We start from the raw sequence: 56,869 nt of genomic DNA on the forward strand, positions 1-56,869 counted from the left end.
GCTGCGCTCGCTACCCTTCTCGGTGGACTACTGGATACTCTATTGGAACAAGGAGCTGTTCGAGGCCAAGGGCCTCAAATACCCCGAGACCTTCGAGCAACTGGTGGCCGCCGCCGAAGCGCTGACCGACCCGTCGACCAATACATACGGCTTCGTCGCCCGCGGGCTCAAGAACGCAAATACGCCGGTGTGGACATCGCTGATGCTCGGCTACGACATGACGCCGCTCGACGACAAGGGCAAGCTGCGCACCGAGGCTCCCGAGGCGATCGAGGCTGCCGCGCTCTATCAAAGATTGATGACCAAGTCCGCCCCTCCGGGCGTCACCGGGTTCAATTGGGCCGAAGCACAGTCTGCCTTCCTGCAAGGCAAGATCGGCATGTGGCTCGACGGCGTGGGTTTTGCCCCGCCGATGGAAAACCCGGAAAAATCGAGGGTGGTCGGCAAGGTCGGCTACGGCGTCATGCCCAAGGGTCCCAAGGCGCATGCCTCGGGCACCTTTGGCGACGGGATTGGCGTTACCGCCGCCAGCGAGAAGAAGGAGGCCGCCTATCTGTTCTGCCAGTGGGCGGTATCGCCAGCCATGGGCGCGAGGCTGTTGCAGGCCGGCGCCGGCGTTCCGTTCCGCAAATCCGTGCTGAAGGATCCCAAGGTGCGCGAAGGCGTCACTATGCCGGCAAGCTGGCTTGATGCCGTGATCGGCTCAGGCAATATCAGCCGGCTGGCGCTGCCGGTCATCATTCCCGTCACCGAATTCCGCGACATCTATGGCGTGGCGCTGACCAACATGATTGCCGGCGCCGATCCCGCCGCCGAGCTGAAGAAGGCCACCGAGCAGTTCCAGCCGGTTCTCGACAGGAGCGAGCAGGGCTGATGTCGGCCACCACCCCAGAACAGACCGGGGTGACGATGCCGGTTATCGACGGGAGCCAGACGATCCGGCTGGCTCCCAACTACTGGCCTTTCGTTGTCCCCGCACTCGTCGTCGTTGGCGCCGTCATCGTTTTTCCTTGGGCTTTCACGCTGTGGATGAGCGTCAACCGCTGGACGCTCGGCCAGTCGCGGAGCTTTGCCGGGATGGAAAACTACCTCCGCCTGGCAAGCGACCCACGTTTCTGGGAATCCCTTGTTCATACGTTGACCTACACCTTCCTCTCGGTTGCAGCGCCGATGCTCCTGGGCACCGTGGCCGCCCTGATCTTCGACGCCAGGTTTCCGCTGCGCGGTCTGCTGCGCGGCGTCTTCGTCATGCCGATGATGGCGACGCCCGTTGCTGTGGCACTGGTTTGGACCATGATGTTCCATCCTCAGCTCGGCGTACTCAACTACTTGCTGTCGCTGGTCGGCATCCCGGCTCAGGAATGGATATTCAATGCCAACACGGTCATCCCGTCGCTGGTTGCGGTCGAGACCTGGCAGTGGACGCCGCTGGTCATGCTGATTGTGCTGGGTGGGCTGGCTTCGGTGCCGCGCGAGCCCTTCGAAAGCGCCGAGATCGACGGCGCCAATGCCTGGCAGCAATTCCGCTATCTCACTTTGCCGATGATCGCACCGTTCCTGATGATCGCGGTCATCATCCGCACCATCGATGCGCTGAAGAGCTTCGACATCATCTACGCGATGACCCAGGGCGGGCCGGGCACGGCCTCGGAAACCATCAACATCTATCTCTACAACACCGCCTTCTCCTACTACGATATCGGCTACGGCTCGGCCATGGCCGTGGTGTTCTTCATTGTCATCGTGGCCCTGTCTTTTGTCCTCCTAATGCTGCGTCAACGCTCGCAGTGGATCGATACGGAGGGCAAATAGATGAGTTCGCGGCTGCTCAACCAGATCGGTCTGTTTTTCGCTGCCCTGGTTTTCGTCTCGCCGGCGATCCTGTTCTTCCTCTGGATGATCTCGCTGTCGCTGAAGTTCGAAATCGACAACGGTGCCTATCCGCCGATCCTGATCCCCGAACGTTTCGCCTGGTCGAACTATGTAAAGGTGTTCGAGGAGAACAATTTCCTGCTCTATCTCTGGAACTCGGTTCTGGTGACCGGCACGGCGACCTTGCTGGCGCTGCTGATCGGCGTACCGGCCGGCTATGGCATCGCACGGCTCAAGGCTGAACGGTCGGCGGTCGTCATCATGATCGCCCGCATGACGCCTGGGCTATCCTATCTCATCCCGCTGTTTCTGCTGTTCCAATGGATCGGGATCCTCGGCACGCTCTGGCCGCAGATCATCATCCATCTGGTGGTGACGGTGCCGATCGTGGTCTGGGTGATGATCGGCTATTTCGAGACCACGCCGATGGAACTGGAAGAGGCGGCCAACATCGACGGCGCCAACTCCTGGCAGGTTTTCCGGCTGGTTGCCCTGCCCATCGCCAAGCCGGGCATCGTCGTCGCCTTCATCCTATCCGTCATCTTCTCATGGAACAATTTCGTCTTCGGCGTGGTGCTCGCCAGCCGTGAGACGCGCACCCTGCCGGTCGCCGTCTACAACATGCTGTCCTACGAACAGGTCAGCTGGGGGCCGCTCGCCGCGGCGGCGCTGGTGGTGACGTTGCCGGTGCTGATCCTGACCATGTTCGCGCAAAGGCAGATCGTCGCGGGGCTGACCGCCGGCGCCGTCAAGGGCGGCTGAGGGCGCGCCCTGACATCACTCTTTTCTGGGAAAGATCCAATGGCATCGGTAACGATCAACAACGTGCAGAAGGCCTTCGGGGCTACCAAGATCATTCACGACGTCAGCGTCGATATCGCCGATGGCGAATTCGTCATCCTGGTCGGCCCGTCGGGATGCGGAAAATCGACGCTGCTGCGTATGATTGCAGGCCTTGAAACGATCTCCGGCGGGAAGATCGCCATCGGCGAGCGTATGGTCAACAATCTGCGGGCACGGGACCGGAACATCGCCATGGTGTTCCAGAATTATGCGCTCTATCCGCATATGACTGTGGCCGACAATATGGGCTTTGCCCTGAAGATCAAGAAAGCCGACCCGGCCGACACCGCTGGCCGGGTCCGGAAGGCAGCCGGCATTCTTGGCCTGGAAAAGCTGCTTGACCGCTATCCGCGCCAGCTTTCCGGCGGCCAACGCCAGCGCGTCGCCATGGGCCGCGCGATCGTACGCGACCCGCAGGTTTTTCTGTTCGACGAGCCGCTCTCCAACCTCGACGCCAAGTTGCGCGTCCAGATGCGCGGCGAGATCAAGGAACTGCACCAGCGCCTGAAGACGACGACGGTTTACGTCACCCACGACCAGATCGAGGCCATGACCATGGCCGACAAGATCGTCGTGCTGCATGACGGCCTGGTCGAGCAGATCGGCGCGCCGCTTGACCTCTACGACCATCCCGCCAATCTCTTCGTTGCCGGTTTCATCGGCTCGCCCGCGATGAACTTCATCGCCGGCCGCATCGAGGAGGGCGTGTTCCGCAGCGCCGGCGGGTTGATCCTGCCGTTGCCGGAAGGCACCCAGCCGGCGGATGCCGCAGGACGTGAACTCGTCTACGGCATTCGCCCGGAACATATCCGGGCAACCGGGCAGGGCATGCCGGGCACGGTCACTCTTCTCGAGGCGACTGGCTCCGAAATCTTCGCCAGGGTCGACTGCTCCGGTGAAGAAATCTCCTGCCTCTTCCGAGAGCGGCTTGCGCTCAAGCAAGGCGAAGGGGTGCGGATCGAGATCGACCGCGCATGTGCGCATCTGTTCGACGCAGCAACCGGTCGGCGCATCTGACCCTATGGTCTGGTGAATGCGTGGTCGGCCTCAGGTCGGCAACGCGAATTCAACGGCAAGTTCGATGGCGCGGCCTTCGCGGGCCGATCTCTGGGCGGCGAGACCCATGACGACGGCCCACCAGCCGTCTTGCAAGGTCACTTCCACTTTGCCTTGTCCGCGCACCGCAGCGGTGAAGCGGACATGCTCGAAATAGGTCGAACCGTTATGGTCGCCTGCCTCGAGCAGCCGGGGGTCGACGGGAATCTCCAGCAGGCGTGGTCCAGGCGGATTGCGCGGGCTGACGATCAACTGGGGCACTGGCGCAGGGCCAAGGTGGGTCGGCCAGAAGCGACCGGGACCCGGCACCAGACATTCGATCTTTCCGTCGCCGCCGACAGCGCAGAGTTCCTCCTGGTAGCGGCTGCCCTCGGCGAACATGCAGAGTTCCAGCATGGCGCGCGCACCGCTCGCGAAATCAACCAGCACATAGCCATGGTCAAGGATATCCGGCCTCTCACCGCCGTAGCGTTCGTCGAGATGGTTTACGGCCCGTCCAGCGCTCGCCATCACGCGGACGGGGTCGGATCCGAGGATCAGCCGCATCAGGTCGAAGAAGTGGCAGCACTTCTCGACGAATGTGCCGCCGGTGTTGCGGTTGAAGCGGTTCCAGTCGCCGACCTTGGCCAGAAACGGGAAGCGGTGCTCGCGGACCGTCAGCATGCGGATGCCGCCGGTGGCGTGGCGGGCCTGCTCGACGAATGCGGCGACGGGCGGCATATAGCGGTATTCCATGGCCACCCAGACGAGCGGAAGCCGAGCTTTCAGCGCCGCGATCCGCCCCTCGCCACCGGCGTCGGTGAAGAGCGGCTTTTCCACCAGCACCGGCAGTGGTCGAAGTGCGGCGATCTGCTCCATCTGACCGAGGTGCTGGTGGTTGGGGCTGGCAACCAAGACGCAGTCTACCTCGTCCATGGCCAGTAGTTCGGCGATCGATGCCGCCGATCGCGCGCCCGACGCCGTCGCCAGCGACGCCGCCAACATGCCGGGGTCCGGCTCGAAGATCGCGGCCACATGCGCGTCGGGCAACAGAGCGATGTTGCGGATGTGCTCGCGGCCCATCATGCCGCAGCCGATGATGCCGTAGCCGATCGATGATCTGGTCACGCTGCGACTTCCTCCGGCCTATCTGAAACGCGTGACGTAGCGCGCCGCGCCCGGATCGAACCAGCTGCGGGAATATTCCGCGCTCGCGCCGTCGCCAGCCCAGGCGATACGTTCAATGAAACCCACGACCGTCCCCGGCGGTGGCCTGAACTCGAGCGGGACCCAGTCCGGCGCGGGTGCGACGGCAACATGGTCTTCGGCGCGAACGATCGTAAAGCCGAGCGCGAGCCGGTAGTGGAGATAGAGGGATTCCGACAGGTCCTCGCGCTTGAGCCGCTCGGCGCGGCTGACGTCGAGCCAGATCTCCTCGATCGCGGCCGGCTCGCCGTCGAGCCGCCGCAGCCGGCGTATACGGTGGGCTTCGCCGGCGCTGCCGAATTGCGGCAGGTCGGCGGGCTTGGGCAGCCGCTCGACGGACAGCACGTCGGCGCTCGGCAGGCCGCCACCGCCGATGCGCTCCAGGCGAAAGAAGGCATAGATCCCGAGCAAGTCGCCGCGCGCTCGCACATAGTTACCCGAGCCCTGGATGCGGTCGAGAAGGCCCTTTTCGGTCAAATCTGCCAGCGCGCGCCTGAGCGTGCCGACGGCAATCCCGAGGCTCGCGGCCATCTCGCGCTCGGGCGGCAGCCGCGCCCCGTCGGCCAGCCGTCCGGCCGCGATTTCGCGGATCAGCATTTCGCTGGTCTGCAAGTGCACAGGCAAGGGCCCGCGCATCTGGCTGGATCGGTGGCCGGGGTCCGCCCTTGTCAAATGCATCCGGTGTTCCAATCGCATCCCGGTTTCGGGTTTGGCTCCAAAATTGATACAGTATTGATCTACACCAAAACGAATGCTACGCAAGCCCTATTCGCAGCTCTGGACGTCATTGAAGAGTGGCCCGGACGTCTTTTCTGAAGAGTGGCAATGAGCATCGTCCCAATCACCTCGCCGGATCTCGATGCTGCCGAAGTCTCGTGGTTCGCCGCACTCTGCTCGGACGATTATCGTTATCTCGGCGTTCCGGACGGCGCACTGCGCTCGAACTGGGCGCATTGCTCCGAGATCGTGAAGACGTCCGAGGCACTCGGTTTCCGCAACATCTTGTGTCCGTCGTCCTATCAGGTCGGCCAGGACACGCTGAGCTTCGTTGCCGGCTGCGCGCCGATCACGTCGAAGATCAATCTGCTTGCCGCTGTGCGCTGCGGCGAGATGCAGCCGATCATGCTGGCGCGCACGATTGCGACGCTGGACCACATGCTGGAAGGCCGGCTGACGGTGAACGTCATTTCGTCGGACTTTCCGGGCGAGACAGCCGACAGCGCCTACCGCTATCAGCGTTCCCGCGAGGTGGTGCAGATCCTGCGCCAGGCCTGGACCAGGGACAGCATCGATTTCGAGGGCGAGGTCTATCGCTATAAAGGGCTCTCGACGGCGCCGGCGAAGCCCTATCAGCAGAATGGCGGCCCGCTGCTCTATTTCGGCGGTTATTCGCCCGACGCGCTCGAGCTTTGCGCCGAACAGTGCGACATCTACCTGATGTGGCCGGAAACCAGGGAGGAGCTTGCCGACCGCATGAGAGCAGTCCACGAGCGCGCCGAGCGTCATGGGCGGACGCTCGACTACGGCCTGCGCGTCCACATGATCGTGCGCGATACCGAGGCAGAGGCAAAGGAATATGCCCGGGAGCTGGTTTCGAGGCTGGACGACGAGCAGGGCAGGGCGATCCGCGAGCGCGCGCTCGACGCCCGATCGCTCGGCGTATCGCACCAGGCCAGGAACCGCCAGATCGCCGATGCCGAAGGCTATGTCGAGCCGCATCTGTGGACGGGGGTCGGGCGGGCGCGCTCTGGCTGCGGCGCGGCGCTGGTGGGCTCGACCGATCAGGTTCTGTCGGAAGTCGAGGCGTATATGAAGATGGGGATCCGCGCCTTCATCTTTTCCGGCTACCCGCATCTCGACGAGGCGCGTCATTTCGGCACCAAGGTCCTGCCCCAGCTCAAGACATGCTCGCTCCCGCACGCCTATGGCCGGGTGCCGGAACGGATCCCGGCGACACCACTGGGAACGGGGGAGCGCCGCTGATGGAGCATGTCGTGTGCGATCCAGGCCTTTTGCGCAATGCCTTCGGGCGTTTCGCCACCGGCGTCACGGTCGTCACCACCGGCACGGCCGACGGCCCGGTCGCAATCACCGCCAACAGCTTCTCATCCGTGTCGCTCGACCCGCCGCTGGTGCTCTGGTCGATCGGCCGCCACTCGCGCCGGTTCGAAGCCTTCGCTAATTCCGCGCACTACGCCATTCACGTGCTGGCGGAAGATCAAATCGATCTGTGCTGGCGTTTTTCGAAGTCGGGGACGGACTTTGCCGATCTTGACCTGTCATGGAGCGAGCACGGCGTGCCATTGCTGCCGCGCGCACTGGCGCGGTTCGAATGCAGCGTCGCCGAACGCTTTCCGGCTGGCGACCATATGATCCTGCTTGGACGTGTCCTTGAACTGGAGACGCAAGAGGGTTTGCCGCTGCTCTTTGCTGGCGGCAAGTCGCGCCCTCAAGAGGCCAGTTGATGACCGCCGGCGCCGCTCCGGGCTGGTGCCGTCGACTGGCGCACCACAAGATTGCAGGCAAGTTCGACGCGACGCGGCGGCGACCCCGAATGGGCCATGTCGTCGAGCAGCAGGCTAAGCGCCGCCGATCCGATCTCGCGCATGGGAATGTGCATCGCCGTCAGCGGCGGATTGCAGAAGGCAGCGAGCGGCAAGTCGTCCATACCGACCACGGACACATCGCCAGGCACCGAATATCCGGCCTCCTGGACGCCGGCGATGGCACCAAACGCCAGGCTGTCGCCGGCCGTCAGCACGGCGGTGAAATCGAGGCCGCGGGCCGCGATGCGCTCGGTCACGGCCCTGCTCGCAAGTTCCGGCAGCCAGTCCTGCACCTCGACCACGAAGTCGTCGAAGCCGACAATGCCGGCCGTGATCAGCGCGTCGCGCCAACCTTCGTAGCGCCGCTCGATCGTGCGCCGCCCACGCCGCATCAGGAACAGGATGCGGCGGTGGCCGAGGCCGATCAGATGCTGCGCGGCAAGCATGGCGGCAGAGCGATTGCAGGGCGTCACGCTCGAATGGCGCATCGAGGGATCGTCGCCGTTGACGAGCACGATCGGCTTGGCGAATCCGGCTGTCAGCGTCAGCACATCGTCATCGTCCAGTGTCAGAAACAGGCAGCCGGCGACGGTGTCGTCGCGCTCGGATTCACGCAGCAGCGCGATTTCGTCCTCGGGCGCCGAAACCGGCCGGGTCACCAGTTCGACGCCCAGCAACCGGGCGCGCTCGTTGAGCCCATCAAGGACATGGTAGGTGAACTGATTGCGGGCACTGTCCACCATTGCCACGCTGCTTGCGGCCAGGATGACCTTGCGGCCGGCAACCGAGGCGGGAATGGCATAGTTCATCGACTTCGCCGTTTCGATGATCCTGGTGCGAAGCTCGTCCCTCACGCCGCCGACACCGCTCAGCGCACGGGAGGCGGTGCTGACCGACACGCCGCAACGCGCCGCGATCTCCTCAAGTCGAATGCGGCGGCTGGGGCGCCCGCGCTTGCCCTGGATATTCATCCGCTCCGTCATCTCCGCCAAGTCACCCGATTAATGCAAAAAATTTTCAGATTGCGCAAGAAAAATGGCTGTGAAACAGTTCCGATGAAGCGGGAGAAACGGGAGGAGTGATGCCGCTGTCGGCCGAACGCCTGAATTCCGTGCTTGCCAGCCTCGTGGCCGGCATGACCGGCTTGCGTCATGACGGGCGGTTCCATGAGCCGAATCTCGACGGCACGCCGGGCGACTATGTCAGCTTCGACAGCTGGGAATGGCCGCAGGGCGTCGGGCTCTACGGGCTGGTTCGGCTGTGGGCGCAGACCGGCGACGATCGGCTGCTGCAGACGATCGAGGCCTGGTACGACCGACGCATCGCTGCCGGTCTCCCTGCGATGAACGTCAACACCACGGCGCCTCTGCTGGCGCTAAGCGAATTGTGGCGGCGCCGGCGCCAGCCGCGCTTCGAGCCGGTCCTGCGCGAATGGGCCGAGCAGGTAGTCACCGCCTTGCCACGGACGCCCGAAGGCGGTTTCCAGCATGATGTTTCGGACCGGGTCAACGACGACGAATTGTGGGACGACACGCTGTTCATGGTGGCGCTGTTCCTCGCATCCTACGGCCAGGCTGCCGGTCAGCGTCGCTTCGTCGAGGAAGCAGAAAGGCAATTCCTGGTCCACGCCCGTTATCTCGCCGACCCGGCATCAGGGCTGTGGTTTCACGGCTGGACGTTCGCGGGACGGCACAATTTCGCCCGTGCGCGTTGGGCGAGAGGCAATGCCTGGATTACCGTCGGTATCCTCGAACTGGTGGAGTTCGCCGAAATTGCACCCTCGGTCCGGGCCTATCTGCTCGGCGTGCTGGAGACGCAGATCAACGCCCTGCTCGAGGTGCAGGCAGGTTCGGGCGCATGGCACACTCTGCTCGACGACCCGACGTCTTACGAGGAGATTTCCGCCACGGCCGGCTTCGGCTACGGGTTGATGAAGGCCGCGCGGCTCGGAATCGGCTCGACAGAGTGCCGTGCCGCCGGCCTCCGCGCCTTGGAAGCCGTGGTGGCCAACATCGATGACAAAGGTGTGGTGGCGAACGTGTCTTATGGCACACGCATGGGCGCCGACCTGCAGTTCTATCGCGATATACCCATCCATCCGACGGGCTACGGACAGGCGCTGGCCATTCTGTGCTTGACCGAAGGGACCCGGCATCTGCAGTCGAAGGTGGAGGCGGCATGATGCGGACGCTCTATGGCGTGTCGCCGGGCGATATTGCCGGCATGGACACGGACCGGCTGAGGGCCGAGTTCCTGGTCGACGGCTTGTTCCGGCCCGGCGCGATCGAATTCGTCTACACCCATGTCGACCGCATGATCGTCGGTGGCGCGGTGCCGCTGGCCAACCCGCTGACATTCGGCAACGGGGCCGAAGTCGGCACGCCGCTCTTCTTTGACGCGCGCGAGATGGGCATCGCCAATCTCGGCGGCAATGGCGCCGTCGCGGTGGACGGCAGGCGCTTTCCCGTGGCTAACCGCGACATCGTCTATATCGGACGCGGAGCGCGCGAGGTGACGCTGGAGAGCGACGATCCGGAGAGGCCGGCACGCTTCTATATGAACTCGGTGCCGGCCGGCGCCGCTATTGCGCACCGTCTCATCGTCAACAGCGAAGCCAAGCCGCTTGTGCTCGGCGAGGAGGCTCGCGCGAACAGGCGCACGCTGCGCATGTACATCCATCCCGAAGTGGCCCCGTCCTGCCTCTTGCTGATGGGGATCACCGACCTCGCGCCGGGCAGTGTGTGGAATACCATGCCGCCGCATCTGCATGAGCGGCGCATGGAAGCTTATTGCTACTTCGACCTCGCCGAGGCCGACCGTGTGGTCCATCTGATGGGCCGGCCTGACAAGACGCGCCACCTGATGGTTGCGGACGGTGACGTTGTCCTGTCGCCCGCCTGGTCTATCCATATGGGTGCCGGCACCGGCCCCTATGCTTTCGTCTGGGGCATGACCGGCGAGAACCAGGCCTACACCGATGTCGATCCAGTACCCGTGAAGGATTTGCGATGAGCGAGGCCGCGCAAAGCGTTCGGACGGACTTTACGCTGCGCCGGCCGCTCGTGGCGGGGCAGCCAATCGTCTATTGGCGGCTCGGGTCTATCGCCGAGCAACGCTACGACGTGGCCGACCAGCCCATGCAAGGCGAGATGGATCCCTTCTTCTTCCTTACCAAGCACAAGAATTTCATTCCCCATGAATATCCGTGCCGCACGCAGTTCGCAGCGGAACGACGCGGCAAGCGACCACAGGTCAACGCCGAATTCGGCGCTGAGCGCATCTGGTTGCCCTTCGCCTCGCCACGCATCGACCTGTCGGGCTTCTGGTTCCGGCCGACGGTGCTTGGGACCTGGGCCGAGACCACCATCGAGGCGGCCTCGAGTGGCGAGGTGATGGTACGGCTGCGTACATGCGGCGGCGCCATACTCTTTGCCAATGGCGAGGAAGCCGGCTGGATGGCGCCCTACGGCCGCAATCTGGAAAGTGCCGAGCACTTCAAGATCGTGCTGAGGGTCGGCCGCAACGACATTCGCATATGGTTCGACGATCTCGCCGAGCGCGACGCCCGCTACTATTTCCAGCTCGATTATCTATCCGGTCCGGCTGCTTCGGTCGCACTGCCGATCGAAGTCGAGAGCGGCGTTGCCGATGCGATGGAAGCAGCCCTCGACGACATGCATTTCGACCGTCCCGCCTATGACGGCGGCGAGGTGGCGCTCGTCACCGGCGTGGCCCTGCCGCGCGACGCGCAAGTCGAGATCGAGATCGAAGGCGATTTCATGTCGATCGAGACGCCGGTGCGCTTCGCCTTCGATCTGCCAACGGGCCAGACGCGGCTGCCGATCGCCGATACCGAGCAGCTGCCGGCCGACTTTCGCCATTTCAAGGTGTCGCTGAGGGTCGCAGACCATGCCGTATCGCGTGTCTTCGGCGTCGAGATATGCCACGCGCACCGTCAGGGCGATGCGCCGGAAACGCTTACCGCGCGTATAGATGAGGCTTTGCGCGAGGTCGCCGATCACGCCGAGGCCGATACGGTGCGCGCGCTGGCGCGCCTGGCGATCGGGCAGCAGGGCGCCGAGACCGACGCCATGATCTCCGGCACGCTGCCGGCGATCGAGGATTGTCACGATTGCGCCGACTTCATCCTGGTGCCGCTGCTGTGGTGCCGCAAGGCCTATGGCGATCGGCTGGAAGTGAGCCTGCGCGCGCGCATCGACAACGCCATCCTCGGCTATCGCTACTGGATGGACGAGCCCGGCAATGATGTGCAGTGGTACTTCTCCGAGAACCACGCGCTGCTCTTCCACACCGCCGCCTATATTGCTGGGAGCCTGTTGCCTGATGTGCGGTTCGTGCGGTCGGGCCGCCTTGGCCGCGAACAGTCCGCGGTGGGAGCCGCGCGGGTACGCGCCTGGCTCGATCATTTCGAGGCATGGGAGATGGCCGAGTTCAACTCGGCGCCCTATTTTCCGATCGACCTCAAGGGCCTGTGCGCGCTCTACGCGCTGGCCCCGGACAAGGACATCGCCGAACGTGCCGGCAACGCAGTCATACGCCTGCTTGAAATCGTCGCCCGCTCGGCGCATCGCGGCATCCTCACCGGGGCGCAGGGCCGCTCCTACGAGCACACGCTGCGCGCCGCGCGTTCCCTGGAATTGTCCGGCATCTGCCGCATGCTTTGGGGCAAGGGCAATTACGGCATGCGCTTTCACGCGCTGCCGCAGCTGGCATTGTGCCTGCGGGATCACGATTTGAGCGTTCCGGACGGGTTGGCAGCAATTGCTTCCCTCACCGACGATACGGCGTGGGAATGGACTTTCGCGCAGGGACAAGACCGCTTCGCGCGGCTCTACCACTACAAGACGCGCGGCCATGCGATGGGCAGCGCCGCTGGCTATCGCTGGAATCAATGGGGTTATCAGGAGACCGTCATTCACGCCCGGCTGGGCAAGAATCCGGATGCGCAGATCTGGATCAACCACCCCGGCGAAGTGCTGCAGTCGGGATATGGCAGACCATCATATTGGGGTGGCTCAGGCACGTTGCCCCGGCTTCACCAATACCGCGACCTCGCCATCGTCAGCTTCTCCTGCTCGGATGAACAGCCCGACTTCACGCACGCCTGGTTCCCCGCACGTGCCTTCGATGCCGTGCGAGTGGGTGGCGATCGGGCGTTCGCGCAATCCGGCCACGCCTTCGTCATGCTGAAGACGGATGTTCCGCTCACGCAGGTAGAGGCCGGCCCGACGGCCGGCAACGAGTTGCGGGCGGCGGGACGCAGGACGACATGGATCGTTCGCCTCGGTGACAGGGATGCCAATCTGCCGGCGCTCGACGCCTGGGCGGGCGCCTTTGCCGGCCTGTCGGTGCGGTCGGGTCCCGACGGCGAGTTGATCGTCGAGGATCCGGAGTACGGCACGGTGCATTTCCTCGCCGACGCAAGGATCGTGGCCGAGGGACGTACACTCGATCCGGCCAACTGGACCGTGCGCGGTGAGGCGATGCGCATGAAGCACAGAGAGTAGGGAGGAATCGGCTGCGACGCTCAAGAGGAGAGGGCGTAGCGGCTTGAACTATCGGGGCGCCGCCCCGCTAAAGGAGGAGACGAAAGCATGAATAAGTCCCGCACTTTGCTGGCCGCGCTATCGGTCAGTCTGCTCGCATCGACCAGCGCGTTTGCCGGCGACGTGCGCATCATGTGGTATTCGGACGGTGTCGAAGGCGATGTCATTCAGGACATTCTGAACCGCTTCATGAAGGACAATCCCGACATCCACGTCACGCTCGACAACGTCGCCTACAAGGTGATCCAGGAGCAGCTGCCCATCCAGCTCGAAGCCGGCCAGGGCCCGGACATCGCCCGCGTCACGAACATCAAGGAGCTTGCCCAGCACTGGCTCGATCTCAGGCCACTGGTGGCCGATCCGAAATATTGGGAGGACAATTTCGCTGACACGCTGGACTGGATGCGCCCCGACGGCTCCAACGCCATCCCGGGTTTCATGACCCAGCTCACGCTCACCGGCGGCTTCGCCAACAAGACGTTGTTCGAACAGGCCGGCGTGCCGCTGCCCGGCGACAAGGCGACCTGGGACGACTGGATCAACGCCGCCGCCGAGGTGGCGAAGAGCCAACAGCTTCCGGCTGCCTTCGCCATCGACCGTTCCGGCCACCGCATTTCGGGTCCGAATGTCTCCTTCGGAGCGAACTATATCGGCCCCAATGGCATGCCGGCCAAAGTGGACGACGGCACCAAGGCGTTCGTCGGCAAGCTCGTCGACTGGACCGCCAAGGGCCTGATGCTGAAGGATACCTGGGTGTCGGCGGCAGGCTCGACCTACCGCGCGGCCGCCGACGACTTCATCAACGCCCAGATCCCGTTCTACTATTCGGGCAGCTGGCAGGTCGCCAATCTGTCGACCAAGATCGGCGACAGTTTCGACTGGGTGGCAACCGGCTCGCCCTGCGGTACTACAGGCTGTTCGGGCGTGAAAGGCGGCGCGGCGCTGGTCGCCATCAAATACACGAAGAATCCCAAGGATGTCGCCAAGGTCATGGATTATCTGGCCCGTGAAGACGTGGTGGAAGAGTTCAGCGAGCGCACGCTGTTTCTGCCCGCGCACAAGGGCGTCGTAGACAAGGGCGGGCTGAAATGGGTCTCGGCCGACAAGAATGTCGGTCCGGCGCTCGACAAATTCGTCAAGGCGGCGGGTGAAACCCTGCCGGCGGCCGATGCGCTGCCGCCGTGGAAGTGGGCCAATGCTTACTTCGCCGCGCTGGTGACGCGCGTCAGCCAGGTGATGGCCGGCGAGCTCAGCCTCGACGATGCCTGGGGCAGGATCGACCAGGATATCGCCGACAAGGTTGCCGAGGCGAAGTGACCGCCGCCGCGACACTGAAGGCATGGATTGGCGCCGCCCTCGCGGCGCCGGTCGTGTGGCTGGCATCGATCGTCAACGTGCCGCTGAAGTTCTGGCAGCGCGCGACGGGCACCGGCGGCATGGCCGCGTTCTTCCTGGCCCCAAACATGGCGATCTTCGGCATTTTCGTCCTGGTGCCGATGATCATCAACTTCTTCTATTCGGCCACGTCAGGAACGGCCTACTTCCTGCAGGACCGACCCTATGTCGGGCTCGAGCAATACCAGCGCCTGCTCGATTGCGGCAACTACCTGGACACTGCCACTTGCCACGAGGATCTCTTCTGGAAGGCCGTGCACAATACCGGCCTGTTCGTCGTCGTGCAGGTGGCGCTGATGACGGTCGTGTCGATGGCGACAGCGCTGATCCTCAACCGTGAGATCGTCGGGCGCAGCTTCTGGCGCGCGGTGTTCTTCTTTCCGGTGCTGCTGTCGCCCGTCGTCACCGGTCTGATCTGGCGCTGGATCCTGCAACGCCAGGGCTTGCTGAACCTGATCGTCCATGATCTGGGCGGCGAGCCGCACAACTGGCTGACCGACCGCTTCTGGGCTTTCACCGCCGCCGTCAGCGTTTCGGTCTGGGCCCATATGGGCTTTTATACGCTTATCCTGCTTGCCGGATTGCAGGCGATCCCGCGCGACCTTTACGAAGCGGCCGAGATGGACGGCACGAAGCCGGCGCGGGTGTTCTGGCGCATCACGCTGCCGCTGCTGATGCCTAACCTGCTTGTCGTCATCGTGCTGACGCTGATCCGCGCCGTGCAGATCTTCGACGAAGTCTATGTGCTGACGGGTGGAGGGCCGGGAACCTCGACCCTCTATATCACGCAGTACATCTATGAGATCGGCTTCGCCTCCCTGCTGCGCAATCCGGGGCTGGCTTCGGCGGCTTCGATCTTGATGGGGTTGGTGCTGGTCGTGCTCACCTTAGTTCAGCTGCAGGTCGGACGCCGGGGTGAGCGGAAAGGAGCCCGCGAATGAGCAGCGTCATGACATTCCTGACCCGCCGGCGCGGCGGTCGCGGCTGGCACTGGACGGATATCGTGAGCTGGCTGTGGCTGCTCGGCGGCGTTGTCATCATGTTCGGTCCGGCCGTTTGGCTGGTGGGTTCGTCATTCAAGACACCGGCACAGCTCGCCGAGTTCCCGCCGACCATAATGCCTTATGTCAGCCAACAGGCGAGGGTCGAAGGCTACGATAAGCCGCTGGCCCTCTACAGGGTGAAGCTTCCGGATGGTTCGACCAAGGTGCTGGCCGAGGTGCGGCGCATCGGCATCATGGCGCAAATGGTGGACCCGCAGGCGCCGAACGATATCGTCAAGGTCAACATCGCCGACCGGCAGCCGGTGCGCGAAATCGGCTTCGCAACGGAGAACTACACCGAGCCCTTCGTCCATTTCGACTTCCTGCGCTATCTGCGCAATTCGGTCTTTGTGACGGCAATGGCGACGCTGATCACGCTGCTCACCAATTCGATGGCCGCCTTCGCCTTGTCGAAATACAAGTTCCGCGGCCGCGATCTGACGATGCTTGTGATCGTCGGTACGCTGATGGTGCCGCTGTCGGTCATCCTGGTGCCGCTCTATTCGGTGGTGGGCGCCGTCGGACTGCTCGATTCGCTGTGGGGCGTGATCTTGCCGACCGTGGCGACGCCGACCGGCGTCTTCCTGCTGCGCCAATATATGCTGACCATCCCGGACGAGCTGCTCGATGCGGCGCGCATGGACAACGCTTCCGAATGGCAGATCTACTGGCGCATCGTATTGCCGCTTGCAGCACCGGCGCTCGCCGTGCTGGCGATCTTCTCGGTCGTCTGGCGCTGGAACGACTTTCTGTGGCCGCTGGTGGTGCTGTCGCGCAAGGAACTCTACACACTCCAGGTCGGCCTCAACACCTATGCCGGCCAGCTAAACGTGCAGTGGCACTACATCCTGGCGATGACCGTGGTGACGATGATCCCCGTCGTCCTCGTCTTCGTCTTCCTGCAGCGTTACATCACTTCCGGCATTGCCGGCACCGGACTGAAGTGAGGATGTCATGGGACGGATAACGCTGACCAACATCGATCACGCTTACGGCAAGATGAAGATCTTGCACGGCATCAACCTCGACGTCGGGGACGGCGAGATGCTAGTCCTCGTCGGCCCGTCGGGTTGCGGCAAGTCCACGCTGCTGCGGCTGATTGCCGGGCTCGATCGGCCGACCGACGGCAAGATTGAGATCGACGGGGTCGACGTCACCAACGTTTCGGCCGCGCAGCGCGGTCTGGCGATGGTGTTCCAGTCTTACGCGCTCTACCCGCACATGAGCGTGCGCCAGAACCTCGCCTTCGGGCTCGAAAACATCCGTATGCCGAAAGCCGAGATCGACGCGCGGATCACGGAAGCGACGCGCATGCTGGAAATTGCTTCCTATCTAGACCGCCGGCCCGGTCAATTGTCGGGCGGCCAGAAGCAGCGCGTGGCGATCGGCCGTGCGGTGGTGCGCAATCCGACCGCCTTTCTACTCGACGAACCGCTGTCCAACCTCGATGCCGAACTGCGCATCACCATGCGCGCTGAACTGGCGGGCCTGCACCGGCGGCTGGCAACCACGATGATCTACGTCACCCATGACCAGATCGAGGCGATGACGCTGGCGGACCGCATCGTGGTCATGCGCTCGGGGCGGATCGAACAGGTCGGCCGGCCGCTCGATCTCTACAACGCGCCGGCCAACCTGTTCGTCGCCGGCTTCATCGGCGCGCCGCGGATGAACCTGCTGCCGGTGAAGGTGCGTTCGGCAAGCGGCGCCGAGGTGCGTGTCGAAGGTCCGGGCGGGCTGTCGGCCTCGGTCGCCGCCGACGGGGTCGCGCTGAAACCGGGAGACGACGCGACGCTTGGCATCCGACCACACGACATCCAACTTTCGGATGGCAGCAAGGGATCGGTGGAAGCGCGGATAACGCTGGCCGAGGCGCTGGGACCGGAAACCGTTGTCCACGCCACCATTGCCGGCGACAGCAAACTTATCGCCGTTCTCAAGCAGCAGGGCGTTGAATCGCAAGGGCCGCCGATCAACCTCGCTCTGCCGCCGGAGCGCATGCATCTCTTCGATGCCGCCGGGCTGCGTGTCGCACCGCGTTAGCCGGAGGCAAGATAGCGGGTTGTTTCATGAACTGTCGCAACTGCCGCACAGCGAACGCGTGTTGCGCGCTTGTCAAAATACAAAATAGGTGAACGTTAAGACAACCAAACTCTTCAAGAGGGCGCTCTCTGCGATCATTGCTGCCACGGGATGTCCGGAATTTACTTCAAAGTGGATTTTCTCGTGGACGGTCTTCGGCAATACGGAGATCCGCGCCGCCACGTTCGCGCGCCTGAATCCGGCCGACTGACAATACGACCTGTGCTGAGGTTCAGTACGAACTACCGATCAGGGCAAATGGGATGTTCGTCCGCATGATAGCGGCGAGGCCGTGAAATCCGCGATCGTTCTTCAGTTCTGCCTTGTTGCAGAGCCGCAGCTCGACGGAGACGTTCTCGTGAGACTCTATTGCGCACCGTGGGTTTGCAGCCTTGCCGAACGGCTCGCTCTTCGGCAGGCGGAGATCTCCTTCGATAGTGAGCGCGTCGACTTGGGGTCGAGGCAATCATGAGCCAACCCCGCAAGATCGCGATCGCCCTCGTTGCCCTTATGGTGCTGCCAATGGCAGCTATTTGGAGTTGGCAGTGGTTTACAAGGGGCCGGTTCGAGGAAACGACCGATAACGCCTATCTCCGCGGAGACATTACCAGCATCGCTCCGAAGCTCGCCGGTTACGTCGTCGAAGTCGACATAGACGACAATGCCAGTGTGTCAAAGGGTGCTGTCCTGTTTCGCATCGACGACAGCGACTACAAGGCCAAGGCGGAGCAGGCGAAAGCCAACGTCGCCGCCCGGCAGGCGGAAATCGCCAACATCAAGGCGACCCGTGAACTGCAGGACGCATTGATCGCGCAGGCCGAGGCGCAGAAGCAATCTGCCGCAGCCGACCTGCAATTCGCCCGCGCCAACTTAAGCCGCTACGTCACGCTGCAGAAGAACGGAACCGCAAGCGATCAGAAGCTGCAGGATGCGCAGGCCGGCCATGACAAGGCAAGGGCATCGCTGGACGGCGCAGAGGCCAATCTGTTGGCTCAGAAGTTGAAGCTCGGCGTCCTGGATGCACAATTGTCCGGCGCGCAGGCAGCCCTGTCGCAGGCACAGGCAGCGCTCGACCTGGCAATGCTAGACCTGGCCAACACCGTCGTGAGGGCCCCGGTCGACGGCATCGTCGGCAATCGCCAGATCCGGGTCGGCCGCTATGTCACCCCAGGGACGGCAGCCCTGGACATCGTTCCGGTTAACGATGTCTGGATCGTCGCAAACTTCAAGGAAACGCAGCTGAAGCAGGTTGAGATCGGCCAACGGGTCCGCGTCATGGTTGATGAATATCCAGATCTTGAAATCGCCAGCCTTGTCGACAGCTTCGCTCCTGGCAGCGGCGCAGCCTTCAGCCTGCTGCCGCCGGACAATGCCACCGGCAACTTCATCCGCGTCGTCCAACGCGTGCCGGTCAAGATCAGGATGACGCGCAATCCGTTGCCCGGCCGCCTGGTTCCGGGACTCTCGGCTCGCGTTGCCATCACCGTCGGCGCCGGGGATGCTCCGGCCGTAGCGCAGGAAATGCAGACAGGCGGGACCGCGAACGGGCGCTCAGCGCAATGATGCACCTCGCCGAAACGGCGGCTGTGCAGCGCCATCCCGGCACCCTGCGCGCTTCCTTGATAGCAATCGGCGTCGTGCTGGCCGCCTTCATGGACGCGGTCGCATCCACCGCACTGTCCATCGGCCGGATCGACATGCTTGGCGACACCTACGCAACGTCGGACGAGCTGGCGATGGTCGACGTGGTTTTCATCGCGGCGAAGCTGACGGCGTTCCTTGTCGCTCCGCTTCTTGTAACGGCAGCCAGGCCGACCGCCTGCCTCCGCGCGGGGGTTGTCGCCCTTCTGCTGGCATCCGCGGCCTTGACGTTGTCGGTGGACCTCACCTGGATTTGCATCTGCCGCATTGTCCAGGGGCTGGCCGGCGGCACAATTCTCGTCGCCGGCCAGACGCTGCTGTTCTTTCGCTTCCCGCATCGGCATCAGCCGGTCGTTCAGGCAGTTTTTGCCGTAGGCGCCGTCATGGCTCCGACGACCGTCACGCCGGCCCTGCAGGGCTGGCTTGTCGACCATCTTACCTGGGAGTGGATATTCCTGAGCATCATTCCGCTCGGCATCGTCTCCCTTGTCCTGTTGGCGGCGGACGGCGATCGGACCTTTTGGCGGAAAACTAGGTTTCCTGCCGTCGAGATATTGTTGCTCGGCATCAGCGCCGCGCTTTTGACCTACGTCTTGCTGCAAGGCAGCAGGTTCAACTGGTTCGACGACACCGACATCACCTTCCTTGCCGCAACTGGTATGACGGCCGCCGGCCTTCTGGCCGTCTGGGAGACCCGCCTTCGTTCAGAAGGCTCACTGCTGGCCATCTCGCCCCTTGGCAATCCGGACTTTCGCTTTGGTCTTCTCGTCAGCTTCGTCGCCGGCTCTGCCCTTTCAGGCAGCGCCTATCTCATTCCGGCTTTTGCCCTCAACGTGCTCGATTTTACCGCCACGGGCGCGGGAGTGCTTCTGCTGCCAAGCGGAGCCATGCTCGCGCTTGGACTTTTGTTGTCCGGCTTCGTCATCCAAAAGACCGGGATGCGCCCGATCACGCTTGCTCCGTTTGGCATTCTGCTCTTCGCAGGCGCCATGTGGCTGCTGTCCGCTTCGACGAGCGGTAGCGGATCACCGGACCTGACCCTTGCTCTGCTGCTGCGGGGATTCGGCCTCGGCCTTCTGTTCGTGGCACTGACGCTGATTACACTGCAGGGCCTTGCCCCTGATACGCTGCCGTTCGGCATCGGGCTGTTCAACTTCGGCAAGCAGGCGGGCGGTCTGACCGGCACAGCCCTCTTGCAAACGTATATTGATCACCAGAATGTCCACAACCGGACGATACTGACGTCCCACCTCGTCAATGGCGATCCAGCCGTGGACCAGCGCTTGAGAGCCACTGCGAACGTTCTGGCGAATAGTATCGACAGCGCCGCGGCGACCAAGGCCGCGCTGCCGCTGCTGCAGCGCGCGCTTGAGAAGCAGGTCGCCACGATCTCGTTCGACGAAGCTTTCTTCGCGCTCGTCCTGCTGTTCGCGGTCGCTGCGCCCTGTCTCATTGTCGCCAAACAATTGCTCGCCCGCCAAGCCGCTCCGCAGAACTAAAACCGCGTCCAGGCCCTATACTTTGGAACAGATGTTTTGGTCGGGCGAGGCTTCCAGATTATCTCATGAGCCGTGTTAACCGGACGAGACAGGGATGACGAATGAAGAGGTTTTTCCGGTTTCACTCTGCAGCCGACGAAGAGGCAGCCGAGCGTCTTACCTGTCCGGCTCGTATTTCCCAGTGGTGGTGTTGACGCGTCGATCCGCGTCGCTTCTTGCCCGAGGCGATCGTTAGGCGCGCCGTAGCGGCCGGGCCGCCGCAGCGGCGATATCTCCGCGCAATGCATGGATTTCCATGAGATGCAGCCGGGGCATCGCGGGACTAGATTTAGGCGGTGAGTTCGCCTGTCCAGATATTGAAAACAAGTGCTATATAAAGCGCTGACCGTCCCCAGGCTTTCTTTGTCCGACAGGAGAAGCCAATGACAGCAGCGTCCGACTCACTTGGCGAAATCGACCCCGAAGCAACGCTCGCGCTGCAAATCATCGAGAGTATGCCCGGCCACGCGTGGGCAGCCGATGCCGCCGGACGATTCACCTTTGTGAGCCCAAACACCGTGGCGTTCCTCGGCAACACGCATGAGGATCTCAACAACTCCGAAGACGACGTTGAGTTCGGCTGGCGTCGAGCCGTCCATCCCGACGATTATGATCGTGTCGCCGCCAGATGGCGGCATTGCCTCGAAACCGGCGATCACTATGACACCGAGCATCGTCTGCGGCGCGCCGATGGCGTCTATCGCTGGTTTCGAAGCTCAGGACGACCTTTTCGCGATAGTCAGGGCCGCATCATTCAATGGTACGGCACGACAATAGACATTGAGGACCAGAAGCGGGCGGAGTCAGCATTGCGCGACCGCGAGCGGGAGCTCTCGCAGCTCGTGGACATGGTACCGAGTCACATCTGGCGGCTCGATCCGGACGGCGAGCCGATTTTCTTCAATAAGCGCATGGTCGATTTTCTCGGCCTGGACATAACGGATATGGACAGACCGGGCATGAGCCGGCTGGCGGCGATGATACAGGCCGGCGTCCATCCGGACGATGCAGCAGCATTCGGCGATGCACTCCGTGGTTGCTTCGCTACCGGTGCGAGCTTCGCCATGCGCTATCGCCTGCGCCGTGCCGATGGCGTCTATCGCTGGATGTCGAGCCGGGCGGAGCCGATGCGCGATGACGCCGGCCGCATCGTCCAGTGGTACGGCCTCTGTCACGACATAGACGATCAGATGCACGCCGAAGAGGCGTTGCGGCGAAGCGAGCGACAATTGCAGCACATGATCGACGCCGTGCCGGTCCGCATCTGGAGCGTGATGCCGACCGGCGGGCCGGTCTACTTCAACAAGCGATACCAGGACCATTTCCGCTCCGTTATCGCGAACTTTGATGCTCTCGGCGAGCCGGGCATCGAAACGCTGCTGCACGAGGTTATTCATTCCGAAGATGCTCCCGAGGTGCAGCGCACGTTATCGAATTGTTTCGAAACTGGCGGCGGCTCCGCGATGCGGTTTCGCTGGCGCGAAAAAGACGGCACCTATCGCTGGGCTGAGTGCAGGGTGGAGCCGCGGCGCGATGACAACGGAACGGTCGTGCAATGGTACGGGGTTTCTCTCGACATCGACGATGAGGTGCGCGCGCAGGCGGCGTTGCGCAAAAGTGAGCGGCGCCTTCAGCAGCTTATCGACACCGTGCCCGCTTTGATCTGGAGTACGACACGGGAGGGAAGGCCATCCTACGTCAACAAGCGGTTCACCGACGTAACCGGGGCCACGCTCGGTGACATCACCGCCCCGGACGGCTCGCCGTCCCTGAGCGTGATCCATCCAGACGATATCGACACCGCACGGCAGGCGATCCGCCATTCATTCGCAACGGGCGTGCCTTACGTTCAGAGATATCGCCAACGGAGGGCCGACGGCGGCTATCGCTGGACCGAGACTCGCGCCGAGCCGCTGCGCGACGAAGATGGCAGCATCCTCCAGTGGTACGGCGTGAGCGTCGACATCCATGATCTGGTGACCACGCAGGCCGCATTGCACGACCGCGAACGAGAGCTCTCGCAGCTCGTCAACATGGTTCCGAGCTACCTCTGGCGGCTGTCTTCGAACGGCGAGCCGACCTTTTTCAACAGGCGCCTGATAGATTTTCTCGGCCTGGACATAGCGGACGCGGAAAAGCCGGACACGAGCCGGCTGGCGGCCTTCATTGCCAACGTCGTCCATCCCGACGATGCCGCCAGCCTGAGGGAAGCACTCAACAGCTGCTTCGCCACCGGCGAGCGCTTCTTCATGAAGTATCGCCTGCGGCGTGCCGACGGCGTTTATCGCTGGATGGAGGGCCGCGCGGAGCCGCTGCGGGACCAAGGTGGACGCATCGTCCAATGGTACGGCCTTACGCACGACATCGACGACCAGCTGCGCGTCGAAGAGGCGCTGCGCGAGAGAGAACGTGCGCTCTGGCAGCTCGTTGAAACGCTGCCGGCAATGATCGATTGCGCCGCTCCGGATGGCGAACCGATATATCGCAGCCAGCAGCTCCGCGAATTCCTCGGATACAATCTTGAGGAATTGGACGAAGCGGGAAAGTCCCGGCTGGCTGGCACACTCGACGCCGGTGTTCATCCCGACGACCTGACAGGTGTCAAAGAGAGATATGCCCATTGTTTGTCCACCGGCGAGCCGTATGCGCGACGGCACCGTCTGCGGCGCTTCGATGGTGAATATCGCTGGGTCGAGACGCGCGCCGCGCCGATGCGCAACGCTGAAGGTGCCATCGTGCAGTGGAACGTTATCTGCCTCGACATCGAAAATGAGGTGCGAACACAAGAGGAGCTTCGACTGGCACAAGAGAGACTTGCGCGTGCGAGCCAGGCGGCGAGCCTTGCCGAACTCTCCGCATCCATCGCTCATGAGGTGAACCAGCCGTTGGCCGCCATCGTCGCCAACTCCAACGCATGCCACCGTTGGCTGTCCGCCGTGCCCCCGAACGTCGAGCGCGCGAAAATCACGGCCGAGCGCATCATCCGCGATGCCAACTCGGCGGCGGATGTCGTCAGCCGCATCCGTGCCTTGTTCAGACCTTCGCTTGAAATGAGAACCAGCACGCCGATCCCCAGCGTTATTGCCGAAGCGCGTGACCTCATGGCCGAGGAAGCCATACGGCGTCGCGTTCGCATGGACATCGATGTCGAAAGCAATCTTCCGCTCGTCGCCTTCGATCGCGTCCAGATCCAGCAGGTCCTGGTCAACCTCATTCGCAACGGCATGGAGGCGATGGACTCCACCACGGACAGGGTTCTCGGGCTGCGTGTGCGCCGGATGGAGGACACGATCCAGACCGAGGTCAGCGACCGCGGCCCGGGTATCGAACGTCCTAACAAGATATTCGAGCCGTTCTTTACGACGAAAGGGAATGGGATGGGCATGGGGCTGGCGGTCTCCCGTTCGATCGTCGAGTCTCACGGCGGACGCCTATGGGCGGAGAACAGTGTGCCGCATGGAGCGACATTCATCTTCACTCTCCCGGTTGAAGCGAAAGCTGTGCAATGATGCCGGACGACGACAATCGTCCTCATCTTGGACGATGCTGAACGTATCCGGCGGCGCTCAGCAAACGCTTGGTTTATTCTCCTTTCGGTGAAGGGCGTCGCTGCCCCCGCGCAATGCATGGATTTCCATGAGGTGCGGTTGGGGCGTGGCGGGATTAGGGTGACGGTGTGAGTCCGTCAGCCCAGATCCAGCTACCAAGAGCAAGTGCTATACGAAGCGCCGACAATCTCCAGAGTTTGTTTGTCCGTCAGGGGCACCCGATGACGACAGCGCCCAACTCACTTGGCGAGACCGATTCCAACGCAACGGGCGCGTTAAAGCATGACTTCGACCGATCCGGACCGGGATTGCAAGGAAGTGGCCGATCTTTGGCGACGAGTGAACCAGGCCTGATTCGCGGCAACATGATCAGCGATCTTGAAAGAGGCAGGTTATCGCGCGTCTGGTCGCACCGTCCCCAATTCTTGCATCTGGGGCTTTTTATTACGGTCTATGTCCTGGGCTGCGGCTTCGCCCAGTCGCTCGCAATCATACCTGGAACAGGGATTTCCATTTGGCCTCCGAGCGGACTGTTCATCGCTACGCTTGTCTTCGCCTCCAGGTATAGCTGGCCGTGGTGGGTGCTGGGGGCCTGTCTGGCCGAACTGTTCAGCAACTTCTTGTGGTTCCACACTCCGCTGCCCGCGGCCTTCCTGATCTTTGCCGGCAACGCTCTTGAAGCGGTGGCCGGCGCATGGCTCGTGAACCAGACCTGCAAGCGCCCAGTTCGGCTGGAAACCTTGCGCGACGTTCTCGCATTCGTCGTACTGGCCGCTGGAATTGCGCCAGTTGCAAGCGCGACGGTGGGAAGTGCGGCGCTTGCGTGGTTTGGCATACAATCGCAAACCTTTGCGACGGCTTGGCCGCTGTGGTGGATCGGAGACGCGACGGGAGTCCTGATCGTAGCGCCACTGGCGCTGGTCGTGTTCCAGAACTGGCGCGGCAAGGCGCAGCTCTCAGCAGCGCGGTGGATGGAAGCTTGCGTCCTGGGGCTGATCTTTCTTGGTATCGCCGCCCTTTCCTTGAGCGGCTATCTGCCCTTCGCCTACATCATCATGCCGCCTCTTCTTTGGGCCGCAGTGCGCTTTGAGTTCAGAGGCGCCGCCGTAGCATTGACCGTTCTCGCTCTGATCACGGCGGTATTCACGATATCCGGCGCCAGCCAATTTGCCGGCGATCCCGAGTCCCAGAAGCACAACCAGATCATGCTGCAGCTTTTTCTGGCCATCTCGGCATTTTCGGCGCTCGTCGTGGCCGCCATATCCCGGCAGCATCAGGCGGCGGTGCTCACTTTGCGTGAAAGCCTTGAGGCATTGGGCGACCGGGAGCGGGAGCTCTCGCAGCTTGTCGACATGGTTCCGAGCCACGTTTGGCGCCTGAGGCCCGATGGCGATCCGACCTTTTTCAACAAGCGCATGGTCGACTTTCTCGGCCTGGACGTAACGGATTTGGACAAACCGGGCATCAGCCGGCTGGCGGCGATGATAAAGGCCGGCGTCCATCCGGACGACGCAGCAGCATTCGGCGATACGCTCAGTCACTGCCTCGCCACCGGCGAGCGCTTCTCCATGAGGTATCGCTTGCGCCGCGCCGATGGCGTCTATCACTGGATGTCGAGCCGGGCGGAGCCGATGCGCGATCACACTGGCCGCATCGTCCAGTGGTACGGCCTCTGTCACGACATAGACGATCAAATGCAGGCTGAAGAGGCCCTGCGGCGGAGCGAATTGCAGCTTCAGCAGATGATCGACGCTGTGCCGGTCCGCATCTGGAGCGCGGTGCCGACCGGCGGGCCGGTCTACTTCAACAAGCGGTACCAGGACCATTTCCGCTCCGTGATCGCTGACTTCGAAGCACTCGGAGAGCCGCGCATCGAGGAATTGCTGCAAGAACTGGTTCATCCCGAAGATGCTCCCGAGGTGCTGCGCACGTTGCTGAATTGTTTCGAAACAGGCGGCGGTTCCGCAATGCGGTTTCGCTGGCGCGAAACAGATGGCTATCGCTGGGCGGAGTGCAGGGTCGAGCCGCGGCGTGATGAAGACGGAGCGGTTGTGCAATGGTACGGGGTTTCCCTCGACATCGACGAAGAGGTGCGCGCCCAGGAAGCGCTGCGACAAGCCTCCGACAAACTCGCGCAAGCCACTCAGGCTGCAAGTCTCGCCGAGCTTTCGGCTTCGATCGCCCACGAGGTGAATCAGCCGCTGGCTGCGATCGTCGCCAACTCCCATGCATGCCACCGTTGGCTGTCCGCAGCACCGCCGAACGTCGAACGCGCGAAGATTACGGCCGAGCGCATTATCCGGGACGCCAACTCGGCGGCGGACGTCGTCGGCCGCATTCGCGCGCTGTTCAAGCAATCCACGGAGACGAGAACCAATGCGACGCTCAGCAGTGTCATCGCAGAGGCACGCGACCTCGTGACCGAGGAAGCGATGCGGCGGGGCGTTCGCATCAGCGTTGATATCGGAAGCGACATTCCGCTAGTCGCGTTCGATCGCGTCCAAATCCAGCAGGTTCTGGTCAATCTCATCCGCAACGGCATGGAGGCGATGGACTCTGGTGCGGACGACGGAGTTATCAAAATCCGCGTGCGCCATATCGGGGATGTTGTCCAGACCGAAGTCAGCGATCACGGCCGGGGTGTCGAGTTTCCCGACCGGATATTCGAACCGTTCTTTACCACGAAAGAGCAAGGGATGGGCATGGGACTGGCGATCTGCCGTTCGATCATCGAGTCGCACAGCGGGCGTTTATGGGTCGAGAAGAACGAACCACGTGGAGCGACGTTTATCTTCACGTTGCCGATTGAAGCGAAAGCGGCGTCATGACGACGGACGGCCAAATTGTCTTCATCGTAGATGACGATGAACGCATCCGGGAGGCGCTCAGTGAGCTGCTGGCTGCGCACGGCATGCGTGCCGTAGCGTTCGGATCGGCGGGCGATTATATCCGCGCTGACAAGCCGGACGTCCCTGCCTGCCTCATCCTCGATATCGAGTTGCCGGATATTAACGGCCTCGATCTGCAGCGGCAGATTGCCGAGGGCGATCATCCGCCGATCGTTTTCCTGACAGGACATGGCGATATCCCGTCCTCCGTGCGTGCGATCAAGCACGGCGCCGTAGATTTCCTGACTAAGCCCTTCAGCGATGCAGACCTCATGGCCGCAATCCATGCAGCGATTGCCCAGGATCGGGCACAGCGATCGGAGCGCGCTGAGCTGGGCGTGTTGAAGCAACGTTATCTCGAGCTGACGCCGCGCGAACGTGAGGTGCTGCCGCTGGTGGTCAGCGGCTTGCTCAACAAGCAGGCCGCCGCTGAACTGGGGATCAGCGAAGTTACGCTGGAAATTCATAGAAGGAACGTCATGCAGAAGATGGTCGCGGCGTCGCTCGCCGACCTCGTGCGCATCGCCGAGCGATTGGGAATACCGATCACGCACTCGCGCCGGGCAGGGGGGAGCTGAGGGTGAGCAAGCGGAGGCCTGTCGTGGCGATTGTCGACGATGACCCAAGACTACTCGAGTCGCTGGAGGACCTCTTGGAGTCCGCCGGCTATGTGGCACGCAGCTTCTCGTCGGCGGGGGCATTGCTGGTCAGCGGCCTGTCTGGATTGGACATGCTTATCACCGACATCGGGATGCCCGGCATGGACGGCTTTGAACTTCGTGACCTGGTCAAGAAGGCGCGTCCGGACCTGCCTGTGTTCCTGATCACCGGCCGCCACGAGATAGTGGATCAGCACCGCGCCAAGGGCATTGGCGGGCTTTTTCGCAAGCCATTCGATGGCCAGGCACTGCTTGCGGCGATCGGCGACGCTTTACGCAACCCAGAAACGGAGGCTAAACATGAGAGTTGACCAATTGCCCTTATCGAGATCGATACCGTCATCACAGCAGCGAAGGGCTGAAGCCGAGCAGCCGCGGGTCATTATCGTCGACGATGATGCCTCTGTTCGGGAGGCGCTCTCTGAATTGATCCTGTCGGCGGGTTTCCTGCCGGTGTGCTTTACCTCAACCCGTGAATTGCTTGACGCCGACGTGTTGGAGAGCCCCGGCTGCTTGATCCTCGACGTGCGCATGCCGGGGACGAGCGGTCTCGATCTGCAGCACCATCTTGCGAAAAACGGCAACCCCAAACCCATCATCTTCCTGACCGGGCATGGCGACATCCCGATGACTGTCCAGGCGATGAAGGCCGGCGCCGTGGACTTTCTCACCAAGCCGGTGCGGGATCAGACGCTGCTTGACGCCGTGATCGCGGGCATTGCGGTGGACGCCAAGCGGCGGGCGGATGCGGTGATCGTCAAGCGCAACATCGAGCGCGTCGAGACGCTGACGCCGCGCGAGCGCGAGGTTCTGCGTGAAGTGGCGCGCGGGCGCCTCAACAAGCAGGTCGCCTTCGACCTCGGCATCAGTGAAGTGACCGTCAAGCTTCACCGTGGCAATGTCATGCGCAAGATGGAAGCCGCTTCCATCGGTGAGCTGATCCGGGCGTGGGAAACGCTGCCCGAGCCGATGCGCGAGGTCTAGAATTGGCACAAGCCGATCCATGCTCCATCCAATAGGATCGCCCAGCGCGCCCGGCCATTTCAGGCTGTGGGAAATTGCTTCTTCAGCGCGCGCAGGCCTTCCTGCCCGTCGGCACGCTGCTGCTGCGGGTGGTCCTGATGTACATCGGTGGTTCCTATTGGGTGTTTTGCGGCAAGGCTCGCGCCAACATCGCCACCACTGAGCGGCGCTCTTTTGCGGCGCCAGCCTGACCGACAAACTCGCAACATTTCATGCAACAGCAACTGACGCCGGCCATGCCGCGTCGGTCCCGCGCGCTACCCAAGCCTAAATTGACTTATGTCTATAAGAGCTTGCCTCGGCCCGTCCCCAATACTCGGCGTGCCTGCCCTGCACCTTGGCATCGTATGACAGATGCTTCCGTAGAATAGGTTCGCGGCCCGGATCGGTGCATCCTGTTCCTCGCAAGCCATCACGACCGTCGCGTTTCTACCGCTCCTCGCTCGCTCCTCCCCGAACGCGACCGCACGGGCCGACTCGACGGTCGTGACGGTGAGCAGGATGTTCAAAGCACATGGATGGACATGATGAACAAAGACGGACTTTTCTCCGTCGGCGGATCTCGTCGCGATGTCTTGTTGGCCGGCCTGATCGCCACCGTTGCCGCCGGACTGCCCCGCGCTGCTTCGGCCGTGAGCCGAAAACAAAACCTTCCCTCTTCCCCTCAACCAAAGGAACCAAGACGATGAGCACCATCACGACCAAGGACGGCACCGAAATCTACTACAAGGACTGGGGCAAGGGCCCGGCTATAACCTTCTCGCACGGCTGGCCGCTGAATTCCGACGCCTGGGACGGCCAGATGCTCTTTCTTGCCCATAACGGCTTTCGCGTGGTTGCGCATGACCGGCGCGGCCATGGCCGCTCGAGCCAGGCCACGTCCGGCAACGACATGAATGGCTATGCGGACGATCTTGCAGCCGTGATCGAGGCGCTGGATCTCCGGGACGCCACGCTGGTCGGACATTCAACCGGAGGAGGCGAGGTCGCTCGCTATATCGGACGGCACGGGACGAAGCGGGTGGCCAAGGCTGTTCTTATCGCCGCTGTTCCGCCGATCATGGTGAAGACGCCGGCCAATCCGGAAGGCCTGCCGATCGAGGTATTCGACGGCATAAGGGCTGGCCTCGTCAAGGATCGTTCGCAGTACTACCGGGACCTCGCACCGTTGTTTTATGGGGCGAACAGGCCAGGCGCCAAGGTTTCCCAGGGGATTCTGGATCAGTTCTGGCTCTGGAGCATGCAGGCGGGTCTCGTGAACGCGTACGAAAGCGTCAAGGCGTTTTCCGAGACCGATTTTACCGAGGACCTCAAGAAGTTCGACGTACCAACCTTGGTCCTGCATGGCGAGGACGATCAGATCGTCCCCGTCAAGGACTCGGCAGTCAAGTCGGCCCGACTGATCAAAGGCGCAAAGGATATCTATTACCCCGGCGCGCCCCACGGGATTACGGCCACGCACCAGGATCAGGTCAATGCTGACCTGCTCGCCTTCATCAAAGGATAGCAAGCCTCAGTCACGACCGCATGTTTTCCGAAATTCCTTGGAGCCGCCGATGACCACCTTTGGCAATATTTCGCGCGCCCTGAACCGCATTTCGGGTGGCGCGCCAGGTCAAACCTTGTGCGCTCGCATAGCCGAGCGGTGGCCTGAATGCTGGTTCTGCCGGCTCATGTCCCGGATTGTGGAACCGAACCACTGCGCCATCGAGCTGGAGCGCTGGCAAAGGCGCGAAACATGTGCTGCGACACGGCTGCCATTCGGGCAACCGCGCCTGTGCAGCGCGGAGGTGATCGCCGGTGTTCGACACTACGTCGCGCTGTCGGGGGTCGCCGCCGCGCGCTTGTTCTGCCTTGAAGGCCAATGCGCTCTCCAAGACGTCAAACTGGCTAAGCGCCGCGAGTTTATCAATCGGTAGCCGTTTGCGATTGCCGCTCATTTTGGCGGTCTCAATTCGGCGTGAAATTTTCTTGGCCAGCGGTTGCGACTATCGCAGCAGCACCGGCACAATTTTTCGAAGGCAGGAACGACATGGGCGCACTCTCAGGCAAGATCGCGGTGGTCACCGGCGGAAACAGCGGGATCGGACTATCGGCTGCAAAAATCTTTGCCGCCGAGGGCGCGCAAGTCGTCATTACCGGCCGCCGGCGGCAGGCGGTCGAGGAAGCGATCGCGCAGATCGGGGCAGGCGCGCTGGGCATTCAGGGAAATGCGGCCGACGTGGCGCACCATGATGAGGTGGCGCAGCAGATCCTCCAGAGGTTCGGGGCGCTCGACATCTATATGGCGAACGCCGGCATAAACACCATCACCCACTCGGCCGACGTCTCCGAGGCAGAATATGATGCGCAATTTGCCGTCAACACGCGAGGCGTCTTCTTCGGCGTCCAGAAGCTGATTCCGATCATGCGGAACGGCGGCGCAATCATCCTCACAGGCTCGCTGGCCAGCGAGAAGGTTCTGGACGGTCATGCTGTTTACGCGGGCTCCAAGGCGGCCATAAATGCCTTTGCGCGCGCTTGGGCGATCGAACTGAAGTCTCGCGGTATCCGGGTCAACGTGCTTAGCCCAGGTCCGGTGGATACGGCTATTCTCGATAAGCTAGGCATACCGTTTGAGCAGCGCGGGCTGTCTGAAAAGGCGATGGCTGAGGCAATACCCTTGGGCCGGATGGGGCAGCCGGAAGAGCTGGCAAAAGCCGCCCTGTTCCTTGCCTCGGACGCGAGCAGTTTCGTCACGGGCATTAATCTGCGGGTCGACGGCGGGATGGCAGTGCTCTGAGCCACGACTGCGAAGTCGTCGCGCCAATAGACGGCCGAATAATGCCTGAGCAATCGGTCTTCCTCACGACGATTTTCCGGGAAGCTGCCGCACGAATCCCTCCAAATAGGTCGGAGGCGAGAACGTTCGTCGACAGGACGCAAATTGAGGTACGTAAACGGCTGCAGTCGCATTGCAGGGATCAACGCGCAAGACAGAAATCGGCACACTGAGCAATGCTGTCGGCGAAGGCCCCGGTCAGGCGCCATTCAACGGACTTTGTCCTCGCTGAGGGCGCTCCCTCGGTCAATCTCGACAGGCGCGGACAGGCCGGGCACGAGGCGGCCGGGCAGTGGATTTGCCGACAGACGGACCTCCACGGAGCCGTATTGCCGATACGGCGGAAGGACCAGGGTCACGCCCTGGTCCGTTCAATTTTCTGCAGGTCGGGATCAGTGACCCCAGATGCCCTGGCCATATTCATCGTTGGGAACAATCGGCTTGCGTACGGTTTTCGGCACCCCGATATCGTTGCTCATTTTTTTGATCGAGGATGTATACACGTTGTCAGACGCAGTCGCAGGCTGCTGGGCTCCGTTTGATCCATAGTGGTCGCTTCCGGCAATGGCGCTTCCTGCTGTAATAACAAGCGCGGCGGCAGCAAGGGCTGTCATTTTCATTTTGGTAACTCCATTGGTAGCTTGGATGGTATTCACCCACGCAAATATAAATGCCGTGACGCAGCGACACGATCAGACGGTCCAGCTGTTTGACCCATACGAAGGCATTGGGCGATGCAGGCCGAAGGCCAGGGACTATGTCGTTGACGAGAGAAGGCTTTGCCGCCGTGTCGATCCGGCCGGCTCACCAATGCTCAACGGATCGACAGCTCTCTGGCCGCGCGCCTCAGTGTCTATTCCGGCGCCTGCCGACAATGCACACCCGGCATAGATACCTCAATCGTGCTCCGGGGCACCTGATCTCCCTGGTGACCTACCCTGCACCTTGGCATTGTATGACAGACCCTTCCGCACAATAGGCTGGCGGGCCACGTCGGCGCATTCTCCTGAGCATTGGTCACCACAGGCCACACGGGAGAAAGCAAATGCGAAACATAACTCGAGTCCTGGCGCTCACTGCGGCGCTTGCCGCGTCGGGCGGCGGGATGGCGCAGGCCGCGAATTCTCAGCCCAAGCCGACGATCGTACTGGTGCACGGCGCCTTCGCGGAATCGTCGAGTTGGGACGCAGTCATCACGAAACTCAGCAAAGACGGTTATGTAGCGATAGCCGCAGCCAATCCGCTCCGCAGCGTTGCCAGCGATGCGAAAGCAGTCTCAGCCATCGTCCGGTCGGTTTCCGGGCCGGTCGTGCTGGTGGGGCATTCCTACGGCGGGCCTGTCATCACCGAGGCCGCCAATGGCAATCCCAATGTGAAGGCCTTGGTCTACGTGGCGGGATTCGCGCCGGATACCGGCGAATCGAGCCTTACATTGTCCAGCATGTTTCCCGGCAGCACCTTGGGTAGCGCGCTTGCTCCAGTCGCGTTGCCGGACGGCGGACAAGACCTCTTCATCCAGCCGGCCAAGTTCCGCGCCCAGTTCGCCGCCGACGTTCCGGAAGAGCAGACCTTGCTGATGGCTGCCACTCAACGCCCTGTTGCGCAGGCAGCTCTGGCTGAAGCCTCGGGCGTCGCCTCATGGAAGACGCTGCCGTCCTACATGATCTACGGCTCAGATGACCGGAACATCCCGGCAGCCGTCATGAGTTTCATGGCCAAGCGTGCGCACGCGGTAAAGACCGTCGTCATCGAGGGCGCGTCCCACGCGCTCATGGTCTCGCATCCCGACGAGGTCACGTCACTCATCGAGGATGCTGCTGCATCGGTCAGTCAGTAGCAGGCCGGAAACGCCCAGCATCCGATCGAGCAACGAAAATAGACACGCAACACCAGGAGACTAGACATGAAGATCGTCGTCATAGGCGGAACCGGGCTGATCGGTTCAAAGACCGTGGAGAGACTGCGAAACAAAGGACACGACGTGCTTGCGGCGTCGCCGAATTCGGGCGTCAACACCGTTACGGGAGAGGGTCTGGCCGCCGCGCTTTCCGGTGCGCAGGTCGTCGTCGACCTCGCGAACTCGCCGTCGTTCGAGGAAAAGGTTGCCCTGGAGTTCTTCGAGGCATCCGGGCGTAATCTCTTTGCCGCCGAAACGGCTGCCGGTGTCCGTCATCACGTGGCGCTGTCGGTCGTCGGTACCGACCGGCTGCAGGGCATGGGCTATTTCCGGGGCAAGTTGCTTCAGGAAAAGCTGATCAGGGAGTCCGGAATTCCCTACACGATCGTTCACGCCACGCAGTTCTTCGAATTCACCGCCGCCATCGCAAACACGGGCGCTGTCGGAGATACCATTCATATGTCACCGGCCTACTTCCAACCCATGGCGGCTGATAATGTTGCCGATGCGATGGCGGACGTCGCGCTTGCCGCGCCGTTGAACGGCATGATCGAAATTGCCGGCCCGGAGCGCGTTCGCATGAGCGAACTTGTCGAGCGCTTCCTGAAGGCCACCAACGACCCGCGCAAAGTCGTCCCGGATCCCGGCGCGCTCTACTACGGCCAGGTGGCAATCGACGATCGAACGCTGGTGCCCGGCGAGAATGCGCGCATCGGCGCCGTGCGTTTCGATGATTGGCTCAGCCGATACACACCACCGAAGTAAGCAATCATCGGATAGGCCCACCATTCGCATTACAACAAGGAGACCAGACATGATCAAAACACTTCTCTGCGCCGCGCTCACCGCCGCTTCCGTCACCGCAGCAATGGCCAAAGACGCCGCCAGCGTGAAGCTTGTCTACGACCAGGCCCTTCCAAACGTGCCTGGCAAGAGCATGAAAGCCGTGCTCGTCGAGTACGCGCCGGGGGGTACGTCGCCGGCCCATACCCATCCCAAATCCGCGTTCATCTATGCCACGGTCCTGGAGGGGACGATCCGAAGCCAGGTCAACGATGGGCCGGTGAAGACTTATCGCGCCGGCGAGAGTTTCTCGGAATTCCCGGGCGACCGTCATGCCGTCAGCGAAAACGCCAGCAACACGGAAGGCGCTCGTCTGCTTGCTATTTTCGTCGTCGACACCAGCGAAAAGGAACTGACGACGAACGCGAAATGAAATCGTGGCCCCCCGGACCATCGGGGCGTATGCGAAGGGACGGTCAGTGACATGAATTCGATCGCCAGCCGCACACTTGCGGGGATTTCGGTCCCCGATACACCGCTTGTTGGCCGGGCGATCGAACATGCCCGCCAGCGATGTGAACCTTACTTGTTCAACCACGTAGTCCGATCCTGGCTTTTCGCGGCCCGGATCGGACAGATTCAGAATATCCAGCACGACGCGGAGGTTGTTGCCGTTGCAACCCTGTTGCATGACGTCACGCTCAATGAGGACTTCGCCGGGCCGCGCCGTTTCGAAGTGGAAGGCGCCGATCTTGCCCGCACCTTCGTTCGGGAAGGCGGCTTCGACGAGCGGCGCGCCCAATTGATCTGGGACAGCATCGCCCTCAACTCGACGCCGTCGATCGGCCTCTACAAGGAGGCTGAGGTGGCGCTTTGCACAGCTGGCATCTGCCTCGATGTCGTCGGCTTGCAATACAGCCTCGTTTCGTCAGCCGAGATTGCAAAGATCATCGGTGAGTTTCCACGCCTCCAAATGAAGCGACGGATGGCCCGATGCTTTTGCCATATCGCCGAGGTCAGGCCGGAAACCACCTACGACAACTTTGCCCGGGACTTCGGCGAGCGCTTTGTTTCCGGCTACAAGGCGACTTCGGCAGTTGATCTTGTGATGAACGCTCCCTTCGAAGAGTGAGCGCAGTTTCGATCCAGGTTCTATCGACACCGGTCGGTTCAGCCTCGCCCTTCAAGTGACCCAAACGCCGCGCACCTGTCGCATGCCTGCGGCAAAGCGAATTGCCGAGGGCAGCGTTCAGGGTGCCAATTTCCACCGCTTCCTATACTTCGGTTTAGGCGCCCCAAACCGATCGAATGGCAATACATATCATCGGCACGATAGCAACAGTTTGGCTCACCGGTCATCCTTACGCTGCAATGGATTGCAAACACCTCAAGGAGATAAGTAATGAATATTGCAGCGTCACCGGTCGCTCCGAAAGGAAAAGCCGTCGCCCAACGCGCGAGTTATGCGGAGCAGTCGCCGGAACTTCTGAAGAAATTTATTGAATTTCTTGGTGCGACGCGAGAGGGGTCGATCGAAGAACCGATCCGCGACCTTGTTGCCGTCCGAGCCGCGCAACTGAACGGGTGCACCTTCTGCCTTGATATGCACGTCAAACAGGCGAAGATTCATGGCGAGCGCGAACTGCGCCTTTACCACCTGGCAGCCTGGCGGGATTCGACCCTGTTCGTTCCTCGCGAGCGTGCAGCCTTGGCATGGACGGAAGTCTTGACCAAGCTGCCCGAGCAGGGTGTCCCGGACGAGGTCTACGATCGGGTCAGGTCGCAGCTTTCCGAGAAGGAAATCTCCGATCTGACCTTCGTCGTCATGGCGGTCAATTCTTGGAACCGTCTGAACATCGGCTTCAAACCGGTCCCGGGCTCGGGGGATGCGAAGTTTGGCCTGAGCAAAGCAGCGCTAAGCTAATCTTTGGAATGGGTCAGAATGGCGCTTGTTTTCGCGCCATTCTGACCGGCCAGGCAAAGGCGCCGACCTCGGCGACCAAACCCTGGAACCGATCCCAGCCTCCCGGCCGCGGCCGCGAGGCGCTCTCAGGAGGGCGTCATGCGCATTGACAGTCTGCATCCAGTAATATCGGCCCGTCTCATGGTGATCGACGTCGACGCTCCACTCCGCAGTGCAGCACTCTCGCTTTCCAGGCCCGCAATAGGCCTGGTCGTGGTGTGCCACGGCAGTGGGGAGGCGGCAGGCGTGCTGAGCAAGTCCGACCTTGTCCGCCATCTAGCGAATTCAGGGCCAACAGAAGCGCCGATTGCGGCATTGATGAGCCGGTCCATCGTGTCTTGTGGTCCCGATGATGATCTTCATTCAGTCTGGCAGACCATGGCCGCGCAAGGCCTGCAGAATGTGCCGGTGCTCGGGGCTGACTCGAAACCGCTAGGCGTCCTCGATATCCGTGATGCGATGAAGGCGCTCTTCAAACAAGAGGAACTGCAGGAACGGCTGCTTGCCAACTACATCAGCGGGATCGGCTATCAATAGATCATGGTCTCGCGTTTGGATATACAGAAGTATGTATCGGAGTCTTCTTAGACATAATGGATAATAAATACCATAAATTATAGTGTATTGAAGCAAATAGGTGTCGGCTGAGCCAACGGGGTAATGAAATGTTTCGTCCGGACATAAAAGAAGATGTCTTCGACAGCCCATCCGATGGTCCTGGAAGTGGTATGTCCGTGCAAATGTCGACGGCCGGCATCGTCCATGACCTGGGCAATCTCATTCAGGTCGCCTCGTCGGCGTTGAACCACCTGGCCCGCGATCCGAGCATCCAAGCGGCTCCGGCGCTTGGGCCTGTAGTTGCCGGCGCCAAAACGGCTTTGGAACGGGCTGGTGGCCTTGTCCGGCAAACCATCAGCCTGGCCCGAGAGAGCCCCGCGGAAATCGAATACACAAACGTAGGTGCTTGCCTGGCTGAGATCGAAACCCTCGTGCGGAGCGCCTTGGATGCCAATTTCGGTCTTGAGCTTCGGGTTGGATCGGACCTGCCTTTGGTGAGATGCGATCGCCTTGGATTGCAAAATGCGGTTCTGAATCTTCTGTTCAACGCGCGCGATGCAATGCCTGACGGCGGCTTCATCTCGATCGATGCCGGCTTGGCCTCTGAAAGCTCTACCGCCGGTCAGGTAGATATCCGTGTCGCGGACAGCGGTATCGGGATGACCAGCGAGACGATGGTCTGCGCCTTCGATCCGTTCTTCACCACCAAAAGCGAAGGCCTCGGCGGCGTCGGTTTGCCGATGGTGAAGCGCTTTGCCGAGCAGTCAGGCGGAAGCATCGATATTCAGAGCACACTTGGGGCAGGCACGACCGTCACTCTGCGGTTGCCTGCGGTGCGATAGCGGCCGGCCAATCTCCCTCCGGTGACAAACGTGACATACAATCGAGAGATAAAGATGGATGCACAAGTCGTTGAAAACGTCGAACAGGACCGTTTCGAGCTGCCGATCGCCGGCGATATGTTTGCGGCGGCCTACTATCGGCTCGAGGGCGGGAAGGTCGCGCTGATACACACCGAAGTCCCGTCGGAATTTTCCGGACAAGGGATCGCGTCGCGATTGGCGCAGGGCACCTTCGAGCTGCTCCGCAAAACCGGCCGTAAAGCGATCTTGAAATGTCCCTTCATGAGCCGCTTTTTCGCCAAGCACCCGGACTATGCAGATGTCCTCGACGGCTAGTCAGGGCACGAATGTTGAGGGTTTCCCAGGGATCTATCCTAATGCACGACGAGTATGATTTGCAGAGGTTCGTCAGCGCACAGGATCCGGTCTACGACGACGCGCTGGCTATTCTCCGTCAAGGAATGATGTGCACTCCCTATATGGAGTTCATCTTCCCAACGTTGGCCACCAGGCGAAGCGGTACTGCGCCTGAGCCATATTCAATCACATCGCTCGACGAAGCCAGCGCTTATCTCTCATTTCCGATCCTAGGAGGCCGTTATCGGGAATGTGTTGGCACCCTGCAGCGGCTCTCCGGCCTAAGCGCTCGCGCTGTCTTCGGTGAGGTTGATGCGAAGAAGTTGCACGCGTCCCTCACGCTGTTTTCCGAAGCAAGCAACGACGAGTTCCTGCTCGAGACAATCTTCGACGTCTGGTTCGACGGTTTGCTCGACGAGGAAACGATGAACGATCTCTACTTGATATCGTAGTGGTCTGCCTACGCCACCGGCGTAAAGCTGTCGCGGCGCTGAGGTCACCATCCGCTGCCTTATCCCTCACACGCTGCGATCTGGCAGAGGCATGAACTCGTGGTCTCCCGGCACGCCGGAGAAGCGGCGTTCGCGCCAATCCGCCTTTGCCTGCTCGATCCGTTCGGCTGAAGAGGAGACGAAGTTCCAATAGATATGACGTGGCTCGGAAAAGGGCTCGCCTCCTATCAGCATCAGCCTCGCCGCATGGAAGGCAGGCGCCTGGAGCACAATCTCAGCGCCGGGCGCCAGAGCTATCAATTCGGCCTCATGAAACGTCCCGAACTGGCCGACAATTCCAACCTCACCGGCGACGATGTAGATTGCACGCTCACGGTGTTCGGGTTTCACCTGGTATCGCGCACCGCTCGTGAGCACAATTTCGGCATAGACCATGTCGGAGAACGTCCTTACCGGCGAGACCAACCCGTCGGACGCGCCGGCGATCAACGTAAGCTCGACGCCGTCGGCACAGATCCTGGGTATTTCGGGAGCGCCAAAATGTGCGACGTCGGCGGCAATTTCTTCATAGCGGGAGGGGAGGGCGATCCAAGCCTGAGCGCCGAAGAGATTGCTTCCCGACGCCCGGACTTCCGGTGGCGTGCGCTCGGAATGGACGATGCCCGACCCGGCCGTCATCCAGTTGACCTCGCCAGGACGGATGGTCTGCACTTTACCGAAATTGTCGCGGTGGACGATCTCGCCGTCGATCAGGTAGGTCACGGCCGCAACGCCGATATGCGGATGCGGTCCCATATCGAAACCGTGACCTGCGTCGAATATAGCGGGGCCGAAATGGTCGAACAGGATGAAGGGCCCGATCATCAGGCGATTCGAGGAGGGCAATACGCGCCTTATCTTCAGTCCGTCGGCAAAATCACGGATAGCCGGCTGGATGATTGTATCGATGCCTGTGATATCGCTTTGGCGGATGGTCATGGATCTCTGTCCTTCTGCATGCCTTGTCAGCCAGGTGCTCGAACGCGCTTGAACGGAGCGGCGCGAAAGACTGTCTGAATGGCTTTGAGGAGCGCGAATTTGGAGCTCGCGTGGTTCTGTCCGGCGATGCCGCTTTCATTAAGAGCCGACACCCTCTTCGACAGGATCGCCGCAAGATCTTCAGCCATTTCGGGCCTTTCGTGCAGCAGCGGCGCAAAGCTTTCCTGGTCTATCTCGTAAACCTCGACGGGGGTCATTGCCCGCAAACTCGACATCTCGCCAATGCCGGCGAGCAAGCCGGTCTCGCCGAAGAAATCGCCGGGTGCAAGCCGGCCGATCTCCTGCAGGTGAGCATCGTCCTCGCCAATTTGCCGGACGATAACTCCCGTCCGTACGATCATGAGCGACGGCAGCATCTCTCCCCGTCGTGCGATGATCTCGCCCTTATGGTAGGTGCGAACCGAGGCCGCTGCGGCGAGCGACTCCTGCTCGGTATCCGTTAGCGCCGAGAATACCGGTATGGACCTGATGAGTTCGATCGGGGTGAAGCTTTGGGAGGCTGCCTTCTCGTCGCTCAGCCGGTTGGTCATGGCAATCGAAGCCGAAAGTGGCTCCGCCAGCAGCATGCCGGTCGACTTTGAATGGCGATAAATGAGATCGAAGATTTCGTTCCGAGCGGCACTTCGCTGGTCAAGATTTGCGACGCGAAAAAACAACTCGATCTCGATAGCTGCCGCATCCAGGCTTCTGATTGTGACCAAAGGCGAAGGGTCCTGGAGGATTGAATTGCAGCTCAGCAAGACGGTGCGCATGAGGTCTACGATGATCGCCGGCGTCTTCGTTGGCGCCATCTTGACGGTTACGGCAAGTCCATGGCTCTCGTCCGGGCCGCTTAGATTTGTTACCCCGATCTTGGCGAGAAGGCTGTTCGGAAGCGCGACGACATTGTGGGTCGGGGTCAGGAGTTGGGTCGACCGCCAGTTGGTCTCGACAACGCGGCCTTCGGTTCCGTCGCTCAGAATGATCCAGTTTCCAAGTACGTAAGGGCGGCCGAGGTTAAGCGCGATCCCCGAAAATACGTCACCGAGCGTATTCTGGAGCGCCAGTCCCAGGATGACGGCAAACACGCCGGACGTGGCAATGAGCGTTCCGACCGGCACCGCAAAGACGAACGCCAGGATCGACAGGAACATTCCAGCATAGACGATACCGACCACGACGTCCTGCAGGAGACGTGCCTCGCGCGGCTTTCGCTCAAAAACGAGATAGATACGGACAAATCCGATTAGCGCCCAGGCAAGGTGAACCCACCAGAGCAGCTTGACCGAGCCCATGAGGATCGCTCCTCCGGTTGTCTCGTTGTCCCCTGCGGCCTCGTATGGCACGACGCGCAGGTCGAGAACCATGGCCGACATCGCGAGGAAAAAGCTGAGTTGGACGACCAGCTTCGCATTGGCGAAGCGTCTGGGGATGAGGGTCCAAACGACGATCCCGGCGAGGCCGAGCAACACGATGTAGACCAGAGGAGAGTTCCACCAGTTCATGAACGATCACCGCCATTCACAGTTCAATGTTTGGCCTCCGGCCCGGCGATCGGGCCTCGGCCGCTGGCCTTGTCTTTTTCGAGAACTGCTTCGGTGATCGAATTCGGCAGCCGTCGCGGCTTTTCGATCAGCCCGAGCACCGGAATGGCGATGACGAAGAACGCAAAATAGTAAAGCGTCGCCAGTTGGGACATGACGACGTAGGCGCCTTCCGCCGGTCGGGAGCCGAGCCAGCCGAGAAAGAGGGCATTGGCAACGAACAGCCAGAAGAGCACCCTATACCAGGGGCGGTAGACCGCCGAGCGCACCTTCGAGGTGTCGAGCCACGGCACCAGGAACAGCACCGCGATCGAGCCGAACATCGCGAGCACGCCGCCGAGCTTGGAATCGATCGGCCCGATATTGAAGGTGATGGCCCGGAGGATCGCGTAAAACGGCAAGAAATACCATTCCGGCACGATGTGGGCCGGCGTCTTCAGCGGATTGGCGATCGTGTTGTTGTCGGGATGGCCGAGATAGTTCGGCAGGTAGAAGACGAAATAGGCGAAGAAGAACAGGAACACGAGGATGCCGAAGGCATCTTTGACGGTGGCATAGGGCGTGAAGTCCACGACATCGGTTTTCGATTTGACCTCGATGCCGGTCGGATTGTTCTGGCCGACGACGTGAAGCGCCCAGATATGCAAGGTCACCACGCCCGCAAGCACAAATGGCAGCAGGTAATGCAGCGCAAAGAAGCGGTTCAGCGTCGGATTGTCGACCGCGAACCCGCCGAGCAAAAGCTGCTGGAGCCAGTCGCCGATCAGTGGGACGGCCGTGAAGAAGTTGGTGATGACAGTCGCGCCCCAGAACGACATCTGTCCCCAAGGCAGCACGTAGCCCATGAAGGCCGTCGCCATCATCAGCAGGAGATTGGTGCAACCGAGCACCCACAGCAGCTCACGCGGCGCCTTGTAGGAACCATAGTAGAGCCCGCGGCAGATGTGGATGTAGACGGCAATGAAGAAGAACGACGCGCCGTTGGAATGGAGATAGCGCAGCAACCAGCCCGAATTCACGTCGCGCATGATCTCCTCGACTGAATTGAAGGCCAGTCCCGTATCAGGAGCGTAATGCATGGCCAGCACGATGCCGGTCAGGATCTGTGAAACCAGCATGATCGTGAGAATGCCGCCGAACGTATAGGCATAGTTCAGGTTGCGCGGCACCGGATAGACGATGAAGCTGTCGTGCACCAGCCGCGGCAGCGGCAGGCGGGCATCGAACCAACGTGCGATTCTGGTTTTGGGCGTATAGGTCGAGTGTTTGTCGCCGCTCATCGAAATGCCCCCTGCCTCAACCAATGCGGATCTTGGTGTCGGAAACGAACTGGAACACCGGTACCGCCATGTTCTCGGGTGCCGGACCTTTGCGGATGCGGCCGGCGGTGTCGTATTGTGAACCGTGGCACGGACAGAACCAGCCATCGAAGTCGCCTTCCTGACCATGCGGGATGCAGCCGAGATGGGTGCAGACCTGGACCATCACCACCCAGGCTTCCTTGCCCGGCATAGTTCGGTTAGCGTCGGTTGCCGGCGCGTCGACCGGCAGGTTGGCGTTGCGGGCGATTGGATCCTTGAGCTCGGCGAGACTGACTGACTGGCCGTCCTTCATCTCTTGCTCAGTGCGGTTGCGCACGACCACCGGATTGCCGTGCCAGTCGACGATCAGCGACGTTCCTGGCCTCAGCGAGGAGACGTCGACCTCGATCGCGTCGGGCGCTTCGACGTGCAATGTGTGCTCGGCTGTGGAGGTTTCGGAAAGGTCGGCCATGATGGCGACTCCTATGTTGGAAGCTGCGTCATCGCGTTGGTGGCAATCGAGCAAAAGCAGGCCACAGCTTTCGCCTTCCAGTCTGCTCATGCCGCGCGGAATATGCCGGCCGTGGCCGGGTGTGAGCCATCGTGCCAACGGCGCGTGCGTCCAATACTTTCGTTTACGATTTCCTGAGCGAAGGACTGGCCGGGCTGGCGATGACGCCGTCATGGAAGGTTCTGAATTCCTCCAGGTAACCGTTGGCCACTGAGCTGAGATACCGTCCGGCATTGCGCACGGCGATCCCGAACTTCAGCCCGATCATACCTCGGCACAGGCATGCCTAGCTGTCGGTGTCGTAGTCGTCGTCCCCGCCAAGTGCGAGTTTTTGGAGCAGTTGTCTCGCGTGGCGCTGGGCAGGTTTTCGCCCGGCGACGACCAATTGCGGAACTCAATCGGGGTCAGAAAGGGAAAACGGTGAAACTCTACTACAGCCCTCTCGCCTGTAGCCTGGCGGATCACATCGCATTGGAAGAGGCCGGTGTTTCCTTCGAGCGCGAAAGCGTGAACCTCAAAACCAAACGAACGAGCTCCGGGGATGATTTCACCACCGTCACGCGCAAGGGCTATGTTCCAGCCCTCGTGCTGGATAGCGGCGAAGCGCTGACGGAAAATATCGCAGTCCTCGACTGGATTGCGTCACAATACCCGGCACTGGGAGTGGCGGGGCCGTTGGACCGTACCCGCGTTCTCGAAGCGCTGGCCTACGTCTCAACTGAAATACACCGAAGCTTCAAGCCGATGTGGCACCAAAGCAGCGATGCCGAAAAGGCCAAGGCGAGCGCGGCGATTACGAGCCAACTCGAGTTCGTCGCTGACGGGCTCGAGACCGACTATCTGTTCGGCGACAAACCCAGCGTGGCGGATTTTTATCTTTTCGTGATGCTGCTTTGGGCGGCCCGCTTCCACGTCCCTGTTCCCGCGCCTTTGCAAGCGCTTCGCGCCCGAATGGCTGCGCGACCGGCCGTGCGCATCGCAATGGATCGTGAGGGCCTCGTCTAAAAGCCGAGGGTGGCTCCGAGCATAAGATCAGACGCAATATATCCTCTCACCCCAACAAAGATCAGGAGTCATTCTCATGCTGCCGTTTCTGCGGATGCTACATCCAGCCGCTTCCAAGCGCGGGGACGGCCTACGTCTCGAATTTCTCAGGAGGGAAATCGAGGAAACGCTGGACCTTACCGGCATCCGGTCAGAATTCGCCGCACTGCCTCCTGGCCGAGCGGTTACAATCCTGGATTCGTCGCAGTCACCGTCGAAATAAGCGCAATATTTCCTGTCGGCCGATACGGCGGGCGGGTCTGGTCGTTCCGGCTTGTTGGTCATCATAGAGGCTTCATCATGAATGCGAATAAGGCTCCCGAGACGGTCGATCATCGCCGCCGACGCATTGTTGGCGCAACAGCAATGACGTTCGCCGCCACCGAACTCGGCTTGAACGCACCGGTAGCCGCTTGGACGGTCGAGGCGAGGGCATCCGCGATGCAAACCAGGCAGAAATCATTCGGCTCGCTTAGGCAGGTCAATGCCGGAAAGCTGAGCGTCGGATATGCGGAGCTGGGGCCCGCCGAAGGTGCCCCAGTGATCCTGCTTCATGGCTGGCCTTATGACATTCACACCTACACCGACGTCGCTCCCCTGCTTGCCGCAAAGGGGTACCGCGTGATTGTGCCCTACCTGCGCGGCTACGGCACTACGCGCTTCCTTTCGGACGACACGATGCGCAACGGCCAGCAGTCGGCGCTCGCCGCGGATACGATCACCCTGATGGATGCGCTGGGAATCGAAAAGGCCACGATCGCCGGCTGCGACTGGGGTGCTCGAACGGCCAATGTTGTTGCCGCGCTCTGGCCTGAGCGTTGCAAGGCGATCGTCTCGGTGAGCGGCTATCTCATCGGAAATCAGCAGGTCGGCATGGTGCCGCTGCCACCGGAGGCGGAGCTTCAATGGTGGTATCAGTATTACTTCGCCACGGATCGCGGCCGCGCCGGCTACGAGAAATACACGCGCGATTTCGCCAAACTCATCTGGCAACTCGCTTCGCCGCAGTGGAATTTCGACGATGACATCTTCCAGCGCAGCGCCGCAGCCCTGGACAACCCGGATCACATCAGCATCGTCATTCACAATTACCGCTGGAGGCTCGGCCTGGCACATGGCGAGCCGGAATATGACGTTCTGGAAAACCGGCTGGCAGAAGCTCCCGTGATCACAGTGCCGACCATTACCCTTGAGGGTGATGCCAATGGCGCACCCCATCCCGACAGCAGCTCCTACGCCAAGAAATTCTCGGGCAGATACACGCACCGGATCGTCACCGGCGGCATTGGCCACAACTTGCCGCAGGAAGCCCCGCAGGCCTTCGCCCAGGCCGTCATCGACGTTGGCGAATACTGATCAGGCAAGCTGAGTGAGCTGCTGATGCCTGCGCTGGATGGGTGGCGAGGACATGATGGTTGCGAGCTGAACATCGAGGCGCGGCGCTGGTCCACATCGATGTTGCGCTTGACTCGTCCATATTATTCGTAATAAATCATACATATTGCCTCGAAAAAAGACGGCAGGTCTGGGAGGACCAATGAAAATCACGGCCATCAAGGCGCGCGTCTGCAACGCGGAAATGCGCAACTGGGTCTTCGTTCGGGTCGAAACCGACGAGCCCGGGCTGTTTGGCTGGGGTGAGGCAACGCTGGAATGGAAGACCCGAGCCGTCGTTGGGGCGCTTCAGGACCTTGAGGCCCTGCTCATCGGGCAAGATCCGCGCAATGTGGAGCAGTGCTACCAGATACTTACGCGGCACGGCTTTTGGCGTCTTGGCGTCGAGGGAATGTCCGCCGTCAGCGGCATCGAGATCGCGCTCTGGGACATATTGGGCAAGTCATTGGGCGTCCCCGTCTGGCGCCTTTTGGGCGGTCGGGTCCGCGACTATCTGCGCACCTATACGCATCTCGGCCTCGGGGACATGAAGGCGGTCTATGAGACCGGATCCGCGGATGCCATCGTGGAACGCGGACGCATCGTGACGCAAGCAGGCTACGATGCGGTCAAGGTCGTCTGCATTCCCTACACCCACTACGTGTCTCCTGCGAAGGCAGTCGATTCTGTTGCCAACATGGTTGGCTCACTTCGCGAGGCGGTTGGCCCGGATATCGACATCATGGTCGATTTCCACGGACGCCCTGCATCCGTTAACGCGGCGATGGATTACCTCAAGGCAATCGAGCCGGCCCGCATCATGTTCGCGGAAGAACCCGTGCCGCCCGAAGATGTTGCCGGACTGTCGCACATTACGGCGCGATCGGCCGTGCCGATCGCTTCCGGCGAGCGGCTGATTGGGCGCCGCGAATTCACGCACTCGATCGCAGCCCGCGCCTTCAACATTGCCCAGCCTGATATTTGCCACACTGGCGGTCTGCTCGAGACAAAGAAGATCGCGGCCATGGCGGAAACCGCAGGCATCGGCCTTGCGCCGCACAACCCCCTCGGTCCGATCGCCGGTGTGGCTGCTCTTCATTTCGGCATATCGACCCCAAACGTTGTCATTCAGGAGGAGATGTCCGGTGCCGTCGCCTGGTACGACGATGTCGTTACCTGGCCAATTCGGCGCAAGCCAGGCCGCTGGGATCTGCCCGAACTGCCGGGCCTTGGCGTCACCGTCAATGAGGACGTTATCGCGCGCCACCCCTTCAAGCAGGAAGTGCTGCATGCCCGCAACGCCGTCATGCCGGACGGCACCGTGGTCGACTGGTGAATGCAATGGCAGGCCGGCTGCAAGGAAAGATCGCAATCGTCACAGGCGCCGGCCAAGGCATCGGTGCCGCCACCGCCCGGGCTTTTGCGATGCATGGGGCAAAGACCGTCATTGCCGAACTGAATGCGGCAAGCGGCAAAGCGATCGCCGACGAACTGCGTGTCGGAGGCGCCGACGTATCGTTCGTCGAGACGGATGTCACGGACGCATCCGCGGTCGCGGACATGGTCGCCCGCACGATCACGAGCTATGGCGGCGTCGACGTTCTCGTCAACAATGCCGGTGCCAACGTCTTCTACGAACCACTGGCGATGCCGGATGAGGAATGGGACCGCTGTCTCAAGCTAGACCTCCAGGCCGCATGGTTCTGCGCCAAGGCAGTCTTGCCGACGATGCTGGCGAAGGGCTCGGGGTCTATCGTCAACATAGCGAGCTGTCACGCGTTCCAGATCATTCCCCATACATTCCCGTATCCGGTCGCCAAGCATGCACTTTTGGGCCTGACCCGTTCGCTGGCCATCGAATATGCCGCGCGCGGCATCCGGGTGAACGCGATCGCCCCCGGCTATATCGAGACGCCGATCGCGGAAGCCTACTGGAACACATTCCCGAACCCCGCCGAGGAGAAGCGGCGAGCCTACGACCTTCATCCGCCCAAGCGCATTGGCCGGCCGGACGAGGTTGCAATGACGGCGGTTTTCCTCGCTTCGGACGAAGCGCCGTTCATAAATGCCGAGACGATCACCATCGATGGTGGGCGCTCGGTTCTCTACCACGACTAGCAACGACCATCGAGCTCTCAGGGAGGATCTTCATGAAAACCACAACAAAGGCTTTGGCGACATTTGCGGTACTGGCTGCCGGACTGATGGGTGGCGCAGCAAGCGCAGACGACATCAAGATCGGCTACATCAACAAGATGGGAGACCATCCATGGTTTGTCGCCGAAGTCGGCGGCGCCAAGAAAGCGGCCGAGGCGGCAGGGGCTGCGTTCGTGTCGCAGGACGTTCAGTTCGACGCCAATTTGACGATCACGACCTTCGATACGATGGTCGGCGATGGCGTAAAAGGCATCGCCATTGTCGTCCCCGACAAGGCGCTGGGACCGGTCATCGCCGAGAAAGCAAAGGCCGCAAAAATTCCCTTGGTGGCGGTCGATGACGACATCTACTACGAGGACGGCACTCAGGTCCCCTATGTCGGCATGAATGCCTACAACATCGGTGCGCGGGTGGGCGAAGAACTTGCCAAGCTCTACAAGGCCGACGGCTGGGCCGGCAAAGAGGTGCGCATCGCCTCGATCGAGGACCGCAAAGCGGATACCTGCATGCAGCGCAACAAGGGCGCGGAAGAAGCATTCCTGAAGGCGGTGCCCGATTTCAAGCCGGGCAATATCGTTCGCGCCCCTACGACAATACGATGGTCAACGCCATCGACGTGATGACCACCACATTGACGGCCAATCCCAGCGTCACGAACTGGATATTCTATTCATGCAACGATGATGGCGTGCTGGGTGGTGCGCGAGCCCTGGAGAATGCGGGCTATACCCCAGACCAGGGCATGGGGATCGGCATCGACGGGAGCCGCGCTTGTGACGCCTTCGGATCCGGAAAGCCCTCGGCGTTCCGTGGTACGATGTGGCTCAATTCGGAAAATCATGGCGCGCTGGCGGTGAAGATTCTCTTGGCCTCCATCAAGGACGGAACGAAGCTTCCCGTTCAGTCCTTCACGGACCCGGAATACATCACCGCCGACAATTTTGCGTCGGACTATAAAGCCAAGCTCTGCCACTGAACCGGCCACGCGTCATGCGCCGCAAGGCGCATGACGCTCAAATCGGCAGTTCGTCAGCGGGCACACGCCACCGACACGGGATCGCTTCTCGGGAGTGAGCTTTGATGCAATCGGATTTCTTCTCGCTCGACAGGATATCGAAGCGCTTCGGCATCGTGCAGGCCCTCGACAATGTCTCGATTGCCTTTCGGCCAGGAGAGGTGCTCGCCCTGGTTGGCGAGAATGGGGCCGGCAAATCGACAATGATGCGAATTCTCGAGGGCGTGTTCGCACCGGACACCGGCACCGTGCTGCATGGCTCCACGCCGATCGTTTTCAGCGAACCGCGCGACAGCCACAGAGCCGGAATACGCGTCATCCATCAGGAGCCGGAGATCGTTCCGAACCTGACCGTGGCCGAGAACATTTTCGTCGGCGAACTGCCACGGCTGGCAGGCGTCCTGCTCGACTGGCATAGGCTCGAGGAGCAGACCGACAAGGTGCTTGCGACCTTCGGCATGCAGCAGGATATGCGGGCGCGTCAACTCTGCAGCACGCTCGGTCCGGCACAGCGCCAGATGATCGAAATCATGCGCGCCATACGTGCTGGCGGCCAGCTGATCGCATTCGATGAGCCGACCTCGTCGCTGACCGACGACGAAGCGCGCCGTCTGTTTTCAGTAATTCGGCGGCTGCGCGAAGAGGGCACTTCGATCGTCTACATCTCTCATAGGCTGAACGAGGTCATCGACCTTGCGGATCGCATTGTCGTTTTGCGGGACGGCCGGCTGGTCGACGATTCCCGCGCGGACGGTGCCAGCGAGCAGACCATAGCCAAACTCATGGTCGGCCGTGACATCGCCGATCTGTTTACGCGCGAGACGTGGCAATCGGGGCTACCGTTGCTGGAGGTGGCGGGCTTGACCACCGACCACGTCACCGATGTGAGCCTCAAGGTCCGCCGCGGCGAGGTGCTCGGCATTGCCGGCCTTATGGGTGCGGGTCGATCCGAGCTGGCAAAGGCGATTGTCGGCTATGATCGGCGCCTCGACGGAACCATAACGATGAGCGGCGTGCCCGTTGGCCCCAACAGTCCGCATGCAGCGATCGTGGCAGGCATCGGCTTCGCCCCCGAAGACCGCAAGCACGAGGCCCTGCTGCTGTTCCGAAGCATTCTTGACAACGCCTCGCTTTGCGTGCCCGACAAGACGTCGACCTTCGGCTTCTTCAACCGGCGCAAGGCACTGGAGATCGTCTCACCGCTTGCAGCAAAGATGTCGATCAAGGCGCCCAACCTCGACGAACAGGTTTCGAAATTGTCGGGTGGCAATCAACAGAAGGTCGTTCTCGCGCGCTGGCTTGCCCGGCAGCCGATGCTTCTCATCCTCGACGAGCCGACCCGCGGCATCGACATCGGCGCCAAGGCGGAAATCTATCGCCTGATCGATGAACTCGCCGCAAGCGGTATCGGCATAATCCTGATTTCCTCGGAAATGCCCGAACTGATCGGGCTCGCCGACAGGGTGCTTGTCATGGCTGGAGGCCGGATCACGGCCGAACTTTCCCGCCCAGACATCGATGAGGCCACGATCCTGAAGCACGCCATGCCGCAATCTGTAGCATCGCTCGGAGGACAAATTCAGTGAACAGCCTTGAGCTCAGGACAGCAACAACACAAACCGGCAAAAGACGCCCTTCCTTGCGCATGGCAGAGCGCATCGGCATTCACAACATAAGCCTCCTGGTTGCTCTCGCCATTCTCGTGCTCATTTTCGGCACTCTGAGAGGCGACGTGTTCTTCTCGAGCCGAAACCTGCTGAACATCGGTCTGGGCATTACCATCCTGGGCGTCCTGGCGATGAGCCAGACCGTGGTCATCGTCGCCGGCGGGCTTGATATTGCCGTCGGCGCAATCGTCGGTCTGACCACAGTATCGACGGCAATGGCCATCCAGGCGACCGGATCGCCGGCAGCGGGCATTCTTGCCGGCCTGGTCCTGGGTGGTCTTGCCGGCCTCGTGAACGGCATCATCATCACCTACGGGCGGGTCAACGCTGTCATCGCGACTCTCGGTACGATGGCGATCTTCCGCGGCATCGCGTTCATCATATCCGATGGGCAATCGATCGCGATTTTCAGCGACACTTTCCGCTTCATTGGGATCGGACGAATCCTCGGCCTGCCTCTGCTGATCTGGATTCTTTTGCTGACCGCGATCGTGTTCCATCTCTTCCTTGCCCGCTCGATCGTTGGCCGCAACATCTATGCCCTGGGCGGCAATCCCGTTGTTGCACGCTTCTCCGGCATCAACATCAACCGCTACCGTGTCGGCATCTACATCATGAGTGGAGTGGCGGCCGGATTGGCCGGGATTCTGTTGGCTGCCCGTACCGGCTCGGGGCAGCCCGTATCCGGATCCCAAGGCCTGGAACTCGAGGCCATCACAGCGGCCGTTCTGGGTGGCTGCGCCTTGCAGGGCGGTAAGGGCACGATCGTCGGCGCACTACTGGGCGTCGCCATCATTGGTGTCCTCAACAACGGAATGATACTGACGTCCGTGCCAACCTTCTATCAGTTGCTTGCCAAGGGCTCGCTGCTGATACTTGCTGTGGTAATTGCCGAGTACCACTTGAACAGGACATGACGATGGACACGGCGATCGCTTCGACTGGCCAAGGCAAGCAGGACATTCCTGCCGCAGATGGCGCCACGTCATCGCTCAAGGATCGCATCGCACGCGATCTCGGACAGCGAATCCTCGCCGGCTCCTACGCGCAGCACTCCGTCTTGCCGACGGAAGCTGAACTTTGCGTTATCTACGGGGCGAGCCGCACGGCGCTTCGCGATGCTCTTCTGACGCTTTCGGCGAAAGGATTGATCGAGGCACGCAAGCGGGCCGGGACGCGTGTGCGCGTGTCGAGCGAATGGAACAGGCTGGATGCACAGGTTCTGGAATGGATGCGCGATATCGAGCCCGATCTCGATTTCGTCCGCGGATTGATCGAGGCGCGGCTGATCATTGAACCCGCGGCCGCCCACCTTGCGGCCAAGATGGCGACGTCAGGCGATCTCGCAGTCATCGAAGCCGCCTATGAGGCCATGCGCATTGCTCCGCAGGACGACCTTGCTGCGTGTCTCGATGCCGACGTCAGGTTTCATACCGCCATCCTTCGTGCCAGCCGCAACCCGGTGTTCGCCAATCTCGGCAATATGCTTGCTGCCGCCCTCAGCTTCTCCTTCCGATTGACCACATCGGCCACCGCTAATTACCAGCAGACGCTGAGCGCGCATGGCGACGTGCTGGAGGCAATCCGGATGCGCAGGGCCGACGACGCTCACGATCAGATGAAGGCGCTCATCGGGATCGCGTCGAACGACCTCCTTGCAGTGGCTCGCAAAGGCCGCCATCCACAGCCGATCGCCGCTGCCAAGGCCGATACCGTCTGAAACTGATGGTCCGAACGATCAAAATCGGAAGCGGAGACCTGTCCGCTGAAATCGTCCCGTCGCTTGGGGCAGGTCTTGCGAGACTGGACCATGGGCGCGTGCCGATCTTCAGGCCTTGGCCAAACGGCGGGAGCAGCAACCCATTCGACCTTGCCTGCAACCTGCTTTTGCCGTGGTCGAATCGCATCTCGGGCGGCGGATTCACATTCGACTCCAAATTCCACGAACTGCCTGCCAATGTTGCAGGCGAGCCATTTCCCGTTCACGGCAATGGATTTTCGAGCGAGTGGGACGTCGACAGCGTAGCGCAAGATAACGCAAAGCTGTCCCTTATCAGCAAAGGACCCGGCCCATACCGATATCGCGCCGATGTGAGCTACGCGCTAGCCAGACAAGGGCTCGAGCTGAAGCTTCGCATCGTCAATCGGGCCTCGGTCAGGCTGCCGTTCGGGCTTGGTATCCATCCATGGTTCCCGAGAACGGCACGGACCGCGCTTCATGCGCCGGCCTCGCAGGTTTGTCTCGAACTGCCCAGCCATCTCCCCGAACGGTTTGTGGATGTCAAAACCCGTCCCGATTGGGATTTCGGCGCCCCGGCCGTATTGCCGAGCGGATGGATAAACAATCTGTTTGCCGGCTGGGACGGCGTCGCTACCATATCGTGGCCGGAGCACAGTTGCAGCCTGCGGATTGAAGCTTCGTCGCCCTTGAACTTCTACCTGGTCTATTCGCCATCGGACGAGAGCGACTTCTTCTGTTTTGAACCGGTCAGTCATGCGGTCGATGCTCACAATCGTGGTTCGATCGACAAATGGAATGGACTGTCGGTGCTTGGCCCTGGCGAGAGTCTGGCAGCCCGTTGCAGCTTCGCCGTCAATTAGACGGACCTCTGCGGCGCCCTCGAGTTGGCGTATGTCGGTGTCGGCCAGCATGTCCGGTTAGCCGGCTTTTCGTCCAAAGTGAGCTTGGGAAGAGGGAACTCCGGCGACCGGGAACCCGTGAGCCCGTTCGACGTTTGCCGGATGTCGCTGCGCAGTTTGTCTGCTTGACGGCACGGTACGGGCCTACTCCGAATGTACCTGGCAGATTGGATCAATGACAGATGTTGACCCAAAGGAATTCGTGCTCGCAGGCATCGTCATGAAGCGACTGGTCTCCGGCGAACAGACGGGAGGCTTGTTGAGTCTCTTCGAAAACCGAAGCGACGGGCAGACGAAAACACCAATCCATGTTCACGCGAATGACGACGAGACAGTCTACGTCATCGAAGGGCAGTTGGCCGCAATTGTGGCCGGCGAGGTCCGAACGCTCTCGCCCGGTGAGAGCATGTTTTTGAAGCGCGGCATCCCGCACCAGCTCGTGAATCCCGGCAACCAGCCCGTTCGCTACATCCTGATAGACACGCCAAGTGTGTTCGAGCAGTTCCTCGCCGAAGGTGGCCATGAACTCGGCAAGGGAGAGGTGGTCGGGCCGCCGACGCCTGCCGATATCGAGCGGCTCAAAGCAGCCGCGCCGAAATTTGGGATTACGCTTCTGCAAGACTGGCCAGCAAGAGAGTAAACGGTTTCGTGATAGCGGCTTGGATCGGCCGCTAAAGCCGATCCTTGCCCGAGAAACCACCATTGGCTAGCCATCCGCAATCCAATCCGAGAGGCTGCGGGCAAAACTTCGCGGCACGATGAGTTCGCACGCGGCCTCGCCGGTGCGCAGGAAGAGCACGGAGACATGATGGAAGGATGTCTGCACGGCGCGGCCCGGAGCGGCGGCCGGCGCGTGCCAGTCGACGGTAATGCAGCCGGACAGAAGCCTTGCGATGTCAGGGCCGGCCATTTTCAAACGAACACGACCTTCGCCGAGGGGAACAGAACAGCCGAGATCGGGGTCGACGGAAAGCGCGGGCGCTTGCGTGCCTTCGTCGAGAACCAGCCAGAGGCGGCGAGGTGCAATGCGGATGATTAGAAGCCCCTTGTGGCGAACGGTCTCTCCGACCGAAGCGGGAAGTTTCGTGCCGAGCGACGCCGAGACGCTCTTTTCGAATTGTCTCAGTGTCCCGTCCCAGCCCTCGATCTGGATAAGCGGACAATCGGCCACGGATAGGCTGAAATCCCGAGAAGAGGTCAAGCTAGCCATGCAGCCGTTCTCCCTGTGGATCGAGGAATACTGGCGAGACAATGCGGGCGCGAACTGTTTCGGCCTTCATCGGATAGACCGCCACGACCTCGCTTCCTTCTGCCGCGACATCGCCGGCAAGCAGGGCCAGCCCGACATAATGGCCGCGCTCGGGGCTGAAAGTGACGGAGGTGATGCGACCGCGCCCATGGCCATAGGGTTTCTCATCCGGCAGGAACAGGATGGCGCCGCCGCGCAGGCGTTTTCCGTCCTCGATGCATTCCAGTCCGACCAGGCGCTGCCGGTTGGGCGCCCGGAGGGCAGGGCGCCGTCGCAGGACGTCGCCGACGAAGCCGCTGCGCTTGCCGGCCATGCGGCCGAGGCCGAGATCGTCGAGCGTCGTGCGTCCATCGATTTCAGGTCCGGCGACATGGCTCTTTTCGACGCGCAGCGCACCTAGCGCCTCGACGCCGTAAGGCTTCAGGTCGAATGGTCTGCCGGCTTCGAGCAGACGGCTCCAGAGCTGTTCACCGGCAGTGGCGCCGGTATAGACTTCGTAAGCGCGCTCGCCGGAATAACTGAGACGTAGGATGCGGAGCGCACGGCCCCCCCATCCGCTTTCGAGTAGTCCCATATGCGAAAGCGCCGCGTCGGAAACGTCGAGAGCGGGAAACGCTGCATTCAGGATCGCGCGGCTGTTAGGCCCGGCAACCGACATCGCCGCCCATTCGTCGCTGACCGAAGTGACGGCCACGCGCAAATCCGGCCAGGCCGTGTCGAGCAGGAATTCGAGACGCGACAGCACATCGGCGGCCTTGGCGGTCGAAGTGGTCATGAAGAACCGGTTTTCCGCCAGCCGCGTCGTGGTGCCGTCGTCGAAGACGATGCCGTCGTCGCGCAGCATGACGCCGTAGCGGGCGCGGCCGACCGCCAGCTTGGCAAAGCCGTTGGCGTAGACGCGGTCGAGGAAGATTGCCGCATCCGGGCCTTGGACGTCGATCTTGCCGAGCGTGGAGATGTCCATCAGCCCCGCGGCCTGACGTACATTCCGCATTTCGGCGACATAGGCTTCATTCACGTCATGTCCGGACTGCCGGTAGAAATAGGGCCGCATCCAGAGCCCCACCTCGAGCATCTCGGCGCCGTTGGCCATGTGCCAGTCGTGCATTGGCGTGCGGCGGATCGGCTTGAAATGATGGCCGATGGCGCGCCCGGCAAGCGCCCCGATGGCAACCGGCGTATAGGGCGGGCGGAAGGTCGTGACGCCGGTCTCGGGAATCGTTGCGTTGCGCAGCGCCGCCATCGCGGCAAGCGCCGGAAAATTGCTGGTCTTGCCTTGATCGGTACCCATGCCGAGCGTGGTGTAGCGCTTCAGATGCTCGACCGATTCATAGCCCTCGCGATGGGCGAGTTCGATATCCCTCGTCGTCACATCCATCTGAAAATCGACGAAGGCTTTTCCATGTCCGACGGAAGGCGCTTCGCGAAGTAGCGTCGTGGCGGTGTCGCCGAGATCGAGTTTGGCCGGAGCGGGAACCGGCGCCGACTTGCCGCCGGAGGCTGCCGCGTCGATGCCGGCGCGATGACCGTCCTCGATGGCATCGGCAGTTGCATAGGCCCCAATCATCGCGCCGGCACCTAGCCGGCCGGCCGGAAACGCGCCCGGCACGAAGCCGCCGATATCGTCGCGATAGACAGGTTTGACACCGAGGTGCGAGGTGAGATGCACGGTTGGCGACCAGCCGCCGGACACGCAGACCAGGTCGCAGGCGGCCGAGGACTGGCCCTCCGGCCCGTTGAGCGTTACGTGCCTGACGGCATGGCCGCCGTGCAGGTCGACGATCCGCGTCCCGGCCCGTATCATTACGCCGAGCCGTGCGGCTTCCGCGGCAAGTGCTGCGGGCGGGACTGCGCGCAGATCCGCAACCGTCACCTCCGCGCCGGCTGCGGCATAGTCGAAGGCGGTGCGCCAGGCACCGTCATTGGTGGTGGCGACAATGATTTTCTTGCCCGGCAGGACAGCGAAACGGTTGAGATAGATCCGGGCGGCTGAGGCAAGCAGGACGCCGGGCCGGTCATTGTTCGAGAACACCATCGGTCGCTCGATGGCGCCAGTGGCGAAAACGATCGAGCGGGCGCGCAGCATGGTGACCGTTTGCCGCGCCTCGCCGTTCGGCTTCGGACCGGTTGGATCGCGCTGTTCGACCAGCCCGATGACATTGCCGTCATAGCTGCCGAAAGCGGTTGTCCGCTTCATCAGCACGACGGTTTCGAAGCCCTTCAACTCGGCCTCGGCCTGCCTCAACCATGCGGCCGCTGCGCTGTCGGACGGTTCCGCCAGAAGCTGGCCGCCAAGCAGGAAATCCTGCTCGATCAGCGCGACCCGCGCCCCGGCCGCGGCGGCTGCCCGCGCTGCTGACAATCCCGCCGGGCCGCCGCCGACAATTGCGACATCGGCGAAAGCATGACGAACCTCGTAGCGGTCGGGATCCGGGCCGGTGCCGGCTCTGCCCAGACCGGCCGCCTTGCGGATAAAGTGCTCGTAGAACATCCAGGCGCGGCGCGTCGGGCCCATGAAGGTCTTGTAGTAGAAGCCGGCGGACAGAAACGGCGCCAACAGCCCGTTGACGCTTTGTACGTCGAAGGCCAGCGATGGCCAGCGATTCTGGCTTTCCACGTCCATGCTGTTGGCGAGTTCCAGTGTCGTCGCCGGCAGGTTCGGCTCGCGCCTGCCTGCGATCCCGAGCGTAACCAGCGCATTCGGTTCCTCCGGCCCGGCGGAAAAGATGCCGCGCGGGCGATGATATTTGAAGCTGCGCCCGACGAGAGTGACGCCGTTGGCGAGCAGCGC

The 56,869-nt window shown here is 61.7% G+C and carries 54 protein-coding genes and 2 pseudogenes (2 of these 56 running past the window's edge); 45 read left to right on the forward strand and 11 right to left on the reverse strand.

Going from position 1 to position 56,869, the window contains the following annotated elements; translation table 11 throughout:
• The 4 genes in view from NKJ09_RS16800 to NKJ09_RS16815 are tightly spaced (at most 39 nt apart) and all read left to right on the forward strand, a layout consistent with a single transcriptional unit that may run on beyond the window.
• On the forward strand, positions 1-874 hold the 3' portion of the coding sequence (locus NKJ09_RS16800) for an extracellular solute-binding protein (protein ID WP_352494375.1). Its footprint begins 464 nt before the window's first position; 874 of the gene's 1,338 nt are visible here — the last part of the coding sequence; its start codon lies beyond the left edge, outside the window; the stop codon is at positions 872-874.
• A 35-nt stretch (positions 875-909) separates the two neighbouring features.
• A complete protein-coding gene (locus NKJ09_RS16805) occupies positions 910-1,812 on the forward strand; it encodes a carbohydrate ABC transporter permease (RefSeq protein ID WP_352494401.1) in 903 nt (300 codons plus the stop codon).
• Complete coding sequence (locus NKJ09_RS16810) at positions 1,813-2,634, forward strand: carbohydrate ABC transporter permease (RefSeq protein WP_352483688.1); 822 nt, start codon at positions 1,813-1,815, stop codon at positions 2,632-2,634.
• Between the two features lie 39 nt (positions 2,635-2,673).
• A complete protein-coding gene (locus tag NKJ09_RS16815) occupies positions 2,674-3,732 on the forward strand; it encodes an ABC transporter ATP-binding protein (RefSeq protein WP_352494374.1) in 1,059 nt (352 codons plus the stop codon).
• 30 nt (positions 3,733-3,762) lie between these two features.
• On the opposite strand, the gene NKJ09_RS16820 is transcribed toward NKJ09_RS16815, so the two are convergent.
• Entirely contained in the window at positions 3,763-4,836 is a 1,074-nt protein-coding gene (locus NKJ09_RS16820; RefSeq protein ID WP_502901316.1) for a Gfo/Idh/MocA family protein, read from the reverse strand.
• 60 nt (positions 4,837-4,896) lie between these two features.
• A complete protein-coding gene (locus NKJ09_RS16825) occupies positions 4,897-5,553 on the reverse strand; it encodes a GntR family transcriptional regulator (RefSeq protein WP_352494372.1) in 657 nt (218 codons plus the stop codon).
• Between the two features lie 228 nt (positions 5,554-5,781).
• Between NKJ09_RS16825 and NKJ09_RS16830 the strand changes: the two genes are divergently transcribed.
• Both NKJ09_RS16830 and NKJ09_RS16835 read left to right on the forward strand, forming a co-directional pair.
• Positions 5,782-6,939 carry an LLM class flavin-dependent oxidoreductase gene (locus NKJ09_RS16830; protein ID WP_352494371.1) on the forward strand — a complete coding sequence of 386 codons (1,158 nt, stop codon included), beginning with the start codon at positions 5,782-5,784 and terminating at the stop codon, positions 6,937-6,939.
• Positions 6,939-7,421, forward strand: a complete 483-nt coding sequence (locus tag NKJ09_RS16835; protein WP_352494370.1) for a flavin reductase family protein — start codon at positions 6,939-6,941, stop codon at positions 7,419-7,421. Before NKJ09_RS16830 ends, NKJ09_RS16835 begins: the two co-directional genes overlap by 1 nt.
• On the opposite strand, the gene NKJ09_RS16840 is transcribed toward NKJ09_RS16835, so the two are convergent.
• Complete coding sequence (locus NKJ09_RS16840) at positions 7,406-8,485, reverse strand: LacI family DNA-binding transcriptional regulator (RefSeq protein WP_502896872.1); 1,080 nt, start codon at positions 8,483-8,485, stop codon at positions 7,406-7,408. The two genes, NKJ09_RS16835 and NKJ09_RS16840, sit on opposite strands and share 16 nt — an antisense overlap.
• Positions 8,486-8,583: 98 nt before the next feature.
• On the opposite strand from NKJ09_RS16840, the gene bglB reads away from it, so the two are divergent.
• The 19 genes and pseudogenes from bglB (at position 8,584) to NKJ09_RS16930 (ending at position 31,668) form a co-directional block, all read left to right on the forward strand.
• Positions 8,584-9,684, forward strand: coding sequence for a beta-galactosidase BglB (gene bglB, locus NKJ09_RS16845; RefSeq protein WP_352494368.1), 1,101 nt, complete (start codon positions 8,584-8,586; stop codon positions 9,682-9,684).
• The gene (kduI, locus tag NKJ09_RS16850) at positions 9,681-10,514 is read left to right on the forward strand and encodes a 5-dehydro-4-deoxy-D-glucuronate isomerase (protein ID WP_051409560.1); all 834 of its coding nucleotides are present in this window, start codon (positions 9,681-9,683) and stop codon (positions 10,512-10,514) included. The genes bglB and kduI overlap by 4 nt, the downstream gene beginning before the upstream one ends.
• The gene (locus tag NKJ09_RS16855; protein ID WP_352494367.1) at positions 10,511-13,030 is read left to right on the forward strand and encodes a hypothetical protein; all 2,520 of its coding nucleotides are present in this window, start codon (positions 10,511-10,513) and stop codon (positions 13,028-13,030) included. The genes kduI and NKJ09_RS16855 overlap by 4 nt, the downstream gene beginning before the upstream one ends.
• Positions 13,031-13,117: 87 nt before the next feature.
• Positions 13,118-14,386: an ABC transporter substrate-binding protein gene (locus tag NKJ09_RS16860; RefSeq protein WP_352494366.1), complete on the forward strand. Its 1,269-nt coding sequence runs from the start codon at positions 13,118-13,120 to the stop codon at positions 14,384-14,386.
• Positions 14,383-15,405, forward strand: coding sequence for a carbohydrate ABC transporter permease (locus tag NKJ09_RS16865; RefSeq protein ID WP_502901805.1), 1,023 nt, complete (start codon positions 14,383-14,385; stop codon positions 15,403-15,405). Before NKJ09_RS16860 ends, NKJ09_RS16865 begins: the two co-directional genes overlap by 4 nt.
• Positions 15,402-16,454 carry a carbohydrate ABC transporter permease gene (locus NKJ09_RS16870; protein WP_023716976.1) on the forward strand — a complete coding sequence of 351 codons (1,053 nt, stop codon included), beginning with the start codon at positions 15,402-15,404 and terminating at the stop codon, positions 16,452-16,454. Before NKJ09_RS16865 ends, NKJ09_RS16870 begins: the two co-directional genes overlap by 4 nt.
• 7 nt (positions 16,455-16,461) lie before the next feature.
• Complete coding sequence (locus NKJ09_RS16875) at positions 16,462-17,550, forward strand: ABC transporter ATP-binding protein (protein ID WP_352494365.1); 1,089 nt, start codon at positions 16,462-16,464, stop codon at positions 17,548-17,550.
• Positions 17,551-18,057: 507 nt separating this feature from the next.
• Positions 18,058-19,152 (forward strand): HlyD family secretion protein, encoded by a 1,095-nt coding sequence (locus NKJ09_RS16880; RefSeq protein WP_352763067.1) that lies wholly within the window; start codon positions 18,058-18,060, stop codon positions 19,150-19,152.
• Positions 19,149-20,729: an MFS transporter gene (locus NKJ09_RS16885; RefSeq protein WP_051409563.1), complete on the forward strand. Its 1,581-nt coding sequence runs from the start codon at positions 19,149-19,151 to the stop codon at positions 20,727-20,729. Before NKJ09_RS16880 ends, NKJ09_RS16885 begins: the two co-directional genes overlap by 4 nt.
• Positions 20,730-21,151: 422 nt before the next feature.
• Entirely contained in the window at positions 21,152-24,277 is a 3,126-nt protein-coding gene (locus NKJ09_RS16890) for a PAS domain-containing protein (protein ID WP_352515762.1), read from the forward strand.
• A gap of 404 nt (positions 24,278-24,681) precedes the next feature.
• A pseudogene (locus tag NKJ09_RS16895) lies at positions 24,682-26,454 on the forward strand (MASE1 domain-containing protein); the annotation flags it as partial.
• A gap of 30 nt (positions 26,455-26,484) precedes the next feature.
• Positions 26,485-27,144, forward strand: a pseudogene (locus NKJ09_RS32500) (sensor histidine kinase); the annotation flags it as partial.
• On the forward strand, positions 27,141-27,782 hold the full coding sequence (locus NKJ09_RS16900; protein ID WP_023716982.1) for a response regulator transcription factor: 642 nt from the start codon (positions 27,141-27,143) through the stop codon (positions 27,780-27,782). The pseudogene NKJ09_RS32500 and the gene NKJ09_RS16900, both read left to right, overlap by 4 nt.
• Before the next feature lie 2 nt (positions 27,783-27,784).
• On the forward strand, positions 27,785-28,174 hold the full coding sequence (locus tag NKJ09_RS16905) for a response regulator (protein WP_023716983.1): 390 nt from the start codon (positions 27,785-27,787) through the stop codon (positions 28,172-28,174).
• A complete protein-coding gene (locus tag NKJ09_RS16910) occupies positions 28,164-28,847 on the forward strand; it encodes a response regulator transcription factor (RefSeq protein ID WP_023716984.1) in 684 nt (227 codons plus the stop codon). The genes NKJ09_RS16905 and NKJ09_RS16910 overlap by 11 nt, the downstream gene beginning before the upstream one ends.
• Before the next feature lie 74 nt (positions 28,848-28,921).
• Complete coding sequence (locus NKJ09_RS16915; protein ID WP_023716985.1) at positions 28,922-29,077, forward strand: hypothetical protein; 156 nt, start codon at positions 28,922-28,924, stop codon at positions 29,075-29,077.
• Positions 29,078-29,400: 323 nt separating this feature from the next.
• Positions 29,401-30,393 carry an alpha/beta fold hydrolase gene (locus NKJ09_RS16920; RefSeq protein WP_245278495.1) on the forward strand — a complete coding sequence of 331 codons (993 nt, stop codon included), beginning with the start codon at positions 29,401-29,403 and terminating at the stop codon, positions 30,391-30,393.
• 49 nt (positions 30,394-30,442) lie between these two features.
• Complete coding sequence (locus tag NKJ09_RS16925; RefSeq protein ID WP_352494361.1) at positions 30,443-30,805, forward strand: hypothetical protein; 363 nt, start codon at positions 30,443-30,445, stop codon at positions 30,803-30,805.
• A 113-nt stretch (positions 30,806-30,918) separates the two neighbouring features.
• On the forward strand, positions 30,919-31,668 hold the full coding sequence (locus NKJ09_RS16930) for a glucose 1-dehydrogenase (RefSeq protein WP_352763072.1): 750 nt from the start codon (positions 30,919-30,921) through the stop codon (positions 31,666-31,668).
• A gap of 431 nt (positions 31,669-32,099) precedes the next feature.
• On the opposite strand, the gene NKJ09_RS16935 is transcribed toward NKJ09_RS16930, so the two are convergent.
• Positions 32,100-32,327: a DUF680 domain-containing protein gene (locus NKJ09_RS16935; protein WP_084642389.1), complete on the reverse strand. Its 228-nt coding sequence runs from the start codon at positions 32,325-32,327 to the stop codon at positions 32,100-32,102.
• A gap of 425 nt (positions 32,328-32,752) precedes the next feature.
• On the opposite strand from NKJ09_RS16935, the gene NKJ09_RS16940 reads away from it, so the two are divergent.
• From NKJ09_RS16940 to NKJ09_RS16980, 9 genes are all read left to right on the forward strand, one after another.
• The gene (locus NKJ09_RS16940) at positions 32,753-33,544 is read left to right on the forward strand and encodes an alpha/beta fold hydrolase (protein ID WP_023716991.1); all 792 of its coding nucleotides are present in this window, start codon (positions 32,753-32,755) and stop codon (positions 33,542-33,544) included.
• Positions 33,545-33,610: 66 nt separating this feature from the next.
• Complete coding sequence (locus tag NKJ09_RS16945; protein WP_023716992.1) at positions 33,611-34,369, forward strand: SDR family oxidoreductase; 759 nt, start codon at positions 33,611-33,613, stop codon at positions 34,367-34,369.
• Positions 34,370-34,418: 49 nt separating this feature from the next.
• The gene (locus tag NKJ09_RS16950; RefSeq protein ID WP_023716993.1) at positions 34,419-34,820 is read left to right on the forward strand and encodes a cupin domain-containing protein; all 402 of its coding nucleotides are present in this window, start codon (positions 34,419-34,421) and stop codon (positions 34,818-34,820) included.
• A gap of 252 nt (positions 34,821-35,072) precedes the next feature.
• Positions 35,073-35,519 carry a hypothetical protein gene (locus NKJ09_RS16955; protein WP_352483842.1) on the forward strand — a complete coding sequence of 149 codons (447 nt, stop codon included), beginning with the start codon at positions 35,073-35,075 and terminating at the stop codon, positions 35,517-35,519.
• Positions 35,520-35,789: 270 nt separating this feature from the next.
• Positions 35,790-36,311, forward strand: coding sequence for a carboxymuconolactone decarboxylase family protein (locus NKJ09_RS16960; RefSeq protein ID WP_352483843.1), 522 nt, complete (start codon positions 35,790-35,792; stop codon positions 36,309-36,311).
• Between the two features lie 138 nt (positions 36,312-36,449).
• Positions 36,450-36,887, forward strand: coding sequence for a CBS domain-containing protein (locus NKJ09_RS16965; protein WP_352483844.1), 438 nt, complete (start codon positions 36,450-36,452; stop codon positions 36,885-36,887).
• A gap of 128 nt (positions 36,888-37,015) precedes the next feature.
• On the forward strand, positions 37,016-37,750 hold the full coding sequence (locus NKJ09_RS16970) for a sensor histidine kinase (RefSeq protein ID WP_023716997.1): 735 nt from the start codon (positions 37,016-37,018) through the stop codon (positions 37,748-37,750).
• A gap of 54 nt (positions 37,751-37,804) precedes the next feature.
• Complete coding sequence (locus NKJ09_RS16975; protein WP_023716998.1) at positions 37,805-38,086, forward strand: GNAT family N-acetyltransferase; 282 nt, start codon at positions 37,805-37,807, stop codon at positions 38,084-38,086.
• 41 nt (positions 38,087-38,127) lie between these two features.
• Positions 38,128-38,559 (forward strand): DUF1810 domain-containing protein, encoded by a 432-nt coding sequence (locus tag NKJ09_RS16980; protein ID WP_352494359.1) that lies wholly within the window; start codon positions 38,128-38,130, stop codon positions 38,557-38,559.
• Positions 38,560-38,625: 66 nt separating this feature from the next.
• On the opposite strand, the gene NKJ09_RS16985 is transcribed toward NKJ09_RS16980, so the two are convergent.
• From NKJ09_RS16985 to NKJ09_RS17005, 5 genes are all read right to left on the reverse strand, one after another.
• On the reverse strand, positions 38,626-39,537 hold the full coding sequence (locus tag NKJ09_RS16985) for a pirin family protein (RefSeq protein WP_023717000.1): 912 nt from the start codon (positions 39,535-39,537) through the stop codon (positions 38,626-38,628).
• A 26-nt stretch (positions 39,538-39,563) separates the two neighbouring features.
• Complete coding sequence (locus NKJ09_RS16990) at positions 39,564-41,081, reverse strand: mechanosensitive ion channel family protein (RefSeq protein WP_023717001.1); 1,518 nt, start codon at positions 41,079-41,081, stop codon at positions 39,564-39,566.
• A gap of 23 nt (positions 41,082-41,104) precedes the next feature.
• A complete protein-coding gene (locus NKJ09_RS16995) occupies positions 41,105-42,400 on the reverse strand; it encodes a cytochrome b (protein WP_023717002.1) in 1,296 nt (431 codons plus the stop codon).
• Positions 42,401-42,416: 16 nt separating this feature from the next.
• A complete protein-coding gene (gene petA, locus NKJ09_RS17000) occupies positions 42,417-42,893 on the reverse strand; it encodes a ubiquinol-cytochrome c reductase iron-sulfur subunit (protein WP_031193388.1) in 477 nt (158 codons plus the stop codon).
• A 163-nt stretch (positions 42,894-43,056) separates the two neighbouring features.
• A complete protein-coding gene (locus NKJ09_RS17005; protein WP_023717004.1) occupies positions 43,057-43,200 on the reverse strand; it encodes a hypothetical protein in 144 nt (47 codons plus the stop codon).
• Between the two features lie 152 nt (positions 43,201-43,352).
• On the opposite strand from NKJ09_RS17005, the gene NKJ09_RS17010 reads away from it, so the two are divergent.
• The 11 genes from NKJ09_RS17010 (at position 43,353) to NKJ09_RS17060 (ending at position 53,469) form a co-directional block, all read left to right on the forward strand.
• Entirely contained in the window at positions 43,353-43,937 is a 585-nt protein-coding gene (locus NKJ09_RS17010; protein WP_352494358.1) for a glutathione binding-like protein, read from the forward strand.
• 339 nt (positions 43,938-44,276) lie between these two features.
• Positions 44,277-45,332 (forward strand): alpha/beta fold hydrolase, encoded by a 1,056-nt coding sequence (locus NKJ09_RS17015; RefSeq protein WP_352494357.1) that lies wholly within the window; start codon positions 44,277-44,279, stop codon positions 45,330-45,332.
• 181 nt (positions 45,333-45,513) lie between these two features.
• On the forward strand, positions 45,514-46,686 hold the full coding sequence (dgoD, locus tag NKJ09_RS17020; protein ID WP_352494356.1) for a galactonate dehydratase: 1,173 nt from the start codon (positions 45,514-45,516) through the stop codon (positions 46,684-46,686).
• A gap of 5 nt (positions 46,687-46,691) precedes the next feature.
• Positions 46,692-47,468: an SDR family oxidoreductase gene (locus NKJ09_RS17025; protein WP_023717008.1), complete on the forward strand. Its 777-nt coding sequence runs from the start codon at positions 46,692-46,694 to the stop codon at positions 47,466-47,468.
• A gap of 32 nt (positions 47,469-47,500) precedes the next feature.
• A complete protein-coding gene (locus tag NKJ09_RS17030) occupies positions 47,501-48,127 on the forward strand; it encodes a substrate-binding domain-containing protein (RefSeq protein WP_352763077.1) in 627 nt (208 codons plus the stop codon).
• A complete protein-coding gene (locus NKJ09_RS17035) occupies positions 48,106-48,483 on the forward strand; it encodes a type 1 periplasmic-binding domain-containing protein (RefSeq protein ID WP_352639174.1) in 378 nt (125 codons plus the stop codon). Before NKJ09_RS17030 ends, NKJ09_RS17035 begins: the two co-directional genes overlap by 22 nt.
• 104 nt (positions 48,484-48,587) lie before the next feature.
• Entirely contained in the window at positions 48,588-50,108 is a 1,521-nt protein-coding gene (locus tag NKJ09_RS17040; protein WP_352494354.1) for a sugar ABC transporter ATP-binding protein, read from the forward strand.
• Entirely contained in the window at positions 50,105-51,106 is a 1,002-nt protein-coding gene (locus tag NKJ09_RS17045; RefSeq protein WP_023717011.1) for an ABC transporter permease, read from the forward strand. The genes NKJ09_RS17040 and NKJ09_RS17045 overlap by 4 nt, the downstream gene beginning before the upstream one ends.
• Before the next feature lie 2 nt (positions 51,107-51,108).
• Positions 51,109-51,909, forward strand: coding sequence for a FadR/GntR family transcriptional regulator (locus NKJ09_RS17050; protein WP_245278497.1), 801 nt, complete (start codon positions 51,109-51,111; stop codon positions 51,907-51,909).
• Between the two features lie 5 nt (positions 51,910-51,914).
• Positions 51,915-52,790 carry an aldose 1-epimerase gene (locus NKJ09_RS17055; RefSeq protein ID WP_023717013.1) on the forward strand — a complete coding sequence of 292 codons (876 nt, stop codon included), beginning with the start codon at positions 51,915-51,917 and terminating at the stop codon, positions 52,788-52,790.
• A 214-nt stretch (positions 52,791-53,004) separates the two neighbouring features.
• A complete protein-coding gene (locus NKJ09_RS17060) occupies positions 53,005-53,469 on the forward strand; it encodes a cupin domain-containing protein (protein WP_023717014.1) in 465 nt (154 codons plus the stop codon).
• A 66-nt stretch (positions 53,470-53,535) separates the two neighbouring features.
• Here the strand turns inward: NKJ09_RS17060 and NKJ09_RS17065 are convergent, their stop codons facing one another.
• Both NKJ09_RS17065 and NKJ09_RS17070 read right to left on the reverse strand, forming a co-directional pair.
• Positions 53,536-54,039 (reverse strand): sarcosine oxidase subunit gamma family protein, encoded by a 504-nt coding sequence (locus NKJ09_RS17065; protein ID WP_023717015.1) that lies wholly within the window; start codon positions 54,037-54,039, stop codon positions 53,536-53,538.
• Positions 54,032-56,869: the 3' portion of a sarcosine oxidase subunit alpha family protein gene (locus tag NKJ09_RS17070; RefSeq protein ID WP_352763080.1), read on the reverse strand. The gene runs 117 nt beyond the window's last position; 2,838 of the gene's 2,955 nt are visible here — the last part of the coding sequence; the start codon falls outside the window, past its right edge — the gene reads right to left on this strand; it ends in the stop codon at positions 54,032-54,034. Before NKJ09_RS17070 ends, NKJ09_RS17065 begins: the two co-directional genes overlap by 8 nt.

Source organism: Mesorhizobium sp. M0189, assembly GCF_040322135.1.
Taxonomy (GTDB): domain Bacteria; phylum Pseudomonadota; class Alphaproteobacteria; order Rhizobiales; family Rhizobiaceae; genus Mesorhizobium.

Coding starts and splice junctions, on each gene's coding strand:
- bglB (WP_352494368.1), top strand. CDS start 8,584: ATGCCGCTGTCGGCCGAACGCCTGAATTCCGTGCTTGCCAGCCTCGTG.
- NKJ09_RS16825 (WP_352494372.1), bottom strand. CDS start 5,553: ATGCTGATCCGCGAAATCGCGGCCGGACGGCTGGCCGACGGGGCGCGG.
- NKJ09_RS17030 (WP_352763077.1), top strand. CDS start 47,501: ATGAAAACCACAACAAAGGCTTTGGCGACATTTGCGGTACTGGCTGCC.
- kduI (WP_051409560.1), top strand. CDS start 9,681: ATGATGCGGACGCTCTATGGCGTGTCGCCGGGCGATATTGCCGGCATG.
- NKJ09_RS17065 (WP_023717015.1), bottom strand. CDS start 54,039: ATGGCTAGCTTGACCTCTTCTCGGGATTTCAGCCTATCCGTGGCCGAT.
- NKJ09_RS16935 (WP_084642389.1), bottom strand. CDS start 32,327: ATGAAAATGACAGCCCTTGCTGCCGCCGCGCTTGTTATTACAGCAGGA.
- NKJ09_RS16880 (WP_352763067.1), top strand. CDS start 18,058: ATGAGCCAACCCCGCAAGATCGCGATCGCCCTCGTTGCCCTTATGGTG.
- NKJ09_RS17005 (WP_023717004.1), bottom strand. CDS start 43,200: ATGATCGGGCTGAAGTTCGGGATCGCCGTGCGCAATGCCGGACGGTAT.
- NKJ09_RS16910 (WP_023716984.1), top strand. CDS start 28,164: ATGAGAGTTGACCAATTGCCCTTATCGAGATCGATACCGTCATCACAG.
- NKJ09_RS17050 (WP_245278497.1), top strand. CDS start 51,109: ATGGACACGGCGATCGCTTCGACTGGCCAAGGCAAGCAGGACATTCCT.
- NKJ09_RS16995 (WP_023717002.1), bottom strand. CDS start 42,400: ATGAGCGGCGACAAACACTCGACCTATACGCCCAAAACCAGAATCGCA.
- NKJ09_RS16820 (WP_502901316.1), bottom strand. CDS start 4,836: ATGATGGGCCGCGAGCACATCCGCAACATCGCTCTGTTGCCCGACGCG.
- NKJ09_RS16975 (WP_023716998.1), top strand. CDS start 37,805: ATGGATGCACAAGTCGTTGAAAACGTCGAACAGGACCGTTTCGAGCTG.
- petA (WP_031193388.1), bottom strand. CDS start 42,893: ATGGCCGACCTTTCCGAAACCTCCACAGCCGAGCACACATTGCACGTC.
- NKJ09_RS16805 (WP_352494401.1), top strand. CDS start 910: ATGCCGGTTATCGACGGGAGCCAGACGATCCGGCTGGCTCCCAACTAC.
- NKJ09_RS16970 (WP_023716997.1), top strand. CDS start 37,016: ATGTTTCGTCCGGACATAAAAGAAGATGTCTTCGACAGCCCATCCGAT.
- NKJ09_RS17040 (WP_352494354.1), top strand. CDS start 48,588: ATGCAATCGGATTTCTTCTCGCTCGACAGGATATCGAAGCGCTTCGGC.
- NKJ09_RS16980 (WP_352494359.1), top strand. CDS start 38,128: ATGCACGACGAGTATGATTTGCAGAGGTTCGTCAGCGCACAGGATCCG.
- NKJ09_RS16965 (WP_352483844.1), top strand. CDS start 36,450: ATGCGCATTGACAGTCTGCATCCAGTAATATCGGCCCGTCTCATGGTG.
- NKJ09_RS16985 (WP_023717000.1), bottom strand. CDS start 39,537: ATGACCATCCGCCAAAGCGATATCACAGGCATCGATACAATCATCCAG.
- dgoD (WP_352494356.1), top strand. CDS start 45,514: ATGAAAATCACGGCCATCAAGGCGCGCGTCTGCAACGCGGAAATGCGC.
- NKJ09_RS16810 (WP_352483688.1), top strand. CDS start 1,813: ATGAGTTCGCGGCTGCTCAACCAGATCGGTCTGTTTTTCGCTGCCCTG.
- NKJ09_RS16835 (WP_352494370.1), top strand. CDS start 6,939: ATGGAGCATGTCGTGTGCGATCCAGGCCTTTTGCGCAATGCCTTCGGG.
- NKJ09_RS16855 (WP_352494367.1), top strand. CDS start 10,511: ATGAGCGAGGCCGCGCAAAGCGTTCGGACGGACTTTACGCTGCGCCGG.
- NKJ09_RS16950 (WP_023716993.1), top strand. CDS start 34,419: ATGATCAAAACACTTCTCTGCGCCGCGCTCACCGCCGCTTCCGTCACC.
- NKJ09_RS16945 (WP_023716992.1), top strand. CDS start 33,611: ATGAAGATCGTCGTCATAGGCGGAACCGGGCTGATCGGTTCAAAGACC.
- NKJ09_RS17015 (WP_352494357.1), top strand. CDS start 44,277: ATGAATGCGAATAAGGCTCCCGAGACGGTCGATCATCGCCGCCGACGC.
- NKJ09_RS17035 (WP_352639174.1), top strand. CDS start 48,106: ATGGTCAACGCCATCGACGTGATGACCACCACATTGACGGCCAATCCC.
- NKJ09_RS17025 (WP_023717008.1), top strand. CDS start 46,692: ATGGCAGGCCGGCTGCAAGGAAAGATCGCAATCGTCACAGGCGCCGGC.
- NKJ09_RS16920 (WP_245278495.1), top strand. CDS start 29,401: ATGGATGGACATGATGAACAAAGACGGACTTTTCTCCGTCGGCGGATC.
- NKJ09_RS16890 (WP_352515762.1), top strand. CDS start 21,152: ATGACAGCAGCGTCCGACTCACTTGGCGAAATCGACCCCGAAGCAACG.
- NKJ09_RS16900 (WP_023716982.1), top strand. CDS start 27,141: ATGACGACGGACGGCCAAATTGTCTTCATCGTAGATGACGATGAACGC.
- NKJ09_RS16940 (WP_023716991.1), top strand. CDS start 32,753: ATGCGAAACATAACTCGAGTCCTGGCGCTCACTGCGGCGCTTGCCGCG.
- NKJ09_RS16990 (WP_023717001.1), bottom strand. CDS start 41,081: ATGAACTGGTGGAACTCTCCTCTGGTCTACATCGTGTTGCTCGGCCTC.
- NKJ09_RS16870 (WP_023716976.1), top strand. CDS start 15,402: ATGAGCAGCGTCATGACATTCCTGACCCGCCGGCGCGGCGGTCGCGGC.
- NKJ09_RS16875 (WP_352494365.1), top strand. CDS start 16,462: ATGGGACGGATAACGCTGACCAACATCGATCACGCTTACGGCAAGATG.
- NKJ09_RS16885 (WP_051409563.1), top strand. CDS start 19,149: ATGATGCACCTCGCCGAAACGGCGGCTGTGCAGCGCCATCCCGGCACC.
- NKJ09_RS17055 (WP_023717013.1), top strand. CDS start 51,915: ATGGTCCGAACGATCAAAATCGGAAGCGGAGACCTGTCCGCTGAAATC.
- NKJ09_RS16830 (WP_352494371.1), top strand. CDS start 5,782: ATGAGCATCGTCCCAATCACCTCGCCGGATCTCGATGCTGCCGAAGTC.
- NKJ09_RS16925 (WP_352494361.1), top strand. CDS start 30,443: ATGACCACCTTTGGCAATATTTCGCGCGCCCTGAACCGCATTTCGGGT.
- NKJ09_RS16860 (WP_352494366.1), top strand. CDS start 13,118: ATGAATAAGTCCCGCACTTTGCTGGCCGCGCTATCGGTCAGTCTGCTC.
- NKJ09_RS16840 (WP_502896872.1), bottom strand. CDS start 8,485: ATGACGGAGCGGATGAATATCCAGGGCAAGCGCGGGCGCCCCAGCCGC.
- NKJ09_RS16930 (WP_352763072.1), top strand. CDS start 30,919: ATGGGCGCACTCTCAGGCAAGATCGCGGTGGTCACCGGCGGAAACAGC.
- NKJ09_RS16960 (WP_352483843.1), top strand. CDS start 35,790: ATGAATATTGCAGCGTCACCGGTCGCTCCGAAAGGAAAAGCCGTCGCC.
- NKJ09_RS17060 (WP_023717014.1), top strand. CDS start 53,005: ATGACAGATGTTGACCCAAAGGAATTCGTGCTCGCAGGCATCGTCATG.
- NKJ09_RS16815 (WP_352494374.1), top strand. CDS start 2,674: ATGGCATCGGTAACGATCAACAACGTGCAGAAGGCCTTCGGGGCTACC.